The sequence below is a fragment of the Staphylococcus carnosus genome, from assembly GCF_900458435.1.
Taxonomy (GTDB): domain Bacteria; phylum Bacillota; class Bacilli; order Staphylococcales; family Staphylococcaceae; genus Staphylococcus; species Staphylococcus carnosus.
On the sequence record NZ_UHCT01000001.1, the window covers coordinates 807,403 to 863,662 of the forward strand.

Below are 56,260 nucleotides of genomic sequence, written 5' to 3' on the forward strand. Positions count from 1 at the left end.
TATAATGTGATGTATTCTTTATAGTGATTGGGGGTATCAGATGGAACTATTATTATACTTTTTAATTGTAATGATCTTTTTATTTTTAGGAGAATGGATTTCAAGTTTATCGAAAGCTTACATACCTTCCGTATTTGTGACAGCAGTATTATTTGTTATCGGATTTTGGACAATACTGCCTAAAGATATTGTGACAAAAGCGAATTTTGGACCGAATTTTGCTGCTGTCTGCGTACCTTTGCTTTTAGTCCACTTAGGTACTATGATGGATTTAAAACAACTGCTATCTCAATGGAAAGCAGTTGTAGTTGCGCTGGCTGGTACTTTGGGGACAATGATACTTACTTTATCAATAGGTACTTTTATATTTGATTGGCATACAGTTGTTGCTGCAGTACCTTCGTTAACAGGTGGTATCGTATCGGTAGCATTAATGAGTGATGGTTTAAAAACTGCAGGATTGACGACACTAGTTGCAATACCTGTAGCCATGTTTATTACTCATAGCGTAATAGGTTACCCTTTAACTTCATTCATGTTGAAGAAAGAAGGAGAAAGACTGCTGAAGCAACCAGATATTAAAAAGGATGAACAAAATAAGACTGATGATAGTTTAAAAGCAGTTGAGCAAAATAAGGAAAGAAAACCAATTATTAATGAAAAATATCAAACGGCTGCTTTCTTATTAGCGAAAACTGGAGCAGTAGCTTTGCTTGCAGTATTGATAGCTAAATTAACGAAAGATGTTATAAATTCTAATGTTATTGCTTTGATATTAGGCGTAATTTTTCATCAATTAGGATTTTTAGAAAAACAGATATTAGTAAAAGCCAAAGTATTCAATTGGTTGATGTATGGTTTGTTAGCCTATGTATTTTCTCAATTGAGTTCGACAACTCCTAAAGTTTTAAGTGGTATTTTAATTCAAATTATTGTATTGATAATTCTTGGAATAATTGGCATGTATATCACATCAGCAATACTTGCAAAACCATTTAAAATGAGTAGACCGATGGCATTTGCGACTTCTTTAACAGCGTTATTCGGCTTTCCGGCAGATTATATTGTTACAAATGAAGTAGTTTCAAATCTTACTAGTAATGAACAAGAGCGTAATTATTTGCTGGATAATATGTTACCTAAAATGTTAGTAGGCGGGTTTGCAACTGTATCAGTAGCTTCTATAATTATCACTACCATATTTATTAAATTATTGTAGATAAAGAAAGGGGATAAAAATGGTTAATATTTTATTTGAAAATGCAACATTATTTGATGGGGAAAAATTTGTACCTGATTCACAATTCGGTGTAGGTACAGAAAGTGGAAAAATTATAAGTACAAACAAAAATTTCGATGAAAAAATAAACTTGAAGAACAAGTATGTTGTACCAGGTTTGATTAATGCACATACACATATTGTGGCTGACCATACAGGGAAAATAAATCAGTTAGGATCATCTGATAATACAGCAGTTAAATCAACATACCTAGCACTTAAAAATTTAAATGATTTATTAAAAGATGGTGTTACATATATCAGAGATGTTGGATCTATCTTTGATATTGATATCGAATTATCTAAGTTAGAAAAAGTTGGTGAGCTAGTTGCACCAGGAATAATTGCCTCTGGCAGTCCGTTGACTATGACAGGTGGACATTTCAGTGAAGGAAGCTATGAGGTTGATGGAAAAGATGAAGTTAGAAAATATGCAAGAAAACTTTTGAAAAAAGGGGCAGACAATATCAAACTAATGGCTTCTGGTGGTGTCTCATTCAGCGGAGAAACACCACACGATGTTCAGTTGGATGAAGAAGAGTTAAGAGCAGCAGTAACTGAAGCACATCGTAAAGGAAGAACTGCTTGTTCCCATGCTCAAGGAACAGAATCTATTCAAAATGCAATTAGAGCAGGTGTAGATTCTGTAGAACATGCAGTATTTTTAGATGACGAAACAGTACAAATGTTTATTGAAAATGATACGTATATTGTCCCTACATTAGCAGCACCATGGGCTATTAATCAAAATACAGAAATTTTGCCAGACTTCATGGTGGAAAAATCAATCGCAATTGAAAAGGCACATTTGGAAAGTATTGGCAAAGCGGCTGTGGCAGGTGTGAAACTTGCAATGGGAACCGATTCTGGAACAGCGATGAATAATTTTGATAAAAACTCTTCATTTGAATTAGAATTAATGGTTCGCGCGGGTGCTACACCACTTCAAGCACTTCAATCAGCAACTGTAAATGCAGCTGAATTATTAAAAATTGATGATATAGCAGGTTTAATTGAAGAGAATAAACTAGCTGATTTCGTTGTAATAGAAGACAATCCATTAGAGGATATCACTGCCTTACAAAAAGAAAAAGAAGTGTATAAAAAAGGAAAGTTAATATAACAAACAAAAGCATCGGCTACGCAAGCCGATGCTTTATTATTAATAAACGACAAGTGTTAAAATAACACTGATTACAAATATTAAAAGTGTCATCATGTTGAGAATGGATACACCTTTTTTGTCGCCTTTTGAATGTTTAAATGCTGTAATTTCTACGTTGCCGACAAGCATAACGATGACTGCAAATTCCCACCAAGAAACAAGCGGTGCAGATAAATTAGACATCGCAACTACTAAAATCAGCAAAACACCCATTATCATTCTTAAAATGCTAGCATAGATAGTATTCATTTTGAATATGCTGATATAACTCACAAATAGATATAAAACGGGTAATAGTATTAAATATAGTTGCATCTTAAGTTCTTCCTTTCAAAATTCTAAACAGAATCCAACTAAAGGCGCCATAGGGCACGTTAAATTAAGATTGTTGATCTATTTGAGCACGCACAAGTGCAATAGAATTTTCGATTTGTTCGAGCTGCTTAACAAGAGGGTCTACCTCTTGGCCAGTCGACTCACGTTTTTCCAAATCATCTTGCAAGCGTACGTAATCTTGTTTTAATTCTTGTAATTGGCTTTGTAAGTCCAATAGTAACACCACCTTATTGATTTTTATTATCAATAATAATAGTATAGCATGGAAAGTAAAAGATGTAATCGATGAGAAACAAGGGATTATTCTAGCATCTAGCGATAGAAAGAAGGATGACTATGACAGGCAAATTCGTAATAATTGTATTACTGATTGCATTAGGATATTTTTTAAAAAGAGTAAAGCTTCTAAAAGAAGATGACAGTCAAGTACTTGCAACACTTGTATTAAATGTCACGCTGCCTGCGTTGGTCATCGTCAATTTAAATAAAGCAGATTTAGATATTTCTTTATCTATTCTGCCTATTATGATGGTCATTTACGGAATAGTTGCGAAAATCATTGCAATCAGTTTCTTTTTGAAATATGACAATGAAATGCGCGGTACTATCGGGATGATGATGGCTTCGTTGAATATTGGACTATTCGCTTATCCGCTCGTACAAGCTATTTGGCCGAAAGTAGGGATGGTATATTTTGGTATGGCTGATATCGGCGGGGCGATTGTAATGTTTGGTATCACATACTTTGTTGCGGGATATTTCAGCAGTGGGGACAATACTTTTAATGTGAAATTTTTATTAGTTAATCTTTTAAGATCTGTTCCTTTGATGACTTATTTAATCATGTTCGGATTAAATATGAGTAACATCCATATACCTGGCGCAGCGATTAATTTCTTTGATGTATTATCAAAAGCTAACATGCCGTTGTCAATGATACTTTTAGGTTTGATGCTTAACTTCCGTATTGAACGAAAATATCTGCCGATTGCTTTCAAGTATCTATTGATTCACTATGGTTTCGGTATTATTGCAGGTTTACTTGTGTATTTCTTCTTGCCTGTATCGGATCAAATGATTAAAACTACATTGATGGTAATTTGGCTGCTTCCTATCGGTGTTGCTGTAATTCCATATTCACTGCAATTCAAATACCGCACAATGCCGATTATTGGAATGACCACGAATATGACAATATTGATTAGTATCGTAATACTTTATCTCTATCAAATGTTCTTTGTTTAATACACAAATCTTTTTAAAAAACGTATATTAAAATAAAAAAGAGCAAACATGATTTTAAACGCAATCATGTTTGCTCCTTTTATTTGCGATATGAATTAATCTTAACCTTTACCACCCATGAATGCAGGATAGTTTGTCATACCACCATCAACATAAATCGTTGTACCGTGTACATAGTTAGCTAAATCAGATGCAAGGAATAGTGCAACATTGGAAACATCTTCTGATTTACCAAGTTCGCGAGCAGGAATCATTTCTAATGTCTCAGCACGTGTTTTAGGATCAGAGAATTTTTTCTCAGTATGTTTTGTTACAATAGCGCCTGGAGAAATATTATTGATACGAATACCAAATTGCGCATATTCCATAGACATTGTTTCCATCATTAACTTCAAGCCGCCTTTGCTGGCTGCGTAGTTAACGTAATTCGGCCATGGGATTGTATCGTGCACACTTGCTGTATTGATAATCACACCTGGTTTATCTTCTTTACGGAAGTATTTTACAGCTTCACGAGAACCTACAAAAGCACCTGTCAAGTTGATATCGATAGCTTTGCTGAATTCTTCGACTGTCATTTCTTCAGAAGGAACAGGATTTTCATATCCGGCATTATTTATCATAATGTCTAAAGTACCGAATGTTTTAACTGCTTCTTCTACTAAATGGATGATATCTTCTTCTTTTGACACATCACCTTGTACTGCGATTGATTCACCGCCAGCTTCAGAAATCAGTGCCTTCATTTCTTCCAAATCTTCTTTATGGCGTTCAGAGCGATAGTTAATAACCACTTTAGCTTTCGCTTGGCCAAAAGCTTCGCACATTGCACGTCCGATACCGCTTGCACCGCCTGTAACAACAACAACTTTATTTTCTAAATCTGTAAACATAGAAATGCCTCCCTTTATATATCTGTTCGAACAATTCTTAAATTATGCTTTTAATCCGCCGAGAATAAATGCTGCTACTATAATTAATACAATTCCTGCCCATATACCTACCATCTGACGTTTGTCTTTTTTCTCTTTCAAGATAAAGATACCGCCAAGTGTAGAAACAATTACAAGTAATTGTGAGAATGAGAAACTTGTTGCTACACCGACTTTAGGTTGTGAGAAGAATAAGAACAAGTTACCAATCGCCCAAACAACACCTGGAATAATATTTTTAAGAGTATATTTTTTGGAAGTTTGATGATTGGCAGATAGTATAAAACCACCAATTGCCATACCGATTGATTGGAAGAATAATGCATCTAAACCATTCACACTAAAGATTTGAGCAATTACTACATAAACAACATAACCCACAGTTGAAATTAACAATATAGGCATTGCTTTACCAAGTGCTGATTTAGATTCTGCTGTATCTTCTTTGCCTTTTAATGAAGTTAATGCAATTCCGGCTACAAGTAATACCATTGAGACAAGTCCTAAAATAACTTGCATCATTGTACTCCATTCACCTAAGAAAATTGCACTAAATAATGTAGTACCTACCAATTGCATACCCGTAGAAATCGGCATTGTTTTAGAAACACCGATTAATTGTACTGAACGCAATTGATAACCTTGTCCAAGTGCCCAGAACGCACCAGAGATTAAACCGACAATGATAACTTTCGGTTCAAAAGAGGCGTGCCCTGTTAAAAGTAATATTACACCTACGATTAATGCACCTAATGTAGTACCGCGAATTTGGTTGTAGGGACCGCCTCCGACAAGTACATTAATAAGTACAACGCTTCCCCAAAACAGTGCAGGAAGTAAAGCTATAAGTAAATCCATTCAACATCCTTTCCTTTCTATAAGACTTTACCACTTTGTTAAGACAATAATAATAGAGAATAAAATAAAAAGGAAACAAAAAGTTTGCCGGATTAGAATTATTCTAACGGCAAACTTAAAGTGTTTATTTTATATATTTGAATTTTTTGCGTTCCGATCGGATGTCAAAGCCGAGTTCACTGAAACGGTCTACTAATTTATCATTTTTACTTCTGATTTTAAAATAGACACGTTCAATACCTTCATTTTTGAAAGCATAGTTAATCGCATAACTTAACAAGTTGAAAGCGATCCCTTCATGACGATAGTCAGTGTGTGAAGAGAAATATCTGATTTCAGCTGAATGTGCTTCTGGATGCATTTGTAGATATAAGTATCCTTTTAAAATCCCTTCGCTGACAAAGAAGAAAAGTTGATTATTTTCATCAATTGAATTTGTAATTTCAGATGGTGTTAAGGCATCTCTTCTAAATATTTTTCGATGCAAGCGATCAAAGTGGCTGAAAAAGGCTTTGTGATATTTGATAATATGGCGCTCTGCTTCATTGCTTGTTTCGATAGTATGGTCTGTAGATAAATAATAATCTGTAAACGTATAATGGGCATCAATAATTTTCATTAAAGAGTTGTTGTATGTGTCAGATACATCAAATGAAAAATTGAAATGTGTGCCGTCCGCTTGCTGTGCTGCTAATGTTTCAAATAAATTTTTAAAATCTGCAGGGTCGGGTGCACCTTTTTCGGCAAGAAATGGACCGACCATTTTGTAATGATGGGCATCATAAGCGAAGCCGCCTATAAGCATTTGTATCTCATCAGAATCATCGACTAATGCGTAAACACCTGTATCGTGTTGTAATGATGCAATACCTTGTTCCATAGATACATTTTTTTCATGCAGTTTGTATAAATAAGAACAGAACTCGGTATTAGAATGATTAATAAAGTTGCGGATGTCTTGAGAAGAATCAATCTGGATTGTTTTCATTTGGACCTCCTTGGTTTCTTTTATTAACAGCAGCTTTTCTTTTATTATACTTTGTTTCTCGTTTAGATAAAAGGAAATACACGGAAAACGTGAAGCAGGGAATCGTGTTACAATAGATATACGATTTTTGAGAAAGGAAACGAAGAAATGAAATCACTAATTTTAGCAGAGAAGCCTTCTGTTGCGAGAGATATTGCGAATGCATTGAATGTTACGCAACAACGTAATGGCTACTTTGAAAATAATCAATATATTGTGACGTGGGCGTTAGGGCACTTAGTTACAAATGCAACGCCAGAACAATACGATAAGAAATTTAAAACGTGGGACTTAGCAGAATTACCGATTATCCCTGACCATATGAAGACAGTAGTGATACCCAAAACTAAAAAACAATTCAACACTGTTAAATCATTGATGTTAAAAGAAAATGTTAAAGAAATTATCATTGCGACAGATGCAGGAAGAGAAGGGGAACTGGTTGCACGCTTGATATTGGATAAAGTCCATAATAAGAAACCGATTAAACGTTTATGGATCAGTTCTATTACAGCAAAAGCAATTAGAAATGGTTTTAAGCAGCTTAAAGATGGTAAAGCATATTTGTCATTATATCGTGCAGCATTGGCACGCAGTGAAGCGGATTGGATTGTAGGTATTAATGCGACACGTGCACTTACAACAAAATATGATGCACAATTATCATTAGGACGTGTTCAAACACCAACAATTCAACTTGTGCAAATGCGCCAAGATGAAATTAAGAACTTCCGTCCGACTGAATATTATACTTTAGAAGCTAAAATAGCGGGACAATCGTTTAAATTAGCGAGTCAGCACCGTATTAAAGACAAACAAAAACTAGAAAAGTTAGTACAACGCTTAAAAGGGAAACAAGCTGAAGTTGTTGATATACAGTCTAAACATAAAAAACAATACCCAGCTAAATTATATAGTTTGACGGATTTACAGCAAGATGCGTATCAACGTTATCACATGGGCGCCAAGGAAACGTTAAACACTTTGCAGAACTTATATGAACGTCATAAATTAGCAACATACCCGCGTACAGATTCAAACTATCTTACTGATGATATGGTAGATACATTTAAAGAACGTCTGCAAGCGTTACTTGCTACTGAATATAAAGCGCAGGTACGTCCGTTGGTGAATCAAAAATTCAGTGCGAAGATGAATATTATTAATAACCAAAAAGTATCAGATCATCACGCAATTATTCCTACTGAAATACGACCTGACATGAACGTATTAAGTCAACGTGAACAAAAATTGTATTTAATGATTGCTGAACGTTTTATTGAAAACTTGTTGCCTCCTTATGAATACGATGCTGTCAAAGTGGTGTGCAAAATAGATGGTGAATCGTTTGAGTTCCAAGATAAAGTGACTGTTCAACCTGGTTTTAAAGCATTGAAATCGGAAACGACTCCATCTCAAATGCCAACATTTGATAAAGACAAAAGCTATACAGTTCAAGGTTTTAATATTCAAGCACATGAAACAACGCCGCCAGCATATTTTAATGAAGGTACATTGCTTAAAGCGATGGAAAATCCACAAAAATTCTTTGATTTGAAAGATAGTAAGCATTCGCAAACATTGAAACAAACAGGCGGTATCGGTACGGTTGCAACACGAGCAGATATTATTGATAAGTTGTTTAATATGAATGCGATAGAGGCGAGAAGTGGACAAATCCGTGTAACATCGAAAGGACGTCAAATTCTTGATTTAGCACCGCAAGAACTTACATCACCGTTATTAACTGCTGAGTGGGAAGAGAAGCTAACACAAATCGAAAAGGGTAAGTATGATTCGTGCGCATTTATGAAAGAAATGAAAAACTTTACAAAAGATATTGTGAATGAGATTAAAAATAGCGAGCAAAAATACAAACACGATAATCTCACAAGCACAGAATGTCCAACTTGCGGTAAATTTATGATTCGCGTTAAAACTAAAAATGGTCAAATGCTTGTTTGTCAAGATCCATCATGTAAGACTAAGAAAAATGTTCAACGAAAGACAAATGCGCGTTGTCCTAACTGTCATAAGAAAATGACATTGTTCGGAAAAGGAAAACAAGCAACTTATCGTTGTGTATGCGGTCATTCTGAAACACAAGAACAAATGGACCGTCGTCATAAAAATAAAGGTAAAAGTAAAGTATCTAAACGTGAAATGAAAAAATATATGGGTAAAGAAGAATTAGATAACAACCCATTCCAAGATGCATTGAAGAATTTAAAACTTTAATAGCAAAAATGGAATGAACTGTGTTCACACACTAATTGATAAACTGTATTTTTAACGAACAATAGATTGTGAAATTCGTTAAAAATATAGGTGAAATTAGTGTGTTTTTAAATTTCTACTTAAAAATGTTTGGTTTTTTCATCGAATAGCATTGTGTTTTCAATAAATTGGTATTAGAATATGAGAGTATTTTAACTAAGGAGCATACATAGTGAAAAAATATTTCCAATTTGATAAGTATCATACGAATTATCGACGTGAGATTTTAGGCGGCTTAACAACTTTTTTATCTATGGCTTATATTTTAGCTGTTAACCCGCAAGTTTTAAGTTTAGCTGGGGTAAAAGGTATTCCAGAAAGTATGAAAATGGACCAAGGCGCTGTTTTCGTAGCAACAGCGCTCGCAGCATTTGTCGGCTCAGTGTTCATGGGACTTGTCGCCAGGTACCCAATAGCCTTGGCGCCGGGAATGGGACTTAATGCATTCTTTGCATTTACTGTAGTATTAACAATGGGAATTCCATGGCAGATTGGTTTAACAGGGGTTTTATGCTCAGGTATATTCTTTGCAATATTGACCATGACCGGTCTCAGGGAAACTATTATTAATGCTATACCATATGAAATGAAGATGGCAGTTTCAGCTGGTATCGGTTTGTTTATTACCTTTGTAGGTCTTCAAGGATCAGGAATTATTGTTAATAATGATTCAACACTTGTAACATTAGGACATTTGACTAACGGCAAAGTATTGCTTGCTGTATTCGGCATCATTGTGACAGTAATTCTATATGCTAAAAAATTACCAGGTGCAATTTTTGTGGGTATGATTTTGACATCAGTTGCAGGATTGGTTACTGGATTAATTCAAATGCCGCATGCAATCGTAGGTAAAGTTCCGAGCATTGCCCCAACATTCGGTGCAGCATTTGATGCATTTAAAGATCCATCGCAGCTTTTCACTGTACAATTCTTAATTGTTATTTTGACATTTTTATTTATCGACTTCTTTGATACAGCAGGTACATTGGTTGCTGTTGCAACTCAAGCAGGTATGATGAAAGATAATAAACTGCCTCGTGCTGGACGTGCGTTATTCTCAGATTCTATTGCCACAATTATTGGAGCGATTTTTGGTACAACAACGACTACTTCATATATCGAATCAACTTCAGGTGTTGCAGTAGGGGCACGTACGGGATTCGCTAGTATTGTGACGGGTGTCTGTTTCTTGCTTGCATTATTCTTCAGTCCATTGATGGCTGTAGTAACAAGTGCTGTGACAGCACCGGCATTGATTGTAGTGGGAGTGCTTATGGCAGGAAACTTAGCAGAAATCGATTGGAAAAAATTTGAATTTGCAGTACCAGCATTTATAACAATTATTATGATGCCGTTATCATATTCTATTGCGACAGGTATTGCATGTGGTTTCATTTTCTATCCAATTACTATGTTGATGTCAAAACGTCAAAAAGAAGTACATCCTATTATGTACGTACTCATGGTTCTATTTATTTTATATTTTGTTTTTGTTCACGGCTAAAACATAAATCTTATTGCAAGCTCTTAAGGGGGCTTGCTTTTTTATTTGGAAAAAGAGATAGTGATACTAAAATATAAGGGGGAGCATAATGAAAATAGTTGAATTACAAAATGAACAACAAATTAGAGAAGCTTTTTTAATTGTGAAACAACTTAGAAAACAATTGGATATTTATGAGTATATGAAGCTTGTTGATTTAGCACGTGAAAAAGAAAATTATAAAATGGTTGGTTTAGTAGAAGAAAATGAATTAAGAGCTGTTATAGGATATATGCCGATGATTACTTTATATAGTAAGAAGTCAATTTGGGTTTGTGATCTAGTAACCGATGAAATTCACCGTTCTAAAGGGTACGGTCAAATATTATTAAGTTATGCTGAAGAAAGAGCTGAAAAAGAAGGATATGAAGGCATTGAATTATCTTCAGGTTTAGAAAAAGAAGCAGCTCATCGTTTCTATGAACAAAAAATGGGTTTTAAAAAAGCAAGCTTTCTTTTTAGAAAAAGATTTTAAAAAACAGCCAGGACTAGTTATGTGATTTAAGAACAAAATGTAAATGCTAATCACAACAAAATCCTGGCTGTTTTTTAATTATTTAATTCTACGACCTTTTTCGTCATAAGTGATGCGTGCGTTTTTATCAGGAATATAAATAGGTGTACTAAGTACTACAATTAAGAATAAGATCATTAAAAAGAATAATATCCAATGTGTAACCATACCAACTACTGGGATAATCGCGACAAGGGATCCAACAATCCCGATTAGCGGTATAAGCAACATAGGGCGAATAGAGTTTTGATTATCAAAGGCAAGCATCACAACCATTATAAAATAAATTGCTGCATTGATGAGTAATGGCTGCCATCCAAATGAAACAATTATGGAACCGCCTAAAAAAGGAATACCATAAATTAATTCAGAGATAATCATAATGATACTTAAAATAATTAATGTAGTTCGAATTCCAAACTTCATTTCAATCACCACCTGTCACTTAAAGTATAATCCATTTGAAAGAAGAATAAAAAAATTTGTACACACCAAAGAGAAAAATTACTCATAGGGGTTGAAGACAAGTCAGGATTAGAGTAAAATATACTGGTATGTGTTAGAGAAAAAGTCTAGCATAAAAAAGTTTCGCGAAATGGTTGCAACGGCGACTGTATTCGTGTAACATATCTAATGTTGGACTTTGAATACGCGATGAAGCAAAAGGTTACTGACACACCCGGCCGCTTTGCCATGGCGTTGTGTGAGATAGTTTTTGTGGAGAAGTCTATCACTAAATGTAGACGATAATAAGGAGGGAAAATTATGGCAAAACAAAAAATCAGAATCAGATTAAAAGCTTATGACCACAGAGTAATTGATCAATCAGCAGAAAAAATTGTTGAAACAGCAAAACGTTCTGGTGCAGAAGTTTCTGGACCAATTCCATTGCCAACTGAGAAATCAGTTTATACAATCATTCGTGCGGTGCATAAGTACAAAGATTCACGTGAACAATTCGAACAACGTACTCATAAACGTTTAATCGACATTGTAAACCCTACACCAAAAACAGTTGATGCTCTTATGGGCTTAAACTTACCATCAGGTGTAGACATCGAAATCAAATTATAATAGAAAATTTTAGGAGGTGGACTTTCGATGACCAAAGGAATCTTAGGAAGAAAAATCGGGATGACACAAGTATTCGGTGAAAACGGAGACTTAATCCCAGTAACTGTTGTAGAAGCAGGCCAAAACGTAGTATTACAAAAGAAAACTGAAGAGGTAGACGGTTATAACGCTATCCAAGTAGGTTTTGAAGACAAACAAGCATACAAAAAAGACAGCAAGTCTAATAAATATGCAAACAAACCAGCTGAAGGTCACGCTAAAAAAGCGGGCACAGCACCTAAGCGCTTCATTCGTGAATTCAAAAACATTAATGTTGATGAATACGAAGTAGGTCAAGAAGTCTCAGTTGATACATTTGAAGCTGGCGACATCATTGACGTAACTGGAGTATCTAAAGGTAAAGGTTTCCAAGGTAATATTAAACGTCATGGACACGCTCGCGGACCAATGGCTCACGGTTCTCATTTCCATAGAGCGCCAGGTTCAGTAGGTATGGCGTCAGACGCATCTAAAGTATTTAAAGGTCACAAAATGCCAGGTCGTATGGGTGGCAACACAGTGACAGTTCAAAACTTAGAAGTTGTACAAATCGACGCTGAAAACAACGTTATCTTAGTAAAAGGTAATGTGCCTGGTCCTAAAAAAGGATTAGTAGAAATCAAAACTTCAATTAAAAAAGGTAATAAATAATTAATTAACGAAAGGAGGAAAATGCATAATGGCAAATTATGATGTATTAAAAGTAGACGGATCAAAAGCAGGTTCAGTTGAATTAAGCGATTCAGTATTCGCGATTGAACCAAACAAAGATGTTATTTTTGAAGCAATCAATTTACAACGTGCTTCATTACGCCAAGGTACTCATTCTGTTAAGAATCGTTCAGCAGTACGTGGCGGTGGACGTAAACCATGGAGACAAAAAGGTACAGGACGTGCGCGTCAAGGTACAATCCGTGCTCCACAATGGCGTGGCGGCGGTATCGTATTCGGACCGACTCCAAGAAGCTATTCATACAAAATGCCTAAGAAAATGCGTCGTTTAGCATTACGTTCTGCATTATCTTTCAAAGTGCAAGAAAATGGATTCACTGTTGTTGATGCATTCGGTTTAGAAGCACCAAAAACAAAAGAATTCACTAAAGTATTATCTAATTTAGAATTACCTAAAAAAGTTTTAGTTGTTACTGAATCAGAAGATGTAAATGTTGAATTATCAGCACGTAACATTCCTGGCGTTCAAATTACAACTGTAACTGGATTAAACGTATTAGACATCACTAGCGCTGACAGTGTATTAATTACTGAAGCAGCTGCTAAAAAAGTTGAGGAGGTGCTCGGATAATGGAAGCAAGAGACGTTCTTAAGCGCCCCGTAATCACAGAAAAATCTTCAGAAGCTATGGCTGAAAACAAATATACTTTTGATGTAGATACACGTGCGAACAAAACTCAAGTTAAAATTGCAGTTGAAGAAATTTTCGATGTTAAAGTAGACAAAGTTAATATCATCAACTACAAACCTAAGAAAAAACGTATGGGCCGTTACCAAGGTTATACAAACAAAAGACGTAAAGCAGTAGTAACACTTAAAGAAGGATCAATCGATCTATTCAACTAATAAAAAATATAAATTACCATTAAGGAGGTAAGCGACAATGGCTCTTAAACATTATAAGCCAATTACAAATGGTCGTCGTAATATGACTTCATTGGATTTCGCTGAAATCACTAAAACGACTCCTGAAAAGTCATTATTACAACCGCTACCGAAAAGAGCGGGACGTAACAACCAAGGTAAATTGACAGTACGCCATCATGGTGGCGGACACAAACGTCAATACCGTGTAATCGATTTTAAACGTAATAAAGATGGAATCCCAGCTAAAGTTGATTCTATCCAATATGATCCAAACCGTTCAGCTAACATTGCATTGTTAGTATATGCAGATGGTGAGAAACGCTACATCATCGCACCTAAAGGTTTACAAGTAGGTCAAACAATTGAAAATGGTGAAGAAGCAGATATCAAAACTGGTAATGCTTTACCATTAGCAAACATTCCAGTAGGTACTACAATCCATAACATTGAATTAAAACCAGGTCGCGGCGGACAAATCGCTCGTTCAGCAGGTGCTAGTGCACAAGTACTTGGTAAAGAAGGTAAATACGTATTAGTAAGACTTCGTTCTGGTGAAGTACGTATGATTCTTTCAACTTGCCGTGCAACTGTAGGTCAAGTTGGTAACTTACAACATGAACTTGTTAACGTTGGTAAAGCCGGACGTTCTCGTTGGAAAGGTATTCGCCCAACTGTTCGTGGTTCTGTAATGAACCCTAACGATCACCCACACGGTGGTGGTGAAGGACGCGCTCCAATCGGTCGCCCATCTCCAATGTCACCTTGGGGTAAACCAACTCTTGGTAAGAAAACTCGTCGCGGTAAAAAATCATCTGATAAACTTATCGTTCGTGGACGTAAAAGAAAATAATATCAACTTATTTGGGTGTGCGGCTTAAATGCTGCACGCACATAATAAGAAGGGAGGCGCCAAAATGGCTCGTAGTATTAAAAAAGGACCTTTCGTCGACAACCACTTAATGAAAAAAGTGGAAGCTCAGGAAGGTAATCAGAAAAAAACAGTGATTAAAACTTGGTCACGTCGTTCAACTATTTTCCCTAATTTCATCGGTATCACTTTTGCTGTATACGATGGACGTAAACATGTACCTGTTTATGTAACTGAAGATATGGTTGGTCACAAATTAGGTGAATTTGCTCCAACTCGTACATTTAAAGGACATGCTGTAGACGACAAAAAGACTAGAAGATAAATTACTTTTCATAAGTAGAGGAGGAGAAACAAATGGAAGCAAAAGCGGTTGCTAGAACTATCAGAATCGCACCTCGTAAAGTCAGATTAGTATTAGACTTGATCAGAGGCAAAAACGTTGGTGAAGCTATTGCCATCTTAAAATTAACTAACAAAGCTTCATCACCAGTTGTTGAAAAATTATTGATGTCCGCTTTAGCTAATGCAGAGCACAACTATGACATGAATACAGATGAATTAGTTGTAAAAGAAGCATATGCTAACGAAGGACCAACTTTAAAACGTTTCCGTCCACGTGCTCAAGGACGTGCAAGTGCAATTAACAAACGTACAAGCCACATTACAATTGTCGTAAGTGACGGCAAAGAAGAAGCTAAAGAAGCTTAATAACTTTCTAAGGAGGGAATACTGTGGGTCAAAAAATTAATCCAATCGGACTTCGTGTTGGTATCATCCGTGATTGGGATGCAAAATGGTATGCTGAGAAAGATTTCTCTACATTACTTCACGAAGATTTGAAAATCCGTAAGTTCATTGATAACGAATTAAAAGAAGCATCAGTTTCTAACGTAGAAATCGAACGTGCTGCTAACCGCATCAACATTGCAATCCACACTGGTAAACCAGGTATGGTAATTGGTAAAGGCGGTTCAGAAATTGAAAAACTTCGTAATAAATTAAACAAATTAACAGGCAAACGTGTACACATTAACGTAATCGAAATCAAAAAAGTTGATTTAGATGCTCGTTTAGTTGCTGAGAATATTGCGCGTCAATTAGAAAACCGTGCATCATTCCGTCGTGTACAAAAACAAGCTATTTCAAGAGCTATGAAACTAGGAGCTTTAGGTGTTAAAACTCAAGTTTCAGGTCGTTTAGGCGGAGCTGATATTGCTCGTGCTGAAAGATATTCAGAAGGAACTGTTCCACTTCACACATTACGTGCTGACATTGATTATGCACATGCTGAAGCTGATACAACATACGGTAAACTTGGTGTTAAAGTATGGATCTATCGTGGAGAAGTTCTTCCTACTAAGAATAATAGTGAAGGAGGAAAATAATAATGTTACTACCAAAACGTGTAAAATATCGTCGTCAACATCGTCCAAAAACAACAGGACGTTCTAAAGGCGGTAACTTCGTAACATTCGGTGAGTATGGATTACAAGCTATTACAACTTCTTGGATCACATCTCGTCAAATCGAATCTGCTCGTATTGCGATGACTCGTTATATGAAACGTGGCGGGAAAGTTTGGATCAAAATCTTCCCTCATACACCTTACACTAAAAAACCTTTAGAAGTACGTATGGGTGCTGGTAAAGGTGCAGTTGAAGGTTGGATCGCAGTAGTTAAACCAGGTAGAATCTTATTTGAAGTTGCAGGCGTGTCAGAAGAAGTTGCTCGTGAAGCATTACGTTTAGCAAGTCACAAACTTCCAGTAAAAACTAAGTTTGTAAAACGTGAAGAATTGGGTGGTGAATCAAATGAAAGCTAAGGAAATTAGAGACTTAACCACTTCAGAAATCGAAGAACAAATCAAATCTTCAAAAGAAGAGCTTTTTAACCTACGCTTTCAATTAGCTACAGGACAATTAGAGGAAACTGCACGTATTCGTACAGTAAGAAAAACGATTGCACGTCTAAAAACTGTTGCTCGTGAAAGAGAAATTGAACAAAGCAAGGCTAATCAATAATTAACTGAAAGAGGAGGTTACAAAAGTGAGTGAAAGAAATGATCGTAAAGTATACGTAGGCAGAGTCGTTTCAGACAAAATGGACAAAACTATTACTGTACTAGTAGAAACTTACAAAACTCATAAATTATACGGTAAACGAGTAAAATATTCTAAAAAATATAAAACTCATGATGAAAACAATTCAGCTAAATTAGGAGACATCGTTAAAATTCAAGAAACTCGTCCTTTATCAGCAACAAAACGTTTTCGTTTAGTAGAAATTGTTGAAGAATCAGTAATTATTTAATCAATCGAAAGATAAGGGAGGTTTAATTCATGATCCAACAAGAAACACGCTTGAAAGTAGCAGACAACTCTGGTGCTCGTGAAGTACTTACAATTAAAGTATTAGGCGGATCAGGACGCAAAACAGCGAATATCGGCGACGTAATCGTGTGTACTGTTAAAAATGCTACACCAGGAGGCGTTGTCAAAAAAGGCGAAGTTGTCAAAGCTGTTGTAGTTCGTACTAAATCAGGTGTTCGTCGTAAAGATGGTTCTTACATCAAATTTGATGAAAATGCATGTGTAGTTATCCGTGACGATAAAAGTCCACGTGGAACTCGTATCTTCGGACCAGTTGCCCGTGAATTACGTGACAACAACTACATGAAAATTATTTCATTAGCACCAGAAGTACTATAATTAATAATAAACAAATCTAAGGAGGTGCCCACATGCATATCAAAAAAGGTGACAACGTAATCGTTATCTCAGGTAAAGATAAAGGTAAAACAGGTGTAGTACAATCTACAGAACCTAAAAAAGACCGTGTCGTTGTGGAAGGTGTTAACATCATTAAAAAGCACCAAAAACCAACTCAATTTAATCCAGAAGGTGGAATCTTAGAAACTGAAGCACCAATTCATGTTTCTAACGTACAATTATTAGACCCTAAAACAAATGAACCAACACGTGTTGGCTACAAATTTGTAGATGGTAAAAAAATTCGTATCGCTAAAAAATCAGGCGAAGAAATCAAATCTAATAATTAATAACTAGTTGAAAGGAGGATCCACTTTGAGCCGTTTAAAAGAAAAATTCAATACTGAAGTTACTGAGAACTTAATGAAAGAATTCAATTACAGTTCAGTAATGGAAGTTCCAAAAATCGATAAAATCGTTGTGAACATGGGTGTAGGTGACGCAGTTCAAAACTCTAAAGTTTTAGATAACGCTGTAGAAGAGTTAGAATTAATTACTGGTCAAAAACCATTAATCACAAAAGCCAAAAAATCAGTTGCGACATTCCGTTTACGTGAAGGTATGCCTATCGGTGCGAAAGTAACACTTCGTGGCGACAGAATGTATGAATTCCTAGACAAATTGATCGCAGTATCATTACCACGTGTACGTGACTTCCACGGTGTTTCTAAAAAAGCATTCGATGGTCGCGGTAACTACACTTTAGGTATTAAAGAACAATTAATTTTCCCAGAAATCGACTATGATAAAGTAAGTAAAGTAAGAGGAATGGATATCGTTATCGTTACGACTGCGAACACAGATGAAGAAGGTCGTGAATTGTTGAAACAATTCGGTATGCCATTTCAAAAATAAGCTCTAAATAAAGGAGGCTAATTAAGTGGCTAAAAAATCAATGGTTGTAAAATCATCTAAAAAACAAAAATTCCCAGTTCGTGAATATACGCGTTGTGAACGCTGTGGTCGTCCACATTCTGTATACCGCAAATTCAAATTATGCCGTATCTGTTTCCGTGAATTAGCTTACAAAGGCCAAATCCCTGGCGTACGTAAAGCTAGCTGGTAATTAAAGAGAGTCTTGAAAGGAGGCAACAATCTATGACAATGTCAGATCCAATCGCAGATATGCTAACTCGTGTAAGAAACGCAAACATGGTGCGTCATGAAAAAATCGAGTTGCCTGCGTCAAATATCAAAAAACAAATTGCTGAAATCTTAAAAAGTGAAGGTTTCATTAAAAACGTTGAATTCGTAGAAGATGATAAACAAGGTGTTTTACGTTTGTTCCTTAAATACGGTCAAAATAACGAACGCGTTATCACAGGTTTAAAACGTATTTCTAAACCAGGTTTACGTGTTTATGCTAAAGCAGACGAAGTACCTAAAGTATTAAACGGTTTAGGTATTGCATTAGTTTCAACTTCTGAAGGTATCGTTACTGACAGAGAAGCAAGAAAACGTAATGTAGGCGGAGAAGTACTAGCATACGTTTGGTAATAAATAATTAAGGAGGTGCCCATAAATGAGCCGTGTAGGTAAGAAAATCATTGAAATTCCTAGTGATGTAACAGTAGACATCAAAGGAAACGTTATCACAGTCAAAGGTCCTAAAGGTGAATTAACTAGAACTTTTGACGACAGCATGTCATACAAATTAGAAGACAACACATTAGAAGTTGTACGTCCATCTGATTCTCAAAAAGACAGAACAGTTCACGGAACAACTCGTGCGTTGATTAACAATATGGTACAAGGTGTTTCTAAAGGATTCGAAAAAACTTTAGAATTAATCGGTGTAGGTTACCGTGCACAATTGCAAGGTAGCAACTTAGTTCTTAACGTTGGTTACTCACACCCAGTTGAATTCAAACCAGAAGATGGTATCACTTTCACTGTTGAAAAAAATACTACAGTTAAGGTTGAAGGTATTTCTAAAGAATTAGTTGGAGCTACTGCTTCAAATATTCGTGCCGTAAGACCTCCTGAACCTTATAAAGGTAAAGGTATCCGTTACCAAGGCGAATATGTTCGTCGTAAAGAAGGTAAAACTGGTAAATAATAAATAACTCTCTAAGAAAGGAGAATAAAGCATGATCAGCAAAATTGATAAAAATAAAGTGCGCTTAAAAAGACATGCACGTGTACGTTCTAACTTATCTGGTACAGCTCAAAAACCACGTTTAAACGTATACCGTTCAAACAAACACATCTATGCACAAATCATCGATGACACTAAAGGCGTAACTTTAGTTCAAGCATCAACTCAAGATAAAGATTTCGAAAATGAAACTGGTTCAAAAGTTGAATTATCTTCTAAAGTCGGAGAAGCAATTGCGAAAAAAGCAGCTGATAAAGGTATCACTGAAATTGTCTTCGACCGCGGAGGTTACTTATACCATGGACGTGTTAAAGCATTAGCAGATGCAGCACGTGAAAATGGATTACAATTTTAATAATAAAAGGAGGGACAATAGATGGCTCGTAGAGATGAAGAAGCTAAAGAATTTGAAGAACGCGTTGTAACGATCAACCGTGTTGCGAAAGTTGTAAAAGGTGGACGTCGTTTCCGTTTCACTGCATTAGTAGTTGTAGGTGATAAAAAAGGACGTGTCGGATTCGGTACTGGTAAAGCACAAGAGGTGCCTGAAGCAATCAAAAAAGCAGTAGAAGCTGCTAAAAAAGATTTAGTTACAGTTAACCGTGTAGAAGGTACTACTCCACACACTATCACTGGCCGTTTCGGTTCAGGAAGTGTATTATTGAAACCAGCAGCACCTGGTACTGGTGTAATTGCAGGTGGACCAGTTCGTGCCGTATTAGAATTAGCAGGTATCACTGATATCTTAAGTAAATCATTAGGTTCAAACACTCCAATTAACATGGTTCGTGCTACTCTTAATGGTTTAGAAAATCTTAAAAATGCTGAAGAAGTTGCGAAATTACGTGGCAAATCAGTAGAAGAATTATACAATTAAGGAGGGAAAATGAATAATGGCTAAATTACAAGTTACCCTCACTCGCAGTGTGATTGGACGTCCTGAAACTCAACGTAAAACTGTAGAAGCTTTAGGTTTGAAAAAAACTAACTCTTCAGTTGTACTTGAAGACAACGTTGCTAATCGCGGGCAAATTAATAAAGTAAGTCACTTAGTTACAGTAGAAGAAGTAGACGCTAAATAAGAAATAAAATCAAGGAGGTGCCGAAATGAAATTACATGAATTATATCCAGCAGAAGGATCACGTAAAGTACGCAACCGCGTAGGTCGTGGTGCTGCTACAGGTAATGGTAAAACAAGTGGACGTGGACAAAAAGGTCAAAAAGCACGTTCAGGCGGTAAAGTAAGACCAGGATTTGAAGGTGGACAATTACCTTTATTCCGTCGTTTACCAAAACGTGGATTCACTAACATTAACCGTAAAGAATTCGCAGTTGTTAACTTAGAACAACTAAACAGATTTGAAGAAGGTACAGAAGTTACTCCTGAGCTTTTAATCGAAACTGGTGTGGTTAAAAACGCTAAAGCGGGTATCAAAGTATTAGGTAATGGTTCTCTAGAGAAAAAATTAACAGTAAAAGCGCATAATTTCTCTGCATCTGCAGCTGAAGCAATTGATGCTAAAGGTGGAGCACACGAGGTGATCTAATGTTTGAAACATTTGTTAACTTCTTTAAAACTAAAGAAGTACGGAACAAGATCTTTTTTACGCTCGCAATGCTAGTTATTTTTAAAATAGGTACTTATATACCTGCGCCTGGAGTCAATCCAGCTGCATTTGATAACAATCAAGGTTCTCAAGGTGTCACTGATTTATTAAATACTTTTGGTGGCGGAGCCTTGAAGAACTTTTCCATATTTGCAATGGGTATCATGCCCTACATCACTGCTTCAATCGTAATGCAGTTATTGCAAATGGATATTGTTCCGAAATTTACAGAATGGGCTAAACAGGGTGATGTTGGACGTAAGAAATTAAATAACGTTACACGTTATTTTGCGATTATCTTAGCGTTTATCCAATCCATCGGTATGGCATTCCAGTTTAATAACTATTTGAAGGGCGCATTGATTATTGATCCTTCTCCGATGAGTTATTTGTTAATTGCTATTGTATTAACAACTGGTACTGCATTCTTATTATGGTTAGGTGAACAAATCACTCAGTATGGTGTAGGTAATGGTATTTCAATCATTATCTTTGCTGGTATTTTGTCAACATTGCCATCATCGCTTATTCAGTTTTATCAACAAGCCTTTGTCGGGCAAAGTGATACAACTATGGCATGGTTGCAAGTTGCTGGTTTAGTTATTGGTTTAGTACTATTGACTATGGGTGCTGTTTACGTACTTCAAGCTGTACGTAAAATTCCTATTCAATATGCTAAAAAGCAATCTACTCAGCGTTTAGGATCAAATGCAACGTATTTGCCGTTAAAAGTTAACTCAGCAGGGGTTATCCCAGTTATCTTCGCAATGGCATTCTTCTTGTTGCCTAGAACATTAACAATGTTCTTCCCTAAAGCAGATTGGGCTCAGCAAATTGCTAATACAGCCAATCCATCAAGTAATATCGGAATGGTAATTTATATTATCTTGATCATTGCATTTACTTACTTCTATGCATTTGTTCAAGTTAATCCTGAAAAAATGTCTGACAACCTTAAGAAACAAGGCAGTTACGTTCCAGGTATTAGACCTGGTGAACAAACTAAAAAGTATATTACTAAAGTTTTATATCGTTTAACTTTTGTTGGTTCTATATTCTTGGCAGTTATCGCTATCTTGCCGATACTAGCTACTAAGTTTATGAACTTACCGCAGTCAATCCAAGTCGGCGGTACAAGCTTATTAATCGTTATCGGTGTTGCAATCGAAACGATGAAGAGTTTGGAAGCGCAAGTTAACCAAAAAGAATATAAAGGCTTTGGTGGTAGATAAACTGTAGGAGGGCAATATGAATATCATCTTAATGGGTTTACCTGGTGCAGGTAAAGGAACTCAAGCGAGTGAAATAGTTAAGAAATTCCCTATTCCGCATATATCTACAGGTGATATGTTTAGAAAAGCTATCAAAGACCAAACTGAATTAGGTAAAGAAGCTAAATCTTATATGGATCGCGGCGAACTTGTACCTGATGAAGTTACTGTGGGTATCGTTAAAGAAAGACTTTCTGAAGACGATGCGAAAAAAGGATTTTTATTAGATGGTTTCCCACGTACACTTGAACAAGCAGAAGCATTAAGTAAAATCATGAAAGAACTTGACAGAAAGATTGATGCAGTCATCAACATTGAAGTTCCAGAAGAAGAACTTATGAATCGACTCACTGGACGTCGTATTTGCGAAGTTTGCGGAACGACTTATCATCTTGTGTTCAATCCTCCAAAAGTTGACGGTGTCTGTGATCTTGACGGTGGTAAATTATACCAACGTGAAGACGACAACCCAGAAACAGTTGCAAAACGTTTAGAAGTCAATGTTAAGCAGTCAAAACCTATCATTGAATACTATGATAAAGAAGGCATTTTGCAAAACATTGACGGTTCTGGAGATATTGAAAAAGTTACAGATTCTGTAATTGATATCCTAGACAATCTTAAGTAATTCAACATTGCTGCTTGTTTGTTGAATGAAGGTAATATCAAATTGTTAGTCTCTTAGTATTTAGCGTATTAAGAGTGACAAAATAACGATAATGATTCCCGAAATTTTGTTCAACACTAAAGACAACGGCAGTATGTCTAACATTTTCCAATAGACATTAACTAATAATGCAAAAGGGGGAATTGTTCTAATGGCAAAACAAGATGTAATTGAATTAGAAGGTACAGTACTAGATACTTTACCAAATGCAATGTTTAAAGTAGAATTAGAAAATGGTCATGAGATTTTAGCACACGTTAGTGGTAAAATCAGAATGAATTATATTCGAATTCTACCTGGCGACAAAGTAACTGTAGAAATGTCTCCATACGATTTAACTCGTGGAAGAATCACTTATCGTTATAAATAATTCGTCACTCCATAATTATAGGGAGGTATAAAAATGAAAGTAAGACCATCAGTAAAACCTATTTGCGAAAAATGCAAAGTCATTAAACGTAAAGGTAAAGTAATGATCATTTGTGAAAATCCGAAACACAAACAAAGACAAGGTTAATAAAAGAGAGGTGTAAAATAATATGGCACGTATTGCAGGAATCGATATTCCACGCGAAAAACGCGTTGTAATTTCATTAACTTATATCTACGGTGTAGGTAAATCAACTGCGGCTAAAATTTTAGAAGAAGCTAATGTTTCTCCTGACACTCGCGTTAAAGATTTAACAGACGACGAATTAGGTCGTATCCGTGAAACTGTTGACGCATACAAAGTTGAAGGTGACTTACGTCGTGAACAAAACTTAAACATTAAACGTTTGATGGAAATTTCATCTTACCGTGGTATCCGTCACCGTCGTGGCTTACCAGTTCGTGGTCAAAAAACTAAAAATAACGCTCGTACGCGTAAAGGCCCAGTTAAAACTGTAGCTAACAAGAAAAAATAATAGGTAAAGGAGGAAAATTTTAAATGGCACGTAAACAAGTATCTCGTAAACGTAGAGTGAAAAAGAATGTTGAAAATGGTGTGGCACACATCCGTTCAACTTTCAATAATACAATCGTAACAATTACTGATGAATTCGGTAATGCATTATCATGGTCATCAGCAGGTGCACTTGGTTTTAAAGGTTCTAAAAAATCAACACCTTTCGCTGCTCAAATGGCTTCTGAAACTGCTTCAAAAACAGCTATGGAACATGGCTTGAAATCAGTTGAAGTAACAGTAAAAGGACCTGGTCCTGGTCGTGAATCAGCTATTCGTGCGTTGCAATCAGCTGGTTTAGAAGTAACAGCTATCAGAGACGTTACTCCAGTACCTCATAACGGTTGCCGTCCGCCAAAACGTCGTCGCGTATAATATTATAGTTGAATGTTATGTTCCGCAGATCACTGAGATAAGCAGTATCTTATAAGTCGACGTAACCAAGGAGGATATGTAAATAATGATAGAAATTGAAAAACCTAGAATTGAGACAATTGAAATTAGTGAAGATGCTAAATTCGGTAAGTTTGTTGTTGAACCACTAGAACGTGGCTATGGCACTACGCTAGGAAACTCCTTACGTCGTATCCTACTATCTTCATTGCCAGGTGCAGCTGTTAAATACATCGAGATCGAAGGCGTTCTCCATGAATTCTCAGCAATTGATAACGTAGTAGAAGACGTATCTACAATCATTATGAATATTAAGGAACTTGCTCTTAAAATTTATTCTGAAGAAGACAAAACGTTAGAAATCGATGTTAAAGATGAAGGCGAAGTTACAGCAGCAGACATTACTCACGACAGTGATGTTGAAATTTTAAACCCAGAGCTTAAAATTGCGACTGTATCTAAAGGTGGACACTTAAAAATCCGTCTAGTTGCTAATAAGGGTAGAGGTTACGCATTAGCTGAACAAAATAATACTAGTGATTTACCAATCGGTGTTATCCCAGTTGACTCATTATACTCACCAGTAGAAAGAGTTAACTATACAGTTGAAAACACTCGTGTAGGTCAAAGTAGTGATTTTGATAAGTTAACATTAGATGTATGGACTGATGGTTCTATCACTCCACAAGAATCAGTTTCATTAGCAGCAAAAATTTTAACTGAACACTTGAACATCTTTGTTGGATTAACTGATGAAGCAAAAAATGCTGAAATCATGATTGAAAAAGAAGAAGATCAAAAAGAAAAAGTGCTTGAAATGTCTATTGAAGAATTAGACTTATCAGTACGTTCTTATAACTGCTTAAAACGTGCAGGAATCAATACTGTTCAAGAATTGGCTGACAAATCTGAAGCAGATATGATGAAAGTACGTAATTTAGGTCGTAAATCTTTAGAAGAAGTAAAATACAAACTCGAAGATCTAGGCTTAGGTCTAAGAAAAGAAGATTGATAAAGGTAAAGGAGGTTAACTCATGGGTTACAGAAAATTAGGTCGTACATCTGATCAACGTAAAGCTATGTTACGCGACTTAGCAACTTCACTTATCGTTAATGAGCGTATCGAAACTACTGAAGCTCGCGCGAAAGAATTACGCGGTGTTGTAGATAGTTTGATCACTTTAGGTAAAAAAGGAGATTTAGCTTCTCGTCGTCAAGCAGCTAAAGTCGTTCGTGATGTTGAAATCTTGAATGAAGATGACACAACACAAACAGCATTACAAAAATTATTCGGTGAAATTGCTCCACGTTACACTGACCGTCAAGGCGGTTACACTCGTGTGCTTAAAGCAGGTCCTCGTCGTGGTGACGGTGCTGAATCAGCAATTATCGAATTAGTTTAATTTGAAGTTATAACTTGAAACTAAGCAAGATGATAAGTAGAAGAACACGATGAGAGCATTGTGCGCTTATCATTGTACTAAAAATAAACACACAGACTTATTGATTATATAAAGCAAATGAGTGCAACGATAATGTTTGCCACATACAAATATTGTCTAGCTCAGAGTACCCCATTCATCTAACTTAATAAATTTAAAGCGTGAACTCAAAAAACAGAATGGGGTGCGCGCTTTTTTATTTTTAAAGCCCCTGACGGTTGTATACGTTTAGGGGCTTTTATCTTATATGTGCGTATACACAAAACTTATATTCATGTACAATTAAAGAGTGAATTCATAATGAAGGGACAGAGCCATTTTGAACAATGAACATATAATAGAATTTGATAATGTTTCATTCCAATATCAAGGCGATGAATGGTTTACGCTAAATGATATCTCATTCAAGATACCTAAAGGTAAATGGACATCAATCGTCGGCCACAATGGTTCTGGGAAGTCGACAATTGCGAAATTGATGATGGGGATGATGCAATATCAAGAAGGACGAATTCTCTTTGAAGATCAAAGAGTAACGCCTCATAATTTAACAGAAATCAGAAAACACATTGGTATTGTTTTTCAAAATCCTGAAAATCAATTTGTAGGTTCAACTGTGCAATATGATGTTGCATTTGGATTAGAAAACTTTATGGTCCCTTATGAAAAAATGCATGAAGAAGTACCAGAAGTACTTAAAGAAGTAGATATGTATGCTCAACGTAATCATGAACCACAAGCATTATCAGGAGGACAAAAGCAGCGTGTAGCCATTGCAGGGGTGTTAGTGCTAAGTCCAGAAGTTATTATTTTAGATGAGGCTACTTCAATGCTGGACCCTGAAGGAAAAGCATCATTAATGCGATTAGTACGGCATTTAAATGAAGATAAGAATGTGACGATAATTTCTATTACCCATGATTTGACTGAAACAGTGGATTCTGATTATATGATTGTGTTAAATCGTGGAAAAGTATATGAAATGGGCACACCTAAAGAAATTTTCGAGAAAGGGTCATCGTTAACAGAAATCGGCTTAGACTTGCCATTTCCAATGAAAATTAATCAAATGCTCGGTAACCCACCTGAGTTTTTGAATTATGATGAATTGGTGGATCGTTTATGAAGGTGAATTTCAAAGACGTGAGTTATATATATCAAAAGGGCACACCCTTTGAATATGAGGCTTTACATCATATAGATACACATTTTGAAGAAGGACGTTATTATGCCATTATCGGGCAAACAGGTTCTGGAAAATCTACTTTAATTCAACAATTCAATGGTCTTTTAAAACCTACATATGGTGTTGTTGAATTGAATGATTTGAAAATTATGGCAAAAACCAAAGATAAAGAGATTCGACCAGTGCGACAAAAAATTGGAATGGTATTTCAATTTCCCGAAGCACAGCTCTTTGAAGACAATGTTGAGAGAGAGATACTTTTCGGTCCTAAAAATTTCAAAATGGATTTAGAAAAAGTAAAGGACTATGCATATCGTTTGTTGATGCAATTAGGATTTGAACGAGATATTATGGAAAAATCTCCTTTTCAAATGTCTGGAGGACAGATGCGCAAAATTGCAATCGTCTCAATTTTGGCTATGGATCCAGATGTGATTATATTAGACGAACCAACAGCAGGTTTAGATCCTAAAAGCCGTATACAGGTAATGTCTTTATTTAAACAGCTTCAAGAAGAACAAGGAAAAACAATTGTACTTGTAACACATGACATGAATGACGTGGCACAGTATGCTGAAAATGTAAAAGTAATGCAAAAGGGATCATTAGTATTCGAAGGGACTCCAAGGGCTTTATTCGGCAGCTTAGAACGTGTGAGAGACTATCATTTGGATTTGCCGGATATTGTGCAACTTCAATATGATTTTGAACAAAAATATAATGTTCAATTGCCTTTCACAGCATTATCAGATGAGGAGTTTATAAAGCTATACAAGGAGTGGCAAACTCATGAAGAATAAATTTATTATTGGTCGTTATTTGCCGCTTGATTCTATGATTCATAACCTGGATCCGAGAGCTAAATTATGCTTTGTATTCTTTTATATAATCCTTGTTTTCTTCTGTCATAATTTCGCAATGTATGGATGGATGCTGCTCATATTATTAATATTAATGTATTGCTCGAAGATTAAATTATTTTATTTACTGAAGGGTCTAACGCCCATTTTATTCTTCTTGATTTTTACATTTTTAATGCATTTATTTTTGACTAAAGGCGGAACAGTTCTATTTCATTGGAAATTCATCACAATTGAAACAGGCGGGATTATTGAAGGTATCTTTATTTGTTGTCGTTTGATGTTCATTATGATGATTTCGACAATTATGACATTGACAACAAGTCCTATTGCATTAACAGACGCATTTGATAAAATTTTAGCACCATTACGTTATCTTAAAATTCCTGTACAACAATTAAGCATGATGATGTCTATTGCGTTGCGTTTTATTCCAACGTTAATGGAAGAACTAGATAAAATTATCCTTGCTCAAAAATCAAGAGGCTCGGAAATTAGTTCGGGTTCAATTGGGCAGAGAATCAAAGCTTTCATTCCTTTGCTTATTCCCTTATTTATTTCAGCTTTCCAACGTGGTGAAGATTTAGCAATTGCAATGGAAGTAAGGGGCTATGATGTAAAGGCCAAACGTACAAGTTATCGTAAATTAAAGTGGCATTGGAAAGATACGCTATTAATCTTATTATTAATTCCAATTGCTGTAATTTTATTTGCACTGAAAAATATAGGAGTGTAGAAATGTGCGGATATTAGTAAAAATTTCATACCAAGGAAGTAATTTTTTAGGATTTCAAATTCAACAGCACGGTAGAACAGTACAACAACAATTTGAGAAAATATTAAAACGCATGCATAAACGTCATGTGCGTATTCATCCATCAAGTCGTACTGACAGAGGTGTGCATGCAATAGAACAATATTTTCACTTTGATACTGAATTAAACATTGCGCCTGATAAGTGGCAGTATGCGATGAATAGCGCTTTACCTGACGACATTTATGTCAACGAGGTATCAATCGTCGATGATGACTTTCATTGTCGCTATGACTGTGTAGGAAAGCGTTACAGATATAAAGTATATCAAGGTAAACATCGTGATGTGTTCATGAGCGGTTTGAAAACCTTTTATGCTGATTCACTCGATTTAGAGAAAATGAATGAAGCAGCCCAACAATTTATAGGAACGCATGATTTCACCGGATTTTGTTCACAAAAAACAGAAGTAGAGAGTAAGGAACGTACTTTATATCAAAGTGAAATAATTAAAACAGAAAATGGGTTTGATTACATTGTGACTGGCTCAGGTTTTCTGTATAATATGGTTCGTGTACTTGTTGCCTTCTTGATTGAAGTAGGCAAAGGTAAACGTCAACCTGAAGAAGTTCCAATTCTTTTGGAAGCTAAAGATCGCAAGCAAGTTCCTTTCACTGCGCCAGCAGAAGGGCTGTATCTAGAAAAAATCTATTTAGCTCCACAAGAATTAATCAATGACTTCGGGCCAGATATTAAAATACATCGTAAAAAATCATTGGAAAATGATTGAATCGTATTGACAAATACTTAGATAAATTATACGATTATATGCGGTATTGTTTTATATCACCACCACGATAAGCCCCGGAAACTTATTGTGTTACTAGATATAGAAGCAAAGTCGAATGAAAATCAACTAAATGAATATTATCTGAGCTTTGAATCGTAACATTGTTTTAAAAAAAGCAACTTGCATAGCAGTTATTATTAGGAGGACAATTATTATGCGTCAAACATTTATGGCTAATGAATCAAACATTGAGCGCAAATGGTATGTTATCGATGCAGCAGGCCAAACTTTAGGTCGCTTATCATCAGAAGTAGCATCTATTTTACGCGGAAAACATAAAGCAACTTATACTCCACACGTTGACAGTGGTGACTACGTAATCATCATCAACGCTGGACAAATCGAAATGACAGGTAAAAAAGCTTCAGACAAAGTTTACTACCGTCACTCTAACTACCCAGGTGGAATTAAATCAATCACAGCTGGTGAATTAAGAGAGAAAAACCCAGAACGTTTACTTGAAATTTCAATCAAAGGCATGTTACCAAGCAGCCGTTTAGGTGAAAAACAAGGTAAAAAATTATTTGTATATGGTGGCGCTGAACATCCACACGCTGCACAACAACCAGAAAACTACGAGTTACGTGGTTAATTAGAAGGAGGAAATTACATTGGCACAAGTTGAATATAGAGGCACAGGCCGTCGTAAAAACTCAGTAGCACGTGTACGTTTAGTACCAGGCGAAGGTAACATCACTGTAAATGGTAAAGACGTACGTGAATATTTACCATTCGAATCATTAATCTTAGACTTAAACCAACCATTCGAAGTTACAGAAACTAAAGGTAACTACGACGTTTTAGTTAACGTTCACGGTGGCGGTTTCACAGGTCAAGCACAAGCTATCCGTCATGGTATCGCTCGTGCATTATTAGAAGCTGATCCTGAATACAGAAGTTCTTTAAAACGCGCTGGATTACTTACTCGTGACCCACGTATGAAAGAACGTAAAAAACCAGGTCTTAAAAAAGCACGTCGTTCTCCACAATTCTCAAAACGTTAATTGTCGATTTCGATTATATACTCTCAGAGCAAATGCTCTGGGAGTTTTTTTGCGTTATAATAAGATAAAAGGAAAGCTTACGTTAAGGAGTCATAACTTATGAATAAAGAAGAAGAACTCATGTACAACTTCAGAGATTTATTTAATAAGATTGCTTATTTAAATAAGTTTGAAATGGAAGAAGCACTCAAAGGTTTAACTTCTACTGAAGTGCATTGTATTGAAGCCATTGAAGAAAACCTAGACCCTAATGTCAGAAAGCTAGCTGAAATGCTCTATATGACTAGAGGTGCGATCAGTAAACTTACAAAACGATTGATGAAAAAAGAATTGATTGAAAGTTATAGAAAGGAAGATAATAAAAAAGAAATTTACTTCAAGCTAACTGCTGCAGGTCAAAAAATCTATCATACACATGAACAGTTGCATGCTAAATTCCAAAAGCGTGATGAAAAAGTATTTGAAGAGATGGACGATACACAATATCAATTAATGATGGATTTTATTAATCAATATCGTAATCATCTTGATCAAGAAATAAATAAACAAAATCGTACGGTTAATTAAAGGTGACATTCCTGAAAATAAAGGAGTGTCTTTTTTTATCTCTGATTATTGTTGACGAGGAAACAATATCGTGGTAAAGTTTATTTTGTTGAATAGGAAACAATATTTGAAAGGAGTCTTAGTATAGAACATTCTACTAATAAATTACCAAGAGATATTCTAGCAGGTGCCTGGGCGATTGCATTAGGTGCAATTGCACCAATGCTGGATTCTACGATGATTAATATCGCAATTAATCACTTAATCAAAGATTTTCATTCATCCCTTAATATCATTCAATGGGCCATTACAGGTTATATGCTGGCACTGGCAATGGCTGTTCCGGTCTCTGGATGGTTGATGAATCGATTTAATAGTAAAGCAGTTTTTATCAATGCTACTGTAATTTTTGGGATTATTTCATTAATTATCGGCATAAGCACTAATGTATATCTATTTATCGCTTTACGATTAATTCAAGGGTTTAGTGCTGGCGTTATAACGACATTAATGATGTCACTTTTAGTAAAAGTAGCAGGACAAGATAAAATAGGTCGGGTTATGGCAATTGTGAGTACACCTATGATATTCGGTCCGATATTCGGCCCAGTGCTTGGTGGTTTTCTAACACAGTTTTTATCTTGGCGCTGGATATTTTTTATCAATATCTTTGTAGTAATCATAGCAGTTCCATTAATGAATAAATATATTCCGAAATTTACACCATTTAACAAAGAGAAGAAATTAGATGTAGCTGGGATGATTATGTTGATTGTATTTTCTGGTTCATTTATGTATGGCATTAATCAGTTTAGTCAAAGCAGCAGTCATATGTCGGCTAATATTTTCATTGTTATAGGTATTGCAAGTTTAATCTTATACATTTTCTATGATAAAAGAAGACATAGCGAAACGATTCTGCCATTGTCGCTATTTAAATATAAGTCTTTCTCGCTCTCAGGAAGAGGACTACTGTTAGCTAATGCTGCGATTATGGGGCCGATGATTATCTTACCGCTATTGTTTATCAATATTTATCACATGAATATGATTCAAGCTTCTTTAGCGCTCATTCCTCAAGGTTTAGGAATGTTAGTGACAAGACCTTTGATTGGTAAATTAATCGATAGTAAGGGGGCAGAAATTGTAAGTCTTGTTTCAATTCTAATTTCTATAATCAGTACGATTCCTTTTATTTTTATTACGGGTCATACAAGTATATGGTGGTTATACCTCATGCTCTTTATTCGAGGTTGCAGCGTGGGTGGTATAATGCTCGGCTTTACAAGTTCAGCTTATATTGGCTTGGAAGATAAAGACTTACCGCCTGCAGGTGTAGCTATTAATATGATAGAAAATTTAGGCTCAAGTTTTGGAACAGCAATGATTGCGACGATAGCAGCTTTCTTTATGACTTCTAAAGTACCTTCTATGGCTCAAGAATTAAGCGGTTATCAAGGAGGGTTCGCATTATCAGCAGTTTTATTATTCTTCTTGTTAATACCATCTTTAAAACTAAAAAGCCATTCACAAATAACTAATATGTCATAACAAAATAAAGCATGCTTGTTGTAGATTTGAATACTACAATAAGCATGCTTTTTAAAATTATTTTAAGAAAGTATTTGTTGATTCAACTTGTGCAAAAGCTTGCAATGCAGCAATAAAACTAGTTTGTACTTGCTCAGCATTAACTTTATTTTCACTGTATTCAAGAGATCTTGTAGCTGTTGCATCTTCAATTAAAATAGGTTGATAACCTAATTCTGCCGCTGCTCTTGTAGTTGAATCTATACACATATGTGTCATCATTCCACAAATCACAAGTTGTTCTGCATCTAATTCTTTAAGTTTGCTTTGTAAGTTAGTATCTAAAAAGCTGTTTGGGTAATGTTTTACAATAATGTCGTCTTTTTCAGATGGGTTTAATTCTTTTCTTAATTCAACACCTTCAGTACCTTCGATAAAGAATCCGGCATTAGAATCTTCATTAATATGTTGTATATATAAAATCGGTTGATTATCTTTTTTGAAACGTTGTTCTAATTGTAAAACATTCTCTAAAGTAGCTTCCGGTTTAAATAATTCCATATTGCCGCCTTTGAAATAATCGTTTTGAATATCAATAATAATTAATGCTTGTTTTGTCATAATTAAACCTCCAACTTTTGATATTATTATAGTAATACCACTTTGGAACTAAATTAATGGTTGGATGGAAATAGTATCTTTCATTTATTTTCAAGATAAGAAGGTAATTAAATGGATAGTATAGATGAACAGATATTAAAGCTTTTAATAGAGACAGACAATTGACACACAAGGAAATTGGTAAAGAGGTACATATGAGTGATCAAGCTATTGATATCAGAATTAATCAATTGATTAATAAAGAATAGAGGGTGAAAAGTAAAAATGAAAATTTATTTTGTTAGGCATTCTTTAAGAGATAACAGTGTTAAAGAAGATGTCATTGCGCCTTTAACTGAAGAAGGTCATCAAAAAGCTGAGTTACTCATTGAATTCTTTAGGGATAAGAAAATAGAAATGATATTTGCTAGTCCGTATAAGAGGGTTATAGAAACAGTTAGTCCCATTGCTGAAAATTTAAAATTACCTATCAAACAAATTGATGGTTTACGTGAAAGAAAGATAGGTTATTGGGTGGAAGATTTTTACGATTATGCACAACAACAATGGCATGATTTCGATTTTAAATTGGAAAATGGAGAATCTTTAAATGAAGTACAAAATCGAATTGTACAGACATACCAATCCATTATTAAAAACAGTGATTATGAAACTCTCTTAATTGGCGGGCATGGCACAGCTATGTCATTATTATTTAACGATTTGACTAAAGGAAAGTTTAATTATAATGATTTTCTTCAAATGAAAATGCCGTCTATATATATGTGGGATACTGAGACTGAACAACTTACTCATATCCAATAGATAATCTATCAGGTATTCATTAAGTTATTTAAACGATACACGAGGTATAATAATATAAAGGGTTAACCAGATTGCGGGTGTTATGAATGTTTAATATAGGTTCGATTTCAAATGAAATTAAAGAAGAGACAAAAGGTTTAATTGATCAAAATAATCATCAAGAAGATATTCAAGATAGTTTAAAACAATTTACGCATAATGTTTCGAGCGAGGAAATATTAGAGGCTTTACGCCAATTATATTATATTGAAAAATTTGCATCGATTGATGACATAGGAAACTTTATTATTATCCTTAATAAAACTACAGAAAAACAATTGACTAAGGTCACAATTACTGATGATGTCACACATCCTATTAATATTTTTACAAAAGAGATTGAATATCTAGAGTCCTTAGTTGCTGATATAGGACAATTATTAAAAGAAGTAGAGATGGAAAATACAGATGCGATTAAATCGTTGAAGGATAGGGTCGCAACATTAAGTGGTTTGGTTGCACATTTTAATCGTAAGGAAAAGATTTTATTTCCAGTGTTAGAACGTAGAGGTATTTATATTCTTCCGCGAAAGATGTGGGCAGATGACGATATTATTCGCAATTATTTGAAACGACTGCAAAAACGTATTGAGAAAATTGGAGAAATAGAGTGGCGACATGTAGAAACAGCTTTTATAGAGTTTGAAGCGGTTTTTATTGAAATGTTGAAGCAAGAGCGTCTGTTGTTAGTGCCATTAATGCAAGAACAAATCAGCCCAGTAGAATGGGCACAAATCGCAGTTGAAAGTAGTGCATTCGATTATGCAATTGAAGTGCCAGAGATATGGCATGATCCGGAAATTGAACCGCAAACCATCGAAGCAGACTTAGATGCTAAAAAAGGTACTAAAAACTTAAGATTCGGTGGAGGATATCTAACAACCAAAGAAGCAAATTTGATATTAGATAATTTACCTGTTGAAATCACATTTGTTGATAAAAATGGCGTATTCAAATACTTTAATGATTTAGTCGAATCATCTGAAATGATGTTTATTCGTACGCCTATTTCAATAGGGCGTAATGTTGCAAATTGCCATCCGCCAAAAAGTTTAAGTAAAGTAATGGCAATCATCAGAGACTTAAAAACGAAACAACGCGAGTCAGAATCAATGTGGTTTAAAAAAGATGGTAAGTTCATTTATGTGACCTATAAAGCATTGTTTGATGAAGATGATGAATACGTAGGTATTTTAGAATATGTACAAGATATCCAACCGTTCTTTGATTTACCGCAAAGAATGAAGCGAAATGCAGAAAAATAAATAGCGAATAAAAATCATCTTCGAACTTTAAAAGATTCGAAGATGATTTTTAAGTTTAAAATTTAAAGTTTGCTTGTAAGTAATCATAGATTGCATCAGTATCTGTTAAAGTAAAGAACTCTGCTAATGCATCTTTATCTTGAGTTTCGAAAAATGCAACAAGATCAGATAAAAGATGAACTTGGCTTGCTTTATCAGCATTTAAAATAACAAATAAGAAATCCACTGTAATATCTTTATGCGGTGAACTCATATTTTGAAAAACAAGTGAATTTGTTAATTTAACAGGGACAATTTTAGTATTGTTTACAAATTCAGGTTCTGTATGTGGAATTGCAACATTAGGATATGCTTTGCTGATGTTAGCTAAGCTGATTGCTGTTGGGTAATTTTTTTCACGTTCTAGTACGTGTTCTAAAAAGTTTTCCTTTACAACTCCTGATTTGATTAATGCTTCTGATACTTCTGCAAAAACTTCTTCTTTACTAGTGGCATTCGATACGAATACGCTCTCTTTAGAAAATAAATGGCTCATAGGATGCTCCTTCTTCGATGTATATTAGTTATCATTTTTCTTTTCAATTAAAGTATAGAATTTTGAATAGATGTACGTCAACTTATTAATTGAAAGAACGCATAATTAAATTTTGAAATGACAGTATTTTGTCATAATTAAAACGCTGTCACTATAGCAACAGCGTCCAACTTTTATGCTTCAACTTCGTTCAAGGCAATACGGATATGTTCTAAATGATGATCTCCATGCCAAGCCATTTTAGAAATAAGATCAGCTAACTTTTGAACGCCCCCGTCAGCATGGTACATTGTCCGATTATATGCTTCTACCGGTAATGAAGACAATAAAGTGGCCCAGCGTTTATGAATGCCATTGATAAGATCCAAAGAATATTCTAAAGGAACTTCGTTATCAGGCAATTTAACCCATTCGTTTTCTTCGAATGAACATACATTGGGCTGATTCTCAGTCAAAATTAATTTTGTACGAATAAATCCATGCATATGTGCATCAGCAATATGATGTACTAAGGTTTGAACATCCCAACTTCCTTCTCTGTATGTTGCATGACGTGCAGTCTGTGAAAGATTGCTCGTTAATGTAGTTAATTCTTCAGGTAATTTTTCGATCGCATGAATCCACCCCTCAATATCAGCACGATTGAAAGTTTCTGGCTGTACATATTTTCCTATTGGAAACTGATTCTTCAACATATTATCCCCTCTATTCATTTAGTTAAAATTAGTATATCACTTTTAGTTTGTATAACGAATAATACTCTCAAAAAGAGCAAAATATTACGATTTAATGAAAACCTTTTCGAAAAATATTTTGAATTAGTATGTTTTTTATTGTCAAAACGTTTTCAGTATGACATACTTTAAAATAATTAGTATGACACATTAAAAAGAAATATATGAGGTGATCTACAAATGACAAAATACATTTATGCATTTTCAGAAGGTAGTCAAGCTATGAAAGATCTTCTAGGAGGAAAGGGAGCCAACCTTGCAGAAATGAAACGACTTGGTTTACCTGTTCCAGATGGTTTTACAATTACAACAGAAGCTTGTATTGAATACCTGAAACATGGTTCAACACTGTCAAATGAATTAAAAGAAGAATTACATAATCAATTGGCAGCATTCTCAGAACGAACTGGCAAAGCATTTTCATCAAATGAAAATTTATTACTCGTATCTGTCCGCAGTGGAGCAAAAATTTCTATGCCTGGTATGATGGATACAATTTTAAACTTAGGTTTAAATGATGAAAACGTTGAAAAGCTAGCAGATAAAACAGGAGATGCACGTTTTGCTTATGATTGTTATAGACGTTTGCTGCAAATGTTCGGACAAGTTGTATATGGTATTCCGATGAATGCGTTTGATCAATATTTTGATAAATATAAAGAAGAACATGGATACGAAGTAGATGCAGATATTCCAGCCGAAGTTTTAAAAGAAATCAGCGACCGCTTCAAAGAAATCTATGTTGAAGAAGTCTACAAACCTTTCCCGCAAGAACCTTTAAAACAGTTAACAGAAGCAGTTGAAGCGGTATTCAAATCATGGGACAACGACCGCGCACGTGTATATCGTGACTTAAACGACATACCGCACGACATTGGTACTGCAGTCAATGTTCAAGAAATGGTCTTCGGCAACAGCGGTGACCGAAGCGGCACAGGCGTAGCATTCACACGTAATCCGGTTACAGGAGAAAACAAATTATTTGGTGAATATCTATTGAACGCACAAGGAGAAGACGTCGTAGCAGGTATTCGTACGCCAAAAGAAATCGCAACATTAGATTCACAAATGCCAGATGTCTACCAAGAATTTGTCGATGTGACTGAAAAATTAGAAACACACTATAAAGACATGCAAGACATCGAATTTACAATTGAAAATGCGAATCTTTACATCTTACAAACACGTAACGGTAAACGTACAGCAAAAGCTGCCATGAAAATTGCAGTGGATCTCGTAGATGAAGGTGTCATTACAAAAGACGAAGCGCTGACAAAGGTTGATGTGAAATCTATCGATACATTATTGCACCCGGCATTTGAAGAAAAAGCATTAGAAGCCGCAGAAGCAATTTCTGAAGCAGGCTTGCCAGCAAGTCCAGGTGCATCAACAGGAAAAGTTGTCTTTTCAGCTGAAGACGCTAAAACACAAGCTGAACAAGGGGAAAAAGTCATCTTAATGCGACCAGAAACATCACCAGAAGACATTGAAGGTATGGTAGCAAGTGAAGCGATTGTAACAACACATGGCGGTATGACATCACATGCAGCAGTTGTAGCACGCGGAATGGGCAAATGCTGTGTGACAGGGTGCTCAAATTTAAATATTGATACAGAAAACAAAGTTGTAAACTATCACGGTAAAGAAATTCATGAAGGCGATGTGATTTCAGTAGATGGTTCGACTGGAAATATCTACCTTGGTGAAATTGAAACGACAAGCGCTGAACATAGTGAAGAATTCGACCGCTTCATGCAATGGGCAGAAGAAGCTGCACGATTAGGTGTACGTATGAATGCTGAAACGCCAGCCGACATTCAAGCAGGCTATCAATTCGATGCATCAGGCATCGGCCTTGTTCGTACAGAGCACATGTTCTTCGGTGCTGAACGTTTGGTACAAATGCGTCGTTTCATCTTAGCATCTTCAAAAGAAGAACGTGTGGATGCATTAAATGAAATCCGCAAATACCAAACAGAAGACTTTGAAGAAATCTTCAGATTATCAAATGGCCGTCCAACAATTGTGCGTTTGCTTGATCCGCCATTGCATGAATTCCTTCCGAAATCAGAAGAAGAAATTCAAATCGTATCTAATCAATTAGATGTGCAGCCGGATGTATTGAAAAAACGCTTAAATGACTTGCATGAAGTAAACCCAATGCTTGGACACCGCGGTTGCCGTTTAGCAGTCACATATCCTGAACTTGCTGAAATGCAAGCTGAAGCGATTATCGGCAGTGTTATGCGTTTGCAAGCAGAAGGTATTGAAAGTAAACCGGAAATCATGATACCGCTCGTTTCAACTGTAGAAGAATTTAAAACATTAAAAGACACAATTCAGACAACAATTTCTGAATTAGAAGAAAGAGAAAACAAGACAGTCAACTATCTTATTGGTACAATGATAGAAACACCAAGAGCGTGCTTAATCGCAGGTCAATTAGCACAAGAATCTGAGTTCTTCAGCTTCGGTACAAACGATTTAACGCAATTGACTTATGGTTTCTCACGTGATGATGCGGGTAAATTCATTAGTGAATATATTAATAGAGACTTGTTAACAATTGATCCATTCCAAACATTGGATGTTGATGGCGTAGGACAATTGATTAAGACAGCAGTTGAACAAGCAAAAGCCAGCAACCCTCAAATTAAAATTGGAGTTTGCGGTGAACTTGGCGGCGATCCAAAATCAATTCACTTCTTTAATGATTTAGCAATTGATTATGTATCTTGCTCACCTTTCCGAGTGCCAGGCGCGATTTTAGCTGCTGCACAAAGTCAGGTAGAAAGCGAGAGATTGGTCGGTGCAAACAAATAACGAAAATTTAACTCTGTATATCGTATCAGATTCTATCGGAGAAACTGCAATGCGGATGGCACATGCTACGTTGACGCAGTTTCCTGATTTAGAAGAACAAGCAGAAATTAAAAAATTTCCATTTATTAAAAGCGAAGAAGAATTTTTAACAATTCTTAATTTAGCAAAACAACGTAATGCGGTCGTCGTAACGACATTAGTCAGTCCGAAATTCAACCAAATTGGACAAACTTTTGCGCAAGAAGAAAACATACCTTATGTGGATTATATGTCTGGTTTATTGAGTATTATCGAAGAACGTACACATCAATCACCATTACGTGAAAGTGGTGCGCTCAGAAAATTAGATCAGCATTATTTCCAACGCATTGAAGCCATGGAGTTTTCAGTGAAATATGATGACGGTAAAGTATATGATGGTATGGAAGATGCTGATGCAGTGATTGTAGGGGTATCACGTACTTCTAAAACACCACTCAGCATGTATCTTGCCAATAAAGGATATAAAATAGCGAACATCCCATTAGTACCTGAAGCACCTATTCCTGAGGATGTATTCAATAAAAAGATGCTGGTATTCGGGTTAACTGCAAGTCCGAACTACATTATGAATATTCGTACAGAACGTATTCGTGTATTAGGCATGAAAGGTTCAGCAAACTATAACAGCTTGCAGCGTATTAAAGAAGAACTCAGCTATGCTGAAGAAGTCTTTTCGAAATTTAATGCGACGGTTATCAATACAGAATATAAATCCATCGAAGAATCTGCATTCTATATTGAAAAATATTTAAATAAAAAATAAGCAGAAAGTTTATCACTTTACTTTATCGATTTCGATATCGTTAAGATTTACACATATATAAAATTAACTTCTCACATAAAAATATATACATCAGACTGTGTTTGAGCGCTCACACTCAAGCACAGTCTTTTAATTTGTCTCATCTCAGGGAATAGATAAGTATTAAAAATAAGAAGGAGATGTTGATATGGTTGAAAATCAACAAATTGTTTTAGCGCAATTTCCAGAAGGAATGCCGACTAAAGATGATTTTCGATATGAAGATATTAAAATACAACAACCTGCAGATGATGAAGTTGTGGTCCGAACGATTTATATCTCTATGGATCCTTATTTAAGAAATGGTATGCGCAAAAATGATCCGTATATTACTTCTTTTAAATTAGATGAACCTATTGTAGGACGAATGATCAGTAAAGTGACAGAATCCAGACATCCTGATTTTAAAAAGGGCGACTTTGTATTAGGTGCGATGCCATGGTGTTTATATAATACAGTTGATGGTGAAGAATTACAGAAAATAGAAGACCCCGCGGGACCTTTATATCTTTATTTGAGTACATTAGGGTCACCAGGCCAAACAGCTTATCATGGTTTGTTATGTATTGGTAAGCCGAAAGAAGGGGAAACAGTAGTGATTTCTGCAGCTTCAGGAGCTGTAGGTTCTATTGCTGGACAAATTGCGAAGATTAAAGGTGCCAAAGTAGTTGGTATTGTAGGCGGAGAAGAAAAGAACCGTTATTTAATCGATGAACTAGGATTTGATGAAGCTGTGGATTATAAGCGTGAGGATTATGCAGAAAAATTAGCTGAAGCAGTACCCGACGGAGTAGATGTCTATTATGAAAATGTCGGAGGAACTGTAGCAAATGAGGTATTTAAACACTTAAATACATTTGCGCGAATTCCAGTATGCGGTGCGATTTCGACGTATAATGCTGACGAACCTGAATATGAACCAGCGATTCAACCTATCTTGATTAAACATCAAGCCTTGATGCAAGGATTCATTGTGCGACAGTTTAAAGATGATTTCCTACGTGCAGCTAAAGTGTTGGCACAATGGGTTAAAGAAGGGAAAATTAAATCCAAGACATCTATTGCTGAAGGTTTTGATCAAGTTCCAGAAGCATTTGAAAACTTATTTACAGGCCAAAACTTCGGCAAACAGGTTGTAAAAGTTGCTGATGAATAATGAGTAAGAAGAAGCGGATGGGTATTGACTCATTCGTTTTTTCTATACATACAAATTGCGCAGTCTTCTTGAAACCTCTATACTTAATTCAAATATCTCTAATTTGAAAAGAAAAGACAAAGGGGAATGAAGGATGGATAAACAAGATCAACCCAGTAAAAAAACGACACTTATCCTGATGATTGCAGCAATTGTTCTCGGGGTTTTAGGTATTGCTAAATATATGATAGATGCGAATCACCAAAGTAATCATGACACGACTAATCAATCTATTGGGACACCGACTTTACTTATGCATGGTTATGGAGGAAGTGTAAAGTCAGAACAGTACTTTGCGCACCGATTTGAAAAAGAAGGTATAACAAAAAAGCCGATTATTGCTGATGTTACATCGAATGGTCATGTCACTTTAAAAGGAAAGATACCTAAAAACGAAAAGCATCCTGTGGTGTTAATTAATTTAAGAGACAATGAAAATGGAGATTATAAGCAAAATGCATTATGGATTAAGAATGTTTTAAATGCATTGCAGCAGAAGTATCAATTTGATCAATTCAATATGGTGACACATTCTATGAGCAATTTGTCGTTTTCATATTATATGCTGCAATACAGCAACAATCCGGACTTGCCGACACTGCATAAAGAAGTGAATATTGCAGGTACTTTCAATGGTATTATCGGAATTAACGATGAACCAGGGAAAGTTGAGTTGAATGAAGATGGCAAACCGAACAGAATGACTGATGAGTATGTTGATTTGTTAAATCTGAGAAAAAATAAAACATATCCTAAAGTAGAAGTATTAAATATCTATGGCAATGTGGAAGATGGTACGAATAGTGATGAGCGCGTAACGAATGCATCTTCAAAATCGTTAAGATATCTGTTAGAAGGCAATACTAAGAGTTATAAAGAAGTGATGATTAAAGGAAAAGGTGGTCAACATAGCCAATTGCATGAAAATCCTAAAGTTGCGCAACAATTGATTGATTTCTTGTGGAAGTAAAAGAATAAGATTAGTTCTTTTATAAAACGGCAATATAAATAGTATGTTAAATATGAACAAGGAGATGTAATAATGGTACAAAATCAACAAATCGTACTCGCAAAATATCCTGATGGTATGCCGAAAGATGATGATTTTCGTTATGAAGAGGTTGAGGTACAAGAGCCAAAAGAGGGTGAAGTGCTTGTAGAAATGGCATATATTTCTGTGGATCCTTATATGAGAAATCGTATGAAACCTTCCACAAATTCTTATATTGACGGATTCCAACTTGATGAACCGATTGTAGGTTTGAGTGTTGGACAGGTCAAAAAATCTAATGCCAATGATTTTAACGAAGGTGATATTGTAACAGGGATGATGCCTTGGGCGACGTTGCCGACAGTTGATGTGAAAAATATTCGAAAAGTACCTGAATTAGATGTACCAGCGTATTTATTTTTAGGTGTCTTAGGTATGACAGGCCAAACAGCATATAACGGTTTGCTTGAAATCGGTAAACCTAAAGAAGGTGAAACGGTTGTTGTGTCAGCAGCTTCTGGTGCTGTGGGGGCAGTTGTAGGACAAATTGCGAAAATTAAAGGTGCCAAAGTGGTCGGTATTGCTGGCGGTGAAGAAAAGAATCGTTATTTAGTTGAAGAGTTAGGATTTGATCATGCGGTTGATTATAAACGTGATGATTATGCTGAAAAATTAGCTGAAGCAGTTCCAGATGGTGTAGATGTTTATTTCGAAAATGTTGGAGGAACTGTAGCAAATGAGGTATTTAAACACTTAAATACGTTTGCACGTATTCCAGTATGTGGAACGATTTCCAAATATAATGATAAAGAAGTATCTTATGAACCAGCAATTCAACCGATTTTAATCAAAAATCAAGCTTTAATGCAAGGCTTCTTGGTTTTCCAATTCGAGAAAAACTTTGATAACGCCGGAAGACAACTTGCACAGTGGGTTCAAGAAGGTAAAATTAAAACAAAAACATCTGTAGCAGATGGATTTGATCAAGTTCCCCATGCATTCAGAAATTTATTCACAGGTGAAAACTTCGGTAAGCAAGTTATTAAAGTTTCAAATATTCTAGATTAATGAGGTGGTAGTGTGAAAGCAATCGGTGCAGATAAACCATTTGCCTTGTCAGAAGGAAATTTATTTTACGAATTTGAAAAAGACCAGCCTATTCCCAAAAATAACGAATTATTGATTAAAGTGAATGCGATTAGTGTGAACCCAGTGGATACTAAAATTCGTCAGACGCCTATTCAAAATCCGCCGCGTATTTTAGGCTTTGATGCAGTTGGTGAAGTAGTAGCGGCAGGACCTGACACGGAATTATTCACAGTAGGCGATGAGGTGTTTTATTCAGGTTCACCTAATTATGATGGTTCAAATGAGCAGTATCAAATTATGGATGAACGTTATGTAGCACGTAAACCGGATAATTTAACGAATAATGAAGCGGTAAGTTTACCATTAACAGGTTTAACGGCTTATGAAACATTATTTGATGTGTTCGGTATTTCATCTAATCCTGATAATAATAGAGATAAAACATTATTGATTATTAATGGTGCTGGCGGTGTCGGCAGTATTGCGACACAAGTTGCTAAAGAATACGGCTTGCGTGTCATTACTACTGCAGGACGTAACGAGTCAAAAGAATGGTCAGAGATTATGGGTGCTGATTTGGTTCTGGATTATAAAGAGGATATGAAAGCACAATTAAAACAACATAATATTGATAAAATTGATTATATCTTCTGTACTTTCAATACGGATTTATATTACGAAAAAATGATAGACTTGGTTAAACCAAGAGGTCATATTGCGACAATTGTGGCTTTTGAGGAAAAACAAGATTTGAATCTCTTGAAAGATAAAAGTATTACATTCACTCATGAATTTATGTACACACGTGCATTATATGATGATGATGTGATTAAATATCATCGTTACTTGAATGATATTTCTAATAAAGCAGTAGGTGGAGCGTACCGCCCAACAGTCACAAAAGTAATTGATGGTCTGACAGCAGATACGTTATATGAGGCTCATGAAAAATTAGAAAGTCACAGTATGATTGGAAAATTAGTTATTAATATGGAAGAGGATTAATCGGTTAGGCACAACTCTTTATCGGAGGGTTGTGCTTTTTATTATGTATTTAAATAAATATTCTACACTATGGTAGGAAGTGTTGAATCTGCATTATACAGGGTTCGATGACTTAAAAGAGGGTAATTATAAGACATCAACTTAATAGGGGGAAGTTTTTTCGTTATGAAACAGAAAAAAATGACGAAAGTGTTTTGGTTTGCCCTAGCGATATGTACAATTTTTGTCGCTTTTGGTGCGATTTTCCCAAAACAGCTTGAAACAGGTACGCAACAAATTACAACTTTTATTGCGAAAAATTTTACTTGGTATTATTTATTATTAGTACTCGTAATTTTAATTGTATGTGTGTATCTATTATTTTCTAGATATTCTAGTATTACATTAGGAGAAGAGGGAGAAGATCCTGAGTTTTCTTTAAAGTCATGGTTTGCGATGTTGTTTAGTGCAGGTATGGGAATAGGGTTAGTCTTTTGGACAACTGCAGAACCTATCAGCCATGCATTTACTAAAACGCCAATACATAAAGCAGGTACACAAGCTGCAATTGATGATGCTATGCAGTTTGCATTTTTCCACTGGGGTGTTCATGCTTGGGCTGTCTATGGCATTGTAGCTTTAGTTTTTGCGTATTTTAGTTTCCATAGAGGTTATCCTGGTTTAGTTAGCGCGACGTTAGTACCATTGCTTGGAGAAAAAAGAATGCGCGGACCGCTTGGCGGTACGATTGACGTTCTTGCAATTATTGCGACGGTCACTGGTGTCGCAGCGACTTTAGGTTTCGGTGCCTTGCAAATTAATGAAGGGTTGCATTTCTTATTTAAAGTGCCTTCTAATTTCGGTGTTCAAGTCGTTATTGTAATTATTTCTACAGTTTTATTTACATGGAGTGCTTGGTCTGGTATTGATAAAGGAATTAAAACATTAAGCAATATCAATATGATTTTAGCTTTCGTTGTTTTAATTGTATTGTTTGCTGTGGGGCCTACACTTTATATTCTAGATACGTTTACAAATTCATTAGGGAATTACATTGCGAATTTCTTTAAAATGAGTTTGCGTATTCCGCAAAATGGTGGAGAAAAATTCCAATGGATGCAGAATTGGACAATTTTCTACTGGGCTTGGTGGATTTCATGGGCGCCATTCGTTGGAATTTTCATTGCTCGTGTGTCAAGAGGACGTACGATTAAAGAATTTATTTTAGGCGTATTATTTGTACCAGCCTTAGTATGTTTCTTCTTCTTTGCGGTATTTGGTGCATCTGCTATTTACTTGCAGAATAACCACATTGCTAATATCGCTAAAGAAGCAACTGAAACAGCAACCTTTGCGACACTGGAACATTATCCGCTTGGTTTTATTTTAAGTTTAGTTACTTTAGTCGTGATTATGATTTTCTTTGTAACATCAGCTGACTCAGCAACCTATGTGTTAGGTATGTTGAGTTCAAACGGCAGTATTAATCCAGCTTCTGTTGTAAAAGTATCTTGGGGTGTTATTTTAGCACTGTTTGCATTGATCATGATTTATACTGGCGGTACACAAGCGATACAAAATCTGTTGATCATCGCAGCGCTGCCGTTCTCGGTTGTCATTATTTTAATGATGTGGTCATTATTTAAGGCGCTTGCGGTAGAAAAGCCAAGATATCATACGCCGAGACATACGTATCGTGAAATTCTGTATAAGAAAAATCCAGAAGAATAGTAATATATTGGAAGCATAAGTTCAAAGTGGACTTATGCTTTTTCATTTGTACATAAAAATTAAATAAATTTAACTTAATGTGTTTTTTGAAGTATTTGTGAGGGTAGTTTTAAAATATAAGAAAATTATGTAATTGGAATGAGGAGGTGCTGCACTGTGAGAAGATTGAAGAATTTCATCTTAGGCTTGCTCATTGTCGTAGTAGTAGCCATGTTGGTCTTTATGATTGTTAAAGTGCCTCAAGTACCGCAGATTGAAACTTATCGACATCAACTACTAACATTTGCTTGGTTCTTGCCGGTGCTCTTTGCGTTATCTGGGCTACTCATACTACTCGGTTTGATTTTAGTATTTAGTTTATTTGCGCCGACCCATCGCAAACCAGGTCTTTATAAAATTTATAAAGATGGACATATCTATATTTCTCGAAAATCAATAGACAAAGTTGTGTATGATACATTAGCGCAATATGAACAGTTGATGCAGCCGAATGTGGTGACAAAGTGCTACAGTAAAAAGAAAAAATCCTACATAGATATTAAAGCGGATTTCTTCTTGCCTGACGATACGCATGCCAAAACATTGACAGAAAGTGTTCGAAAAGATATTAAACAGAAAGTTGAATACTTTTCTGAAGTACCGATTCGCAAACTAGAGGTCAATGTGAAAGATCAAAAAAGCCCATCAAGTCCAAGAGTACTATAAGGAGGGATATCATGGCGAATAACAATCAAAAGCCAAATGATTCAACACAGCATGTTATTAACTTTATAAAAAGTTATGCTGGACGAATTATTGGATTTCTAGTGTTTCTGATTATTGCAATTTTATTTTTAACACTCGGTTTTTGGAAGACGGTACTCATCGTGGTGCTATGTTTAATCGGCATAGGTATCGGGTACATTAAAGACCGTAGACAAGAATTCTTAAACTTCTTGAACCGGTGGAGTTAAGCTCTTTTATAAAATGCAAGCAAGCAGCGAGGAAAATTTTTAAAGAAAAGAGGAATAAAAATTATGGCTGTAGATAATACAAAAGCAAAACAAGCTTATGATCAAGAAACTGGTGTAGATGCGATTGAACAAGAAAAAAATCAAGAAAATTCAAAACCTAAATTCCATAACAAATTAACTTTCTCAGATGAAGTTATTGAAAAAATTGCTGGGATTGCAGCACGTGAAGTACAAGGTATTTTATCTTTAAAAGGTAACCTTGTAGATAGTTTAAGTAATCAATTTTCAAATACTGAAAATGTGACACAAGGTGTGTCAGTAGAAGTAGGAGAAAAACAAACTGCTGTAGATTTAAAAGTAGTTTTAGAATATGGTGAGTCAGCTCCGAAAATTTTCCAAAAAGTAACTGACTTAATTAAAGAACAAGTCAAACATATGACTGGTTTACAAGTTGTTGAAGTGAATATGCGTGTTGATGATGTATTAACTCGCAAAGAATTTGAATTAAAACAAAAAAATAATCAACAACAGCAACAAAACCAAAATAAAGGATTAGAATAATCCATAATATTTTATTAAGTGATGAGCATAGTACATGTTCATCACTTTTTTTGGACATAGAAATACCCTATAAAGCCTTTATCTTTTAGTAATTGCTTTATAGGGTTATTTTTATTTGAAGACTTCTTTTACGTTATTATTTTTTGTTGTGCAGTGGATTGTCGACTTTCACATAAGTATATTCATGTGCTTCGTCTTCTAAACGCATAGTTGTGACACATTTATAATCAATTTTTTCATCAAAGAAAATGGATTCGATTTCATTTAAACGTGCTTCATCAATTTCGTGAGTTTCACGCATTTCTTTAAATTTGTCTTGAATGAGAATGCGTACTTCTGACCATAGTGCATTTTCAAATTGAATGCTGTTATCGGTATGTTGGGCAATTGTTAGGATTAATTCACCTAAATGATTTTGTACAGTAGAATAGAATGCTTTATTAAATACAGATGTCGGTTTGTTTGTTAGAATTCGTGATTTTTCATGGAAGTTCTTTGTAGAATAACCGCTTCGATTCAACTGTGCTTCATCGATACGCAACCCTTCAAAATCTCTAATGAACATACGATTAAGCGTACCATCTTGATTGAATGAAGCAATAGCATTTTGCAAGTGTGCTTCTAAAGCAATACCGTATTTAACGAGCAGCGGGATGACCATATCTAATAAAGATTTCGCGTAATCAGAAAGCCATGCACGTGCAGCTTGTTCAAAACTATCAAATTGACCTGCAAACTGTGCACGATGAATTAACGAATTTACAACTGCTTCTCCTTGATTAGGATTATACGCAATCAAGCTGGAAGGGATGAGATTGATTGTATCATCAGCGGCTAAAGTGTAAATGTTGGTACGTAAAAGTGTACCAAGTTGTTCGCTGCGTTCTGTTTGGTATTTTCCTTTATCAGAATTGTTATAAAAGTGAATACCTGCAACTTCTGGTATTGCATCGGTTTTAATGTTTTGGAATAAAACATCACGTTGCATAATATCTTGCAGTATTTTTGTCACGAGTGGTCCGTTAAATGTCGTTTGTTCAGACAATGTACGGATTTCACCTGTAATATGCACATTCGTCGATAATTTGACATGCGGTGTCAGTATCGGCAATTTAGGCATCAATGTTCTAAATGAAAGACCTGCATAATATTCTGTGTCATAGTGAATGTCTTTTATTAAACCACGTGCGATTTCATCTTGATAATCACGATGCAGAATTTCATCATATTGCCATGGATGTAAAATCATCACTTGATAATCTGCTTTTGTGTCTTTGGATAATGCTTGATTGAATGCTTGCTCTAAAGCAGGGAACGCATCAAATATCACTGAATTGTATGTATGTCCGAGTGCTTGTGTGCGTGTGAGTGAATTGTGTATAGCGATAAATTTTAAACTTTGCGGTTGATGGAACTCAGATGAATACAATAAATTCATTTCTGGTGTTAAGCCTTTACGTAATTTTGCGCCAGGGTGAAGGGGATGTCCTTCTACGACAGCTTGTTCAGAACGTAAATAACTATCAATATGATTAGCAATAATTTCCAGCATAGCACGATTTTCATCTTTTAGAGTTAAATGCTGGTAACTCAAAGCCATTGCCATATTTGCAGCACTATTCAGCATATCATCGCTGAACTGGTCGCTTGCAGCGCCTTTATATTCAGGAGCATCTGTTAAAATAACGTCGAGTACTTGTTCAGGATGCACAATACGTTCAAGATTTCCATCATCATTAAGATCAGAAAAATAAAATGGACCTTCCATATCAATACGATCAAATGCATGAAAACCGCTGATCGGTGCATATAGAATTTTGCTGGATTTTGGCCAAGTCATTTTCATTATTTTACCTGTGGGTGAAGTGAGCTCAAAAGGCAATGCATCGCTAGAAAGAATCTCACTATTTTTACCTTGATTGATCATATCTTCTCTGTAAATTGAGACGATTAAACGTTTTGAAACTAAGTCTCTTGCTTGTAATAAGACAGATTGATAAGCTTCAGCCCATTTTGGATGATGCGCAGATAAATAATCATGTGCATATTGTTCTTCTTTTGTAAGGGATAAAGAATTCATATTTTGTGATTCTAAATTATTGTTCATAGTACACCTCTTCAATAAATATTTTACAAAACTACCAAAGATTTGTATAATCCATCATATCGGTAATGATAATCATTATCAATTAAAAAGACAGGTGGAATTAAAAATGGCAAAGTATTTTTTTCCGAGTTCATTCCTTCTGTTTTTGGGGAACTGGATTGGTCAAATTGCATTAAATTGGTATGTATATGAGTTATATCATAATGCATTTTACTTAGGACTTGTGAATTTTGTAAGACTCATTCCAATACTTTTTTTAAGTATTTGGGCGGGTTCTATTGCAGATAAATATGACAGAGGTGTGTTAATTCGTATTACCATCACTTCATCGACCGTTTTAACTGCGATTTTATGTTTTCTTAGTTTCAAAATGGGGGAATTGCCTATATATATTATATTGATTTATGCCTGTGGGAGAGGCATACTCAATGCTGTAGAGACACCGATCAGACAAGCAATTTTACCTGACTTATCTGCATCGCTGAGTACAGTTAAGGCTGTTTCATACCATTCATTTATTATAAATATTTGCCGTTCAATTGGTCCTGCAATTGCAGGTGCCATTATTGCAGCGTTGAATGTAAAATATGCATTCTTAGCACAAACGATTGCGTATTGTTTAGCAGCACTGTTATGTCTGCCGTTGCATTTTAAAGTTGCAGCACCTGATAAAGAAGAGGAAGTTAAATTCTCATTTAGTATTGTAGCGGATTATTTTAAAACCCATGTACAAGGATTTAATATTTTTATTACATCTTTAATTATCATGGCAACTGGTTTTTCTTATACCACTCTATTACCAGTTTTAACCAGTTTGAATTTTCCAGGTCAAGCTTCAGTCTTCGGAATTGCGATGACATTTAGTGCGATTGGCGGGATTACCGCAACTTTACTGCTGCCTAAAATATTGAAGTTTTTTTACTCGATTAATGTTTATTATTTAAGTTCAATATTATTTGGTTTTGCTTTAATTGCGGCAATTATGCCGAATTCGATACTGCTCTTCGGATTTATTTTTCTTATTGGGTTGTTCAGTCAATGTGCAAGAACAACGAATCGTGTTTATTTTCAAACACATATTGAAGATGACCGCAGAGGACGCATACTAAGTATAGTGATGATGGACCGCGGTATGATTCCGTTAGGTTCAGTCATTATGAGTGCTTTAACAGAGTGGATTGGGATTATTCCGACCTTTATCACAATGGGTGTCAGTACAATAATAGTTGCAGTAATATTCTTTGGTATCAAAGAAATGAAGAATAGAGGAAGTGTAGTATGATACAAACAACCATTCAACGTGCAGATATTAATATGCAGCATCGTGTTTTCAATGCGATGATCAAAGAAAATATATTTCCAGAAGGAACAAGAATTAATACATTCAATAATCAATTAGAAGTTCAATATAAAGGACGGATTTTATCTGTCGCAATATCTGGTGAGGCAGCGTTTAAACGCTTTACAATGATTGGACCGCTGACTTTTCAAATCAGAGACCAAAAAGAAAGTGTGCAGACACTTGAACAATTATTGAAAATATTGGAAGAAGATTTTGAAGTTCAAATTCCAGAACGACTAGAAAAAGAATTGATTCACAGCAGACGCGGGTTTGATTTGACTTACACACAAATGGATCAGCGTCGTAAGTTAATACATGATAGTATGAAGTTTTCTAGAATGCCGGTTAGTCTTAATTATTTTGCATGGATGCAGCATATGAGTACACTCGATGAAATGAATGATTTGCTGTATTCAGAGAGTTTAGCTTTAGAAGGGCATCCGACACATCCATTATCAAAAACGAAACTGCCTTTAACTAATGAAGAGGTGGAGCGTTATGCACCTGAATTTGAAAAAGTTATTCCATTGAAAGTAATGCTGATTAAAAAAGAAGATGCCATAGCCACTTCAGCATCACTTGATCCTGATTTTATGCTGAATGAAATGCTGAAAGATGAAAAACAGCGTTTAAAAGACTTTGTTAAAGCACTTAATTTAAAATTAGAAGATTATGATGTGGTGATTGTGCATCCATGGCAATATGAACATGTGATTATAGAGCGTTTTAAAGATTGGATTGCAGATAGACGTTTGATTCCGACACCTGTTACATTACCTTCTAAAGCGACATTATCATTTAGAACAATGGCCTTGCTTAATCGTCCATACCATATTAAATTGCCTGTTGAAGTACAAGCAACGAGTGCAATTCGTACTGTTTCTGCGGTGACGACAATTGACGGACCTAAGTTAAGTTATGAATTACAAGATATGCTGCATCTTTTCCCGCAACTTAAAATTGCAAAAGAGCCTTATGGACTGCATGCTAATGTTGAAGCGGATAAAGCCAGACAGCTTGCCTATATTGTGCGTGAAAAGCCATTTATTGATGGAGATGGCGTTACGGTTGTCACAGCAAGTTTAGTGAACCCTAACCCAATCGATGACCATACTATAGTAGATAGTTATTTAGAATGGGTGGATAATGAGATTTCTAAAAATACAATCAAACAATTTATAACGGTATATGCCCATACTTTAATTCCTCCGCTTATCGCATATATTCAAGATTACGGCATTGCGCTAGAAGCGCATATGCAAAATACCATAGTTAAACTGGGTAAAGATTACAGAATGGCATTTGCAGTCAGAGATTTAGGTGGATCGCGTATTGACTTGCCTTCATTAGAAGATAAGATACCGAATGTAGTTGTTGAAAACCAAAGCCTGATTGCAGACAAAATTGAAGATGTAATTGCGAAGTTTCAACATGCGGTCATTCAAAATCAAATGGGTGAATTAATTTATCATTTCCAACAGTACGATTGTATTGAAGAAGAGGAATTGTTTGAAATTATTCACGATATCACACTCAATGCAATTGACCCTAATAAACCGTATGCGCAAGTATTAAAAGAAGTGCTTTTTGCACCGACTATGAAAGTTAAATCATTAATGCGTATGAGAATGGAAGGCAAAGTGAAAAAATATGTCAATACAGAAGTTGCTAATCCATTATGGAAAGGAGAGTGAGTATGATGGCATACTTAGAGATAGATTTAGCTAAAATTCAGTACAATACGTTGATGTTAAAACATAAGTTAGAACAACGCGGCCTAGATATCACTCCCGTTATTAAATGCATTGCAGGAGATCGAACTATTGTAGAAGCATTGAAACAATTAGGTATTCATCATGTAGGAGATGCACGTTTTTCAAACATGGATAAATTAGATGATGAAGATTTATCTTTTATGATGATTCGTACGCCGAACCGTCGGGAACTGAAGGAAACTGTATTAAAAGTAAGTATCAGTATTCAAACTGAAATTGAAACGATTCGACGTATCAATGAAATTGCAGCTTCACTTGATAAAAAACATAAAATTTTATTGATGGTAGATTGGAAAGATAGCAGAGAAGGTATATTGACGTATGATATTCCTGAATATATTAATGAGATTATGCATATGAAATATATTTGTCTTGCTGGATTAGCATTTAATTTTATGTGTTTCCAAGATATTGCACCTACTGAAGAAGATATACTCTTGATCAATCAATTTATACAATCTGTAGAAAAGAAAACAGGTTATCCATTGAAAATGATTTCAGGCGGCAATTCAAGTGCATTGCCTCTGCTTGATTATTGTACGTTCGGACGTATTAATGATTTGAGAATTGGAGAATCACTATTCAGAGGTGTTAACACAGTAGATCAGCAACCGATTCATTACTTATTCCAAGATGCGATTACACTGAAAGCTGAAATTATTGAAATCAAACCGCGTATTGATACAGTGAAAGATGCTTCTTATTTACAAGTTATATTAGACATTGGACAAATTGATACTGCGATAAAAGATATCTTTCCGATGTATGATAATGTGAGAATTATGGGAGCAACGAGTGATCATTTAATGGTAGATTTAAAAAACTCGGATTTCCATAAGGTAGGAGATATGATTACTTTCAAATTAGGCTACCAAGCTTTAGCTCATAGTATGTATCAAGATACGATACCGCATGAATATGTAAGAGAGCCGGGTGTTCAAATGCTCGTAGATACATTTCAAACATCTAATGAAAAGATAAAAATTAAATAGTTAAGACATACTGACAAATACTGCAAGAGTGACCGGGCATTTTAAATGCTCGGTTTTTTGAAATAAAATATAAAATGGTGTTGACAATGAGAATCGTTATCAATAGTATTATAAGTAAAGATGAAAGAATGAACAGCAAATGAAATGGTATATGATTTTTGAATTCTTTCTGCGCTTACATATTTGAGACTTGGCATTTATGACATCCGAGTTGAACAAGCAATTTCATTTGCCGTATCAGAAGCATCTACCAATATAAAGGAGTGGAAACAAAGAAATGAATAAATTGAAGTTTCTTGGTATTCTTGTATTAGTATTAGCTTTGACTGTTGTAACTGCATGTGGCAACGGTAATAGTGACAAGTCTAAAGAATCTAGCAAAAAAGATTCTAAAGATACAATCACAATCAAAAATGACGGTGGAGAAACAAAGGTTAAAAAAGGTGCAAAACGTGTTGTAGCATTAGAATATTCATTCGTAGATGCTTTAGCTGCGTTAAATGTTACACCTGTCGGCGTTGCTGATGATAACAAACCAGACCGTATTATTAAACCAATCCGTGAAAAAATCGGTAAATATGAATCAGTTGGAACACGTAAACAACCGAACTTAGAAGTAATCAGCAAAGAAAAACCTGATTTAATTATTGCTGACCAACAACGTCATAAAGGTATTAAAAAAGAATTAAACAAAATTGCACCAACAATTTTCTTGCCAAGTTTTGATGGTGACTATAAACAAAATATCGATGCTTTCAAAACAATCGCTAAAGCTTTAGGTAAAGAAAAACAAGGCGAAAAACGTTTGAAAGAACATAATGAAAAAATGGATAACTACGCTAAAGACATCACTTTAGATAAAAAATTATCAGCATTACCAGCAGTTATTACAAAAACAGATATTATGGCTCACTCAGATAAATCTTATGTTGGACAAATTTTCCATCAATTAGGTTTTAAAGAAGCTTTAAATAAAGGAACTTCTAAAGATTTACCTAAATATATGAATGGTCCTTACTTGAAAATGTCAACAGAGCAATTAGCAAAAGTAAATCCGCAACAAATGTTTATCATGATTGATGAAAAAGATAAACCATTATTAGAAAAACAAGAAAATGATAAAGTTTGGAAAACTATCGATGCGGTTAAACATAATCGTGTATACACTGCAGACCGTAGTACTTGGTCTAGATCACGCGGCTTGATTTCTTCTGAAGCACTTGCGAAAGATTTAGTGAAAATTTCAAAAGAACACGAAAACAACCAAAGCAGTAAGTAATATGGAGAAGGTGAATGGTTATGCGTACACAACCTGACCACAGCCTTATTGAAAAGAAACAAAGAAAACGCACCACGCTCCTTTTTATAGGGAGTGTGTGTTTTCTTTTTATTGTGATGTATTTCAATTTGACTGTCGGTACAACAAATATGAAGTTGAAAGACATTGCAGATTATTTGATATGGCATCATGATACAAAAAATACATTAGTCATACATAATATAAGAATGCCGAGAATGATTGGCGGTTTGCTTATTGGTGCAGCTTTAGCTGTAGCTGGATTATTTATGCAGGCAATGACGCGAAACCCGCTTGCTTCACCTCAAATTTTTGGTGTAAATGCTGGTGCCTCGTTTGTGATTGTTGTCATAACTATCATGTTTCCGGCTTTAACACCTATCTCTACTTTGCTTGCATTTATCGGTGCATTTATTGGCGGAAGCATTGTTTATATGCTGTCTGATTCGACTAAAGGTATGACACCTGTCAAGTTGGCTTTAGCAGGGATGACAGTACATCTATTCTTTACGAGTTTAACGCAAGGGTTGATTTTACTGAATGAAGATTCAACAACAACAGTTTATTTCTGGTTGGTTGGTTCTTTATCTACCTTGAAATGGGGAGATGTACTTTCAATCATGCCTTGGTTAATCGCTGCATTTATCGCTGCTTTATTAATGGCACGCAACATCTCAATTTTAGAATTAGGTGATGAACTTGCACGAGGGTTAGGACAAAATATCAAATTAACCCGTCTTATTCTAGGTATATTAGTAGTTGTACTTGCAGGTGCATCTGTTTCAATAGCGGGGCCGATTGGTTTTATTGGATTAATCGTTCCGCATATCGTGAAACACTATACGCAGAATAACTATTTTGTAATTATTCCGCTCACGATGATATTTGGGGCAGCG

70 protein-coding genes (1 of these 70 cut by a window edge) are annotated in these 56,260 nt (G+C 35.4%); 60 read left to right on the plus strand and 10 right to left on the minus strand.

What is annotated here, in order from left to right; all coding sequences use genetic code 11:
* Positions 1–40: 40 nt before the first annotated feature.
* On the plus strand, positions 41–1,219 hold the full coding sequence (locus DYE31_RS03585; RefSeq protein ID WP_015900990.1) for a hypothetical protein: 1,179 nt from the start codon (positions 41–43) through the stop codon (positions 1,217–1,219).
* Between the two features lie 19 nt (positions 1,220–1,238).
* A complete protein-coding gene (locus DYE31_RS03590) occupies positions 1,239–2,402 on the plus strand; it encodes a metal-dependent hydrolase family protein (protein WP_015900989.1) in 1,164 nt (387 codons plus the stop codon).
* A 39-nt stretch (positions 2,403–2,441) separates the two neighbouring features.
* Here DYE31_RS03590 and mspA read toward each other — a convergent pair whose 3' ends face one another.
* Positions 2,442–2,759, minus strand: coding sequence for a membrane stabilizing protein MspA (mspA, locus tag DYE31_RS03595; RefSeq protein ID WP_015900988.1), 318 nt, complete (start codon positions 2,757–2,759; stop codon positions 2,442–2,444).
* A 64-nt stretch (positions 2,760–2,823) separates the two neighbouring features.
* On the minus strand, positions 2,824–2,994 hold the full coding sequence (locus DYE31_RS12730) for an SE1832 family protein (protein ID WP_015900987.1): 171 nt from the start codon (positions 2,992–2,994) through the stop codon (positions 2,824–2,826).
* A gap of 122 nt (positions 2,995–3,116) precedes the next feature.
* Between DYE31_RS12730 and DYE31_RS03600 the strand changes: the two genes are divergently transcribed.
* A complete protein-coding gene (locus DYE31_RS03600) occupies positions 3,117–4,025 on the plus strand; it encodes an AEC family transporter (RefSeq protein WP_015900986.1) in 909 nt (302 codons plus the stop codon).
* A 101-nt stretch (positions 4,026–4,126) separates the two neighbouring features.
* Here DYE31_RS03600 and DYE31_RS03605 read toward each other — a convergent pair whose 3' ends face one another.
* The 3 genes from DYE31_RS03605 to DYE31_RS03615 all read right to left on the minus strand — a co-directional run bounded on the left by DYE31_RS03605 (position 4,127) and on the right by DYE31_RS03615 (position 6,803).
* On the minus strand, positions 4,127–4,918 hold the full coding sequence (locus DYE31_RS03605; protein ID WP_015900985.1) for a glucose 1-dehydrogenase: 792 nt from the start codon (positions 4,916–4,918) through the stop codon (positions 4,127–4,129).
* A gap of 42 nt (positions 4,919–4,960) precedes the next feature.
* Positions 4,961–5,815, minus strand: a complete 855-nt coding sequence (locus DYE31_RS03610; RefSeq protein WP_015900984.1) for a GRP family sugar transporter — start codon at positions 5,813–5,815, stop codon at positions 4,961–4,963.
* Positions 5,816–5,939: 124 nt separating this feature from the next.
* Complete coding sequence (locus DYE31_RS03615; protein WP_015900983.1) at positions 5,940–6,803, minus strand: GNAT family N-acetyltransferase; 864 nt, start codon at positions 6,801–6,803, stop codon at positions 5,940–5,942.
* Between the two features lie 147 nt (positions 6,804–6,950).
* Here DYE31_RS03615 and DYE31_RS03620 point away from each other — a divergent pair, with 147 nt between their 5' ends.
* The 3 genes from DYE31_RS03620 to DYE31_RS03630 all read left to right on the plus strand — a co-directional run bounded on the left by DYE31_RS03620 (position 6,951) and on the right by DYE31_RS03630 (position 11,140).
* Positions 6,951–9,080, plus strand: a complete 2,130-nt coding sequence (locus DYE31_RS03620; RefSeq protein WP_065865212.1) for a DNA topoisomerase III — start codon at positions 6,951–6,953, stop codon at positions 9,078–9,080.
* A gap of 211 nt (positions 9,081–9,291) precedes the next feature.
* A complete protein-coding gene (locus DYE31_RS03625) occupies positions 9,292–10,626 on the plus strand; it encodes an NCS2 family permease (protein WP_015900981.1) in 1,335 nt (444 codons plus the stop codon).
* A gap of 88 nt (positions 10,627–10,714) precedes the next feature.
* Complete coding sequence (locus DYE31_RS03630; protein ID WP_015900980.1) at positions 10,715–11,140, plus strand: GNAT family N-acetyltransferase; 426 nt, start codon at positions 10,715–10,717, stop codon at positions 11,138–11,140.
* A gap of 78 nt (positions 11,141–11,218) precedes the next feature.
* Here the strand turns inward: DYE31_RS03630 and DYE31_RS03635 are convergent, their stop codons facing one another.
* A complete protein-coding gene (locus DYE31_RS03635; protein WP_015900979.1) occupies positions 11,219–11,605 on the minus strand; it encodes a hypothetical protein in 387 nt (128 codons plus the stop codon).
* Between the two features lie 339 nt (positions 11,606–11,944).
* Here DYE31_RS03635 and rpsJ point away from each other — a divergent pair, with 339 nt between their 5' ends.
* From rpsJ to DYE31_RS03820, 37 genes are all read left to right on the plus strand, one after another.
* Entirely contained in the window at positions 11,945–12,253 is a 309-nt protein-coding gene (gene rpsJ, locus DYE31_RS03640) for a 30S ribosomal protein S10 (RefSeq protein WP_015900978.1), read from the plus strand.
* A 27-nt stretch (positions 12,254–12,280) separates the two neighbouring features.
* Entirely contained in the window at positions 12,281–12,943 is a 663-nt protein-coding gene (rplC, locus tag DYE31_RS03645) for a 50S ribosomal protein L3 (RefSeq protein WP_015900977.1), read from the plus strand.
* Between the two features lie 28 nt (positions 12,944–12,971).
* Positions 12,972–13,595: a 50S ribosomal protein L4 gene (rplD, locus tag DYE31_RS03650; protein ID WP_015900976.1), complete on the plus strand. Its 624-nt coding sequence runs from the start codon at positions 12,972–12,974 to the stop codon at positions 13,593–13,595.
* Complete coding sequence (gene rplW, locus DYE31_RS03655) at positions 13,595–13,870, plus strand: 50S ribosomal protein L23 (RefSeq protein WP_015900975.1); 276 nt, start codon at positions 13,595–13,597, stop codon at positions 13,868–13,870. The genes rplD and rplW overlap by 1 nt, the downstream gene beginning before the upstream one ends.
* A gap of 37 nt (positions 13,871–13,907) precedes the next feature.
* On the plus strand, positions 13,908–14,741 hold the full coding sequence (gene rplB, locus DYE31_RS03660; RefSeq protein ID WP_015900974.1) for a 50S ribosomal protein L2: 834 nt from the start codon (positions 13,908–13,910) through the stop codon (positions 14,739–14,741).
* A gap of 64 nt (positions 14,742–14,805) precedes the next feature.
* The gene (rpsS, locus tag DYE31_RS03665; RefSeq protein WP_015900973.1) at positions 14,806–15,084 is read left to right on the plus strand and encodes a 30S ribosomal protein S19; all 279 of its coding nucleotides are present in this window, start codon (positions 14,806–14,808) and stop codon (positions 15,082–15,084) included.
* Between the two features lie 32 nt (positions 15,085–15,116).
* A complete protein-coding gene (rplV, locus tag DYE31_RS03670; RefSeq protein ID WP_015900972.1) occupies positions 15,117–15,470 on the plus strand; it encodes a 50S ribosomal protein L22 in 354 nt (117 codons plus the stop codon).
* Between the two features lie 23 nt (positions 15,471–15,493).
* Complete coding sequence (gene rpsC, locus DYE31_RS03675; protein WP_015900971.1) at positions 15,494–16,147, plus strand: 30S ribosomal protein S3; 654 nt, start codon at positions 15,494–15,496, stop codon at positions 16,145–16,147.
* 2 nt (positions 16,148–16,149) lie between these two features.
* On the plus strand, positions 16,150–16,584 hold the full coding sequence (rplP, locus tag DYE31_RS03680; RefSeq protein ID WP_015900970.1) for a 50S ribosomal protein L16: 435 nt from the start codon (positions 16,150–16,152) through the stop codon (positions 16,582–16,584).
* Positions 16,574–16,783, plus strand: coding sequence for a 50S ribosomal protein L29 (gene rpmC / locus DYE31_RS03685; RefSeq protein WP_000644737.1), 210 nt, complete (start codon positions 16,574–16,576; stop codon positions 16,781–16,783). The genes rplP and rpmC overlap by 11 nt, the downstream gene beginning before the upstream one ends.
* A gap of 25 nt (positions 16,784–16,808) precedes the next feature.
* Positions 16,809–17,072 carry a 30S ribosomal protein S17 gene (rpsQ, locus tag DYE31_RS03690; RefSeq protein WP_002432741.1) on the plus strand — a complete coding sequence of 88 codons (264 nt, stop codon included), beginning with the start codon at positions 16,809–16,811 and terminating at the stop codon, positions 17,070–17,072.
* Positions 17,073–17,101: 29 nt separating this feature from the next.
* Entirely contained in the window at positions 17,102–17,470 is a 369-nt protein-coding gene (gene rplN / locus DYE31_RS03695) for a 50S ribosomal protein L14 (protein ID WP_015900969.1), read from the plus strand.
* 32 nt (positions 17,471–17,502) lie between these two features.
* Positions 17,503–17,820 (plus strand): 50S ribosomal protein L24, encoded by a 318-nt coding sequence (rplX, locus tag DYE31_RS03700; protein ID WP_015900968.1) that lies wholly within the window; start codon positions 17,503–17,505, stop codon positions 17,818–17,820.
* 25 nt (positions 17,821–17,845) lie between these two features.
* Positions 17,846–18,385, plus strand: coding sequence for a 50S ribosomal protein L5 (rplE, locus tag DYE31_RS03705; RefSeq protein WP_015900967.1), 540 nt, complete (start codon positions 17,846–17,848; stop codon positions 18,383–18,385).
* A gap of 25 nt (positions 18,386–18,410) precedes the next feature.
* The gene (locus DYE31_RS03710; protein ID WP_015900966.1) at positions 18,411–18,596 is read left to right on the plus strand and encodes a type Z 30S ribosomal protein S14; all 186 of its coding nucleotides are present in this window, start codon (positions 18,411–18,413) and stop codon (positions 18,594–18,596) included.
* 32 nt (positions 18,597–18,628) lie between these two features.
* A complete protein-coding gene (rpsH, locus tag DYE31_RS03715) occupies positions 18,629–19,027 on the plus strand; it encodes a 30S ribosomal protein S8 (protein ID WP_015900965.1) in 399 nt (132 codons plus the stop codon).
* A 25-nt stretch (positions 19,028–19,052) separates the two neighbouring features.
* Positions 19,053–19,589, plus strand: a complete 537-nt coding sequence (rplF, locus tag DYE31_RS03720) for a 50S ribosomal protein L6 (RefSeq protein WP_015900964.1) — start codon at positions 19,053–19,055, stop codon at positions 19,587–19,589.
* Positions 19,590–19,620: 31 nt separating this feature from the next.
* On the plus strand, positions 19,621–19,983 hold the full coding sequence (gene rplR, locus DYE31_RS03725; RefSeq protein WP_015900963.1) for a 50S ribosomal protein L18: 363 nt from the start codon (positions 19,621–19,623) through the stop codon (positions 19,981–19,983).
* A 21-nt stretch (positions 19,984–20,004) separates the two neighbouring features.
* Positions 20,005–20,505 carry a 30S ribosomal protein S5 gene (gene rpsE / locus DYE31_RS03730; protein ID WP_015900962.1) on the plus strand — a complete coding sequence of 167 codons (501 nt, stop codon included), beginning with the start codon at positions 20,005–20,007 and terminating at the stop codon, positions 20,503–20,505.
* 16 nt (positions 20,506–20,521) lie between these two features.
* Positions 20,522–20,710 (plus strand): 50S ribosomal protein L30, encoded by a 189-nt coding sequence (rpmD, locus tag DYE31_RS03735; protein ID WP_015900961.1) that lies wholly within the window; start codon positions 20,522–20,524, stop codon positions 20,708–20,710.
* A gap of 25 nt (positions 20,711–20,735) precedes the next feature.
* Complete coding sequence (gene rplO / locus DYE31_RS03740; RefSeq protein ID WP_015900960.1) at positions 20,736–21,176, plus strand: 50S ribosomal protein L15; 441 nt, start codon at positions 20,736–20,738, stop codon at positions 21,174–21,176.
* Positions 21,176–22,468: a preprotein translocase subunit SecY gene (gene secY / locus DYE31_RS03745; protein ID WP_015900959.1), complete on the plus strand. Its 1,293-nt coding sequence runs from the start codon at positions 21,176–21,178 to the stop codon at positions 22,466–22,468. Before rplO ends, secY begins: the two co-directional genes overlap by 1 nt.
* A gap of 16 nt (positions 22,469–22,484) precedes the next feature.
* Positions 22,485–23,135 (plus strand): adenylate kinase, encoded by a 651-nt coding sequence (locus DYE31_RS03750; RefSeq protein WP_015900958.1) that lies wholly within the window; start codon positions 22,485–22,487, stop codon positions 23,133–23,135.
* 190 nt (positions 23,136–23,325) lie between these two features.
* Positions 23,326–23,544, plus strand: a complete 219-nt coding sequence (infA, locus tag DYE31_RS03755; protein ID WP_001118443.1) for a translation initiation factor IF-1 — start codon at positions 23,326–23,328, stop codon at positions 23,542–23,544.
* 33 nt (positions 23,545–23,577) lie between these two features.
* On the plus strand, positions 23,578–23,691 hold the full coding sequence (gene rpmJ, locus DYE31_RS03760) for a 50S ribosomal protein L36 (protein WP_002479550.1): 114 nt from the start codon (positions 23,578–23,580) through the stop codon (positions 23,689–23,691).
* Between the two features lie 22 nt (positions 23,692–23,713).
* Positions 23,714–24,079, plus strand: a complete 366-nt coding sequence (gene rpsM, locus DYE31_RS03765; protein ID WP_015900957.1) for a 30S ribosomal protein S13 — start codon at positions 23,714–23,716, stop codon at positions 24,077–24,079.
* A 23-nt stretch (positions 24,080–24,102) separates the two neighbouring features.
* Positions 24,103–24,492, plus strand: a complete 390-nt coding sequence (rpsK, locus tag DYE31_RS03770) for a 30S ribosomal protein S11 (RefSeq protein WP_015900956.1) — start codon at positions 24,103–24,105, stop codon at positions 24,490–24,492.
* 85 nt (positions 24,493–24,577) lie between these two features.
* Positions 24,578–25,522 carry a DNA-directed RNA polymerase subunit alpha gene (locus DYE31_RS03775; RefSeq protein WP_015900955.1) on the plus strand — a complete coding sequence of 315 codons (945 nt, stop codon included), beginning with the start codon at positions 24,578–24,580 and terminating at the stop codon, positions 25,520–25,522.
* Between the two features lie 22 nt (positions 25,523–25,544).
* Positions 25,545–25,913 carry a 50S ribosomal protein L17 gene (rplQ, locus tag DYE31_RS03780; protein ID WP_015900954.1) on the plus strand — a complete coding sequence of 123 codons (369 nt, stop codon included), beginning with the start codon at positions 25,545–25,547 and terminating at the stop codon, positions 25,911–25,913.
* 355 nt (positions 25,914–26,268) lie between these two features.
* Entirely contained in the window at positions 26,269–27,078 is an 810-nt protein-coding gene (locus DYE31_RS03785) for an energy-coupling factor transporter ATPase (RefSeq protein WP_371860251.1), read from the plus strand.
* Entirely contained in the window at positions 27,075–27,938 is an 864-nt protein-coding gene (locus tag DYE31_RS03790; RefSeq protein WP_015900952.1) for an energy-coupling factor transporter ATPase, read from the plus strand. Before DYE31_RS03785 ends, DYE31_RS03790 begins: the two co-directional genes overlap by 4 nt.
* Positions 27,928–28,734, plus strand: a complete 807-nt coding sequence (locus DYE31_RS03795; protein ID WP_041613010.1) for an energy-coupling factor transporter transmembrane component T family protein — start codon at positions 27,928–27,930, stop codon at positions 28,732–28,734. The genes DYE31_RS03790 and DYE31_RS03795 overlap by 11 nt, the downstream gene beginning before the upstream one ends.
* A gap of 4 nt (positions 28,735–28,738) precedes the next feature.
* On the plus strand, positions 28,739–29,542 hold the full coding sequence (gene truA, locus DYE31_RS03800) for a tRNA pseudouridine(38-40) synthase TruA (protein WP_015900950.1): 804 nt from the start codon (positions 28,739–28,741) through the stop codon (positions 29,540–29,542).
* A gap of 214 nt (positions 29,543–29,756) precedes the next feature.
* A complete protein-coding gene (gene rplM, locus DYE31_RS03805; protein ID WP_015900949.1) occupies positions 29,757–30,194 on the plus strand; it encodes a 50S ribosomal protein L13 in 438 nt (145 codons plus the stop codon).
* A 19-nt stretch (positions 30,195–30,213) separates the two neighbouring features.
* Positions 30,214–30,606 carry a 30S ribosomal protein S9 gene (gene rpsI, locus DYE31_RS03810; RefSeq protein ID WP_015900948.1) on the plus strand — a complete coding sequence of 131 codons (393 nt, stop codon included), beginning with the start codon at positions 30,214–30,216 and terminating at the stop codon, positions 30,604–30,606.
* 99 nt (positions 30,607–30,705) lie between these two features.
* Complete coding sequence (locus tag DYE31_RS03815) at positions 30,706–31,173, plus strand: MarR family transcriptional regulator (protein WP_015900947.1); 468 nt, start codon at positions 30,706–30,708, stop codon at positions 31,171–31,173.
* A gap of 156 nt (positions 31,174–31,329) precedes the next feature.
* The gene (locus DYE31_RS03820) at positions 31,330–32,703 is read left to right on the plus strand and encodes a DHA2 family efflux MFS transporter permease subunit (protein WP_371860250.1); all 1,374 of its coding nucleotides are present in this window, start codon (positions 31,330–31,332) and stop codon (positions 32,701–32,703) included.
* 57 nt (positions 32,704–32,760) lie between these two features.
* Here the strand turns inward: DYE31_RS03820 and DYE31_RS03825 are convergent, their stop codons facing one another.
* The gene (locus DYE31_RS03825; protein ID WP_015900945.1) at positions 32,761–33,303 is read right to left on the minus strand and encodes a cysteine hydrolase family protein; all 543 of its coding nucleotides are present in this window, start codon (positions 33,301–33,303) and stop codon (positions 32,761–32,763) included.
* Between the two features lie 264 nt (positions 33,304–33,567).
* Here DYE31_RS03825 and DYE31_RS03830 point away from each other — a divergent pair, with 264 nt between their 5' ends.
* Positions 33,568–34,107, plus strand: a complete 540-nt coding sequence (locus DYE31_RS03830) for a histidine phosphatase family protein (RefSeq protein ID WP_015900944.1) — start codon at positions 33,568–33,570, stop codon at positions 34,105–34,107.
* A gap of 86 nt (positions 34,108–34,193) precedes the next feature.
* Positions 34,194–35,411, plus strand: coding sequence for a PAS domain-containing protein (locus DYE31_RS03835; protein WP_015900943.1), 1,218 nt, complete (start codon positions 34,194–34,196; stop codon positions 35,409–35,411).
* Between the two features lie 55 nt (positions 35,412–35,466).
* Here the strand turns inward: DYE31_RS03835 and DYE31_RS03840 are convergent, their stop codons facing one another.
* Positions 35,467–35,946 carry a PTS sugar transporter subunit IIA gene (locus DYE31_RS03840; RefSeq protein WP_015900942.1) on the minus strand — a complete coding sequence of 160 codons (480 nt, stop codon included), beginning with the start codon at positions 35,944–35,946 and terminating at the stop codon, positions 35,467–35,469.
* Positions 35,947–36,119: 173 nt separating this feature from the next.
* The gene (locus tag DYE31_RS03845) at positions 36,120–36,641 is read right to left on the minus strand and encodes a YfiT family bacillithiol transferase (protein WP_015900941.1); all 522 of its coding nucleotides are present in this window, start codon (positions 36,639–36,641) and stop codon (positions 36,120–36,122) included.
* Positions 36,642–36,860: 219 nt separating this feature from the next.
* On the opposite strand from DYE31_RS03845, the gene ppdK reads away from it, so the two are divergent.
* From ppdK to DYE31_RS03895, 10 genes are all read left to right on the plus strand, one after another.
* Entirely contained in the window at positions 36,861–39,503 is a 2,643-nt protein-coding gene (gene ppdK / locus DYE31_RS03850; protein ID WP_115314363.1) for a pyruvate, phosphate dikinase, read from the plus strand.
* Positions 39,490–40,308 carry a pyruvate, water dikinase regulatory protein gene (locus DYE31_RS03855; protein ID WP_041613008.1) on the plus strand — a complete coding sequence of 273 codons (819 nt, stop codon included), beginning with the start codon at positions 39,490–39,492 and terminating at the stop codon, positions 40,306–40,308. The genes ppdK and DYE31_RS03855 overlap by 14 nt, the downstream gene beginning before the upstream one ends.
* A gap of 187 nt (positions 40,309–40,495) precedes the next feature.
* Positions 40,496–41,503, plus strand: coding sequence for an NADP-dependent oxidoreductase (locus tag DYE31_RS03860; RefSeq protein ID WP_015900938.1), 1,008 nt, complete (start codon positions 40,496–40,498; stop codon positions 41,501–41,503).
* A gap of 133 nt (positions 41,504–41,636) precedes the next feature.
* Positions 41,637–42,512: an alpha/beta hydrolase gene (locus tag DYE31_RS03865; protein ID WP_015900937.1), complete on the plus strand. Its 876-nt coding sequence runs from the start codon at positions 41,637–41,639 to the stop codon at positions 42,510–42,512.
* A gap of 72 nt (positions 42,513–42,584) precedes the next feature.
* A complete protein-coding gene (locus tag DYE31_RS03870) occupies positions 42,585–43,601 on the plus strand; it encodes an NADP-dependent oxidoreductase (protein ID WP_015900936.1) in 1,017 nt (338 codons plus the stop codon).
* A 12-nt stretch (positions 43,602–43,613) separates the two neighbouring features.
* Positions 43,614–44,627, plus strand: a complete 1,014-nt coding sequence (locus tag DYE31_RS03875) for a zinc-binding alcohol dehydrogenase family protein (protein WP_015900935.1) — start codon at positions 43,614–43,616, stop codon at positions 44,625–44,627.
* Between the two features lie 165 nt (positions 44,628–44,792).
* Positions 44,793–46,337 carry a BCCT family transporter gene (locus DYE31_RS03880; protein ID WP_015900934.1) on the plus strand — a complete coding sequence of 515 codons (1,545 nt, stop codon included), beginning with the start codon at positions 44,793–44,795 and terminating at the stop codon, positions 46,335–46,337.
* Positions 46,338–46,493: 156 nt separating this feature from the next.
* Positions 46,494–47,042 carry an alkaline shock response membrane anchor protein AmaP gene (gene amaP / locus DYE31_RS03885; protein ID WP_041613007.1) on the plus strand — a complete coding sequence of 183 codons (549 nt, stop codon included), beginning with the start codon at positions 46,494–46,496 and terminating at the stop codon, positions 47,040–47,042.
* A gap of 11 nt (positions 47,043–47,053) precedes the next feature.
* On the plus strand, positions 47,054–47,290 hold the full coding sequence (locus DYE31_RS03890) for a DUF2273 domain-containing protein (RefSeq protein WP_015900932.1): 237 nt from the start codon (positions 47,054–47,056) through the stop codon (positions 47,288–47,290).
* A 63-nt stretch (positions 47,291–47,353) separates the two neighbouring features.
* Positions 47,354–47,851, plus strand: coding sequence for an Asp23/Gls24 family envelope stress response protein (locus DYE31_RS03895; RefSeq protein ID WP_015900931.1), 498 nt, complete (start codon positions 47,354–47,356; stop codon positions 47,849–47,851).
* A 136-nt stretch (positions 47,852–47,987) separates the two neighbouring features.
* On the opposite strand, the gene DYE31_RS03900 is transcribed toward DYE31_RS03895, so the two are convergent.
* On the minus strand, positions 47,988–49,958 hold the full coding sequence (locus DYE31_RS03900) for an IucA/IucC family protein (protein WP_015900930.1): 1,971 nt from the start codon (positions 49,956–49,958) through the stop codon (positions 47,988–47,990).
* 106 nt (positions 49,959–50,064) lie between these two features.
* Between DYE31_RS03900 and DYE31_RS03905 the strand changes: the two genes are divergently transcribed.
* The 5 genes from DYE31_RS03905 to DYE31_RS03925 form a co-directional block, all read left to right on the plus strand.
* Positions 50,065–51,240, plus strand: coding sequence for an MFS transporter (locus DYE31_RS03905; RefSeq protein ID WP_015900929.1), 1,176 nt, complete (start codon positions 50,065–50,067; stop codon positions 51,238–51,240).
* A complete protein-coding gene (locus DYE31_RS03910) occupies positions 51,237–52,994 on the plus strand; it encodes an IucA/IucC family protein (protein ID WP_015900928.1) in 1,758 nt (585 codons plus the stop codon). Before DYE31_RS03905 ends, DYE31_RS03910 begins: the two co-directional genes overlap by 4 nt.
* A 5-nt stretch (positions 52,995–52,999) precedes the next feature.
* Positions 53,000–54,067: an alanine racemase gene (locus DYE31_RS03915; protein ID WP_041613127.1), complete on the plus strand. Its 1,068-nt coding sequence runs from the start codon at positions 53,000–53,002 to the stop codon at positions 54,065–54,067.
* A gap of 277 nt (positions 54,068–54,344) precedes the next feature.
* Positions 54,345–55,346 carry an ABC transporter substrate-binding protein gene (locus tag DYE31_RS03920; protein ID WP_015900926.1) on the plus strand — a complete coding sequence of 334 codons (1,002 nt, stop codon included), beginning with the start codon at positions 54,345–54,347 and terminating at the stop codon, positions 55,344–55,346.
* Between the two features lie 14 nt (positions 55,347–55,360).
* Positions 55,361–56,260 carry the 5' portion of a FecCD family ABC transporter permease gene (locus tag DYE31_RS03925; protein ID WP_015900925.1) on the plus strand. 132 nt of this gene lie beyond the right edge of the window, so only the first 900 of its 1,032 coding nucleotides appear in the window; it begins with the start codon at positions 55,361–55,363; its stop codon lies beyond the right edge, outside the window.

What these genes read in the sequence shown, in the direction of transcription:
- DYE31_RS03585 (WP_015900990.1), top strand. Translation starts at nt 41, where the DNA reads ATGGAACTATTATTATACTTTTTAATTGTAATGATCTTTTTATTTTTA.
- DYE31_RS03590 (WP_015900989.1), top strand. Translation starts at nt 1,239, where the DNA reads ATGGTTAATATTTTATTTGAAAATGCAACATTATTTGATGGGGAAAAA.
- mspA (WP_015900988.1), bottom strand. Translation starts at nt 2,759, where the DNA reads ATGCAACTATATTTAATACTATTACCCGTTTTATATCTATTTGTGAGT.
- DYE31_RS03600 (WP_015900986.1), top strand. Translation starts at nt 3,117, where the DNA reads ATGACAGGCAAATTCGTAATAATTGTATTACTGATTGCATTAGGATAT.
- DYE31_RS03605 (WP_015900985.1), bottom strand. Translation starts at nt 4,918, where the DNA reads ATGTTTACAGATTTAGAAAATAAAGTTGTTGTTGTTACAGGCGGTGCA.
- DYE31_RS03610 (WP_015900984.1), bottom strand. Translation starts at nt 5,815, where the DNA reads ATGGATTTACTTATAGCTTTACTTCCTGCACTGTTTTGGGGAAGCGTT.
- DYE31_RS03615 (WP_015900983.1), bottom strand. Translation starts at nt 6,803, where the DNA reads ATGAAAACAATCCAGATTGATTCTTCTCAAGACATCCGCAACTTTATT.
- DYE31_RS03620 (WP_065865212.1), top strand. Translation starts at nt 6,951, where the DNA reads ATGAAATCACTAATTTTAGCAGAGAAGCCTTCTGTTGCGAGAGATATT.
- DYE31_RS03630 (WP_015900980.1), top strand. Translation starts at nt 10,715, where the DNA reads ATGAAAATAGTTGAATTACAAAATGAACAACAAATTAGAGAAGCTTTT.
- DYE31_RS03635 (WP_015900979.1), bottom strand. Translation starts at nt 11,605, where the DNA reads ATGAAGTTTGGAATTCGAACTACATTAATTATTTTAAGTATCATTATG.
- rpsJ (WP_015900978.1), top strand. Translation starts at nt 11,945, where the DNA reads ATGGCAAAACAAAAAATCAGAATCAGATTAAAAGCTTATGACCACAGA.
- rplC (WP_015900977.1), top strand. Translation starts at nt 12,281, where the DNA reads ATGACCAAAGGAATCTTAGGAAGAAAAATCGGGATGACACAAGTATTC.
- rplD (WP_015900976.1), top strand. Translation starts at nt 12,972, where the DNA reads ATGGCAAATTATGATGTATTAAAAGTAGACGGATCAAAAGCAGGTTCA.
- rplW (WP_015900975.1), top strand. Translation starts at nt 13,595, where the DNA reads ATGGAAGCAAGAGACGTTCTTAAGCGCCCCGTAATCACAGAAAAATCT.
- rplB (WP_015900974.1), top strand. Translation starts at nt 13,908, where the DNA reads ATGGCTCTTAAACATTATAAGCCAATTACAAATGGTCGTCGTAATATG.
- rpsS (WP_015900973.1), top strand. Translation starts at nt 14,806, where the DNA reads ATGGCTCGTAGTATTAAAAAAGGACCTTTCGTCGACAACCACTTAATG.
- rplV (WP_015900972.1), top strand. Translation starts at nt 15,117, where the DNA reads ATGGAAGCAAAAGCGGTTGCTAGAACTATCAGAATCGCACCTCGTAAA.
- rplP (WP_015900970.1), top strand. Translation starts at nt 16,150, where the DNA reads ATGTTACTACCAAAACGTGTAAAATATCGTCGTCAACATCGTCCAAAA.
- rpmC (WP_000644737.1), top strand. Translation starts at nt 16,574, where the DNA reads ATGAAAGCTAAGGAAATTAGAGACTTAACCACTTCAGAAATCGAAGAA.
- rplN (WP_015900969.1), top strand. Translation starts at nt 17,102, where the DNA reads ATGATCCAACAAGAAACACGCTTGAAAGTAGCAGACAACTCTGGTGCT.
- rplX (WP_015900968.1), top strand. Translation starts at nt 17,503, where the DNA reads ATGCATATCAAAAAAGGTGACAACGTAATCGTTATCTCAGGTAAAGAT.
- rpsH (WP_015900965.1), top strand. Translation starts at nt 18,629, where the DNA reads ATGACAATGTCAGATCCAATCGCAGATATGCTAACTCGTGTAAGAAAC.
- rplF (WP_015900964.1), top strand. Translation starts at nt 19,053, where the DNA reads ATGAGCCGTGTAGGTAAGAAAATCATTGAAATTCCTAGTGATGTAACA.
- rplR (WP_015900963.1), top strand. Translation starts at nt 19,621, where the DNA reads ATGATCAGCAAAATTGATAAAAATAAAGTGCGCTTAAAAAGACATGCA.
- rpsE (WP_015900962.1), top strand. Translation starts at nt 20,005, where the DNA reads ATGGCTCGTAGAGATGAAGAAGCTAAAGAATTTGAAGAACGCGTTGTA.
- rpmD (WP_015900961.1), top strand. Translation starts at nt 20,522, where the DNA reads ATGGCTAAATTACAAGTTACCCTCACTCGCAGTGTGATTGGACGTCCT.
- rplO (WP_015900960.1), top strand. Translation starts at nt 20,736, where the DNA reads ATGAAATTACATGAATTATATCCAGCAGAAGGATCACGTAAAGTACGC.
- secY (WP_015900959.1), top strand. Translation starts at nt 21,176, where the DNA reads ATGTTTGAAACATTTGTTAACTTCTTTAAAACTAAAGAAGTACGGAAC.
- DYE31_RS03750 (WP_015900958.1), top strand. Translation starts at nt 22,485, where the DNA reads ATGAATATCATCTTAATGGGTTTACCTGGTGCAGGTAAAGGAACTCAA.
- infA (WP_001118443.1), top strand. Translation starts at nt 23,326, where the DNA reads ATGGCAAAACAAGATGTAATTGAATTAGAAGGTACAGTACTAGATACT.
- rpmJ (WP_002479550.1), top strand. Translation starts at nt 23,578, where the DNA reads ATGAAAGTAAGACCATCAGTAAAACCTATTTGCGAAAAATGCAAAGTC.
- rpsM (WP_015900957.1), top strand. Translation starts at nt 23,714, where the DNA reads ATGGCACGTATTGCAGGAATCGATATTCCACGCGAAAAACGCGTTGTA.
- rpsK (WP_015900956.1), top strand. Translation starts at nt 24,103, where the DNA reads ATGGCACGTAAACAAGTATCTCGTAAACGTAGAGTGAAAAAGAATGTT.
- DYE31_RS03775 (WP_015900955.1), top strand. Translation starts at nt 24,578, where the DNA reads ATGATAGAAATTGAAAAACCTAGAATTGAGACAATTGAAATTAGTGAA.
- rplQ (WP_015900954.1), top strand. Translation starts at nt 25,545, where the DNA reads ATGGGTTACAGAAAATTAGGTCGTACATCTGATCAACGTAAAGCTATG.
- DYE31_RS03790 (WP_015900952.1), top strand. Translation starts at nt 27,075, where the DNA reads ATGAAGGTGAATTTCAAAGACGTGAGTTATATATATCAAAAGGGCACA.
- DYE31_RS03795 (WP_041613010.1), top strand. Translation starts at nt 27,928, where the DNA reads ATGAAGAATAAATTTATTATTGGTCGTTATTTGCCGCTTGATTCTATG.
- rplM (WP_015900949.1), top strand. Translation starts at nt 29,757, where the DNA reads ATGCGTCAAACATTTATGGCTAATGAATCAAACATTGAGCGCAAATGG.
- DYE31_RS03815 (WP_015900947.1), top strand. Translation starts at nt 30,706, where the DNA reads ATGAATAAAGAAGAAGAACTCATGTACAACTTCAGAGATTTATTTAAT.
- DYE31_RS03825 (WP_015900945.1), bottom strand. Translation starts at nt 33,303, where the DNA reads ATGACAAAACAAGCATTAATTATTATTGATATTCAAAACGATTATTTC.
- DYE31_RS03830 (WP_015900944.1), top strand. Translation starts at nt 33,568, where the DNA reads ATGAAAATTTATTTTGTTAGGCATTCTTTAAGAGATAACAGTGTTAAA.
- DYE31_RS03835 (WP_015900943.1), top strand. Translation starts at nt 34,194, where the DNA reads ATGTTTAATATAGGTTCGATTTCAAATGAAATTAAAGAAGAGACAAAA.
- DYE31_RS03840 (WP_015900942.1), bottom strand. Translation starts at nt 35,946, where the DNA reads ATGAGCCATTTATTTTCTAAAGAGAGCGTATTCGTATCGAATGCCACT.
- DYE31_RS03845 (WP_015900941.1), bottom strand. Translation starts at nt 36,641, where the DNA reads ATGTTGAAGAATCAGTTTCCAATAGGAAAATATGTACAGCCAGAAACT.
- ppdK (WP_115314363.1), top strand. Translation starts at nt 36,861, where the DNA reads ATGACAAAATACATTTATGCATTTTCAGAAGGTAGTCAAGCTATGAAA.
- DYE31_RS03860 (WP_015900938.1), top strand. Translation starts at nt 40,496, where the DNA reads ATGGTTGAAAATCAACAAATTGTTTTAGCGCAATTTCCAGAAGGAATG.
- DYE31_RS03865 (WP_015900937.1), top strand. Translation starts at nt 41,637, where the DNA reads ATGGATAAACAAGATCAACCCAGTAAAAAAACGACACTTATCCTGATG.
- DYE31_RS03870 (WP_015900936.1), top strand. Translation starts at nt 42,585, where the DNA reads ATGGTACAAAATCAACAAATCGTACTCGCAAAATATCCTGATGGTATG.
- DYE31_RS03880 (WP_015900934.1), top strand. Translation starts at nt 44,793, where the DNA reads ATGAAACAGAAAAAAATGACGAAAGTGTTTTGGTTTGCCCTAGCGATA.
- DYE31_RS03890 (WP_015900932.1), top strand. Translation starts at nt 47,054, where the DNA reads ATGGCGAATAACAATCAAAAGCCAAATGATTCAACACAGCATGTTATT.
- DYE31_RS03895 (WP_015900931.1), top strand. Translation starts at nt 47,354, where the DNA reads ATGGCTGTAGATAATACAAAAGCAAAACAAGCTTATGATCAAGAAACT.
- DYE31_RS03900 (WP_015900930.1), bottom strand. Translation starts at nt 49,958, where the DNA reads ATGAACAATAATTTAGAATCACAAAATATGAATTCTTTATCCCTTACA.
- DYE31_RS03905 (WP_015900929.1), top strand. Translation starts at nt 50,065, where the DNA reads ATGGCAAAGTATTTTTTTCCGAGTTCATTCCTTCTGTTTTTGGGGAAC.
- DYE31_RS03910 (WP_015900928.1), top strand. Translation starts at nt 51,237, where the DNA reads ATGATACAAACAACCATTCAACGTGCAGATATTAATATGCAGCATCGT.
- DYE31_RS03915 (WP_041613127.1), top strand. Translation starts at nt 53,000, where the DNA reads ATGGCATACTTAGAGATAGATTTAGCTAAAATTCAGTACAATACGTTG.
- DYE31_RS03920 (WP_015900926.1), top strand. Translation starts at nt 54,345, where the DNA reads ATGAATAAATTGAAGTTTCTTGGTATTCTTGTATTAGTATTAGCTTTG.